Below are 47,327 nucleotides of genomic sequence, written 5' to 3'. Positions count from 1 at the left end.
AGAAAGGTGTCAGGATTGCCTCTTGGTGGAGTGCGCGGGCAATGCTTTCGCGAGCAAGCTCGCTCCTACGAAAGCATGAGAGGAGGTACGGCTGCCCATTCGCTCCTGTAGGAGCGAGCTTGCTCGCGAAGAAAGGTGTCAGGATTGCCTCTTGGTGGAGTGCGCGGGCAATGCTTTCGCGAGCAAGCTCGCTCCTACGAAAGCATGAGAGAAGGTACGGCTGCCCATTCGCTCCTGTAGGAGCGAGCTTGCTCGCGAACAAAGGTGCCTGAATGCCCTCTCCATGGAATGCGCGGGCATCGCTTTCGCGAGCAAGCTCGCTCCTACGAAAGCATGAGAGGAGGTACAGCTGCCCTTTGTCCCCTGTAGGAGCGAGCTTGCTCGCGAACAAGGCAGCCTGAACTCCCTCGCCGTGGAGTGCGCGGGCAAGGCCATCACGCATAGTGACGGACCTCGCCTTCGCCATCGATGTTGTCCACGCAGCGACCACAGATCTCTTCGTGGCCGGCATGGGTGCCGACGTCCGGGCGGTGGTGCCAGCAGCGACCGCACTTGGGGTCGGCGGACTTGGTCACGTTCAGCTTGAGGCCCGGCAGCTCGCTCTCGACGGCCCCGGCCGGCGCCTCGGCGAGTGGGCGCAGGGCCACGCCGGAAGTGATCAGCACGAAGCGCAGCTCGTCGCCAAGCTTTTCCAGACCGGCCTTGAGGCTTTCTTCGGCGTACAGGGTGACTTCGGCCTGCAGGTTGCCACCGATGGTCTTGGCGGCGCGCTGGTTTTCCAGCTCCTTGTTCACCGCAGCCTTCACGACCATGACCTGGTCCCAGTACTCGCGGCCCAGCTCGGTGCCTTCGGGCAGTTCGGGCAAACCTTCATACCAGGTGTTGAGCATCACCGACTCGTTGCGCTCGCCCGGCAGATACTGCCAGATCTCGTCGGCGGTGAACGACAGGATCGGCGCGATCCAGCGCACCAGGGCCTCGGCGATGTGGTACAGCGCGGTCTGGCAGGAACGCCGCGGCAAGCTGTCGGCACCGGTGGTGTACTGGCGGTCCTTGATGATGTCGAGGTAGAAACCGCCCAGCTCCTGCACGCAGAAGTTGTGCACTTTCTGGTACACGTTCCAGAAGCGGTAGCTGTCGTAGGCCTCGCCGATTTCCCGCTGCAGCAGCAACGCGCGGTCGATGGCCCAGCGGTCCAGGGCGATCAGCTGATCGTTCGGCACCAGGTGCTGCGCCGGGTCGAAGCCGTCGAGGTTCGAGAGCAGGAAGCGCGCCGTGTTGCGAATCCGCCGGTAGGCGTCGGCGCTGCGCTGGAGGATCTGCTGGGACACGGCCATCTCGCCCGAATAGTCGGTGGCGGCGACCCACAGGCGCAGGATGTCAGCACCCAGGGTGTCGGTGACCTGCTGAGGAGCGATCACGTTGCCGAGGGACTTGGACATCTTGCGGCCGTTCTCGTCCACGGTGAAGCCGTGGGTGAGCAGGCCCTTGTACGGCGCATGGCCGTCGATGGCCGCGCCGGTCAGCAACGAGGAATGGAACCAGCCGCGATGCTGGTCGGAGCCTTCCAGGTAGAGGTCTGCACGCGGACCGCTTTCGTGGCCCATCGGGTGCGAACCGCGCATTACATGCCAATGCGTGGTGCCGGAGTCGAACCAGACGTCCAGGGTGTCGCTGACCTTGTCATATTCGCCGGCCTCCTGGCCCAGCAGTTCGGCCGGCTCGAGCCTGAACCAGGCTTCGATGCCGCCCTGCTCGACGCGCTGTGCCACCGCTTCCATCAGCTCGACGGTGCGCGGATGCAGTTCGCCGCTGGCCTTGTGCAGAAAGAACGGGATCGGCACGCCCCAGGTACGCTGGCGCGAGATGCACCAGTCCGGGCGGCCGGCGATCATGCCGTGCAGTCGCGCCTGGCCCCAGGCGGGGACGAAATCGGTCTGCTCGATGGCCGCCAGGGCGCGCTCGCGCAGGCTGGCGCCTTCGTTGGGCCGCCTGTCCATGCCGACGAACCACTGGGCGGTGGCGCGGTAGATCAGCGGCGTCTTGTGCCGCCAGCAATGCATGTAGCTGTGCTGGATACGCTCGTGCTTGAGCAGGCTGCCGACTTCACGCAGCTTCTCGACGATGGCCGGGTTGGCCTTCCAGATGAACTGGCCGCCAAAGAACGGCAGCGAGTCGACGTAGACGCCATGGCTCTGTACCGGACTGAGGATCTCGTCGTTCTGCATGCCGTAGCCCTTGCAGGAACGGAAATCGTCCTCGCCATAGGCCGGGGCGGAGTGAACGATGCCGGTGCCGGCGCCCAGCTCCACATAGTCGGCGAGGTAAACCGGCGACAGACGCTCGTAGAACGGGTGGCGGAAGCGGATCAGCTCCAGCTTTTCGCCGGAGGTGATAGCCAGCACCTGCCCTTCCAGCTCGTAGCGCTTGAGGCAGCCCTCCACCAGTTCCTCGGCCAGTACCAGCAGGCGCTCCCCGGTATCCACCAGGGCGTAGGCGAATTCAGGATGGACGTTCAGCGCCTGGTTGGCCGGGATGGTCCAGGGCGTGGTGGTCCAGATGACGATGGCGGCGGGCTTGGGCAGGCTGGCGAGGCCAAAGGCTGCGGCGAGCTTGTCGGCATCCTCCACCGGGAAGGCCACATCGATGGCGTCGGAACTCTTGTCCTGGTACTCCACTTCCGCCTCGGCGAGCGCCGAGGCGCAGTCGAAGCACCAGTTCACCGGCTTCAGGCCCTTGAAGACGAAACCCTTCCTGACCATTTCGGCCAGGGCGCGGATTTCGCCGGCCTCGTTGGCGTAGTCCATGGTGCGGTAGGGGTTGTCCCAGTCGCCGAGCACGCCGAGACGGATGAAGTCCCCCTTCTGCCCCTCGATCTGCTCGGCGGCATAGGCGCGGCACAGTTCGCGGGTCTTGTCCGCCGGCAGGTTCTTGCCGTGGGTGACCTCCACCTTGTGCTCGATGGGCAGGCCGTGACAGTCCCAGCCCGGCACGTAGGGCGCATCGAAACCGGCTAGGGTCTTGGAGCGGACGATCATGTCCTTGATGACCTTGTTCACCGCATGGCCGATGTGGATGTTGCCGTTGGCGTAGGGCGGACCGTCGTGCAGGACGAACTTCGGGCGACCCTCGCCGATCTGGCGAAGCTTCCGATACAGGTCGAGGCTGTTCCAGCGCTGCAGGATCTGCGGCTCGCGCTGGGGCAGACCGGCCTTCATGGGAAAGTCCGTCTTGGGCAGATTGAGGGTTGCTTTGTAGTCGGTCATTTCGATCCTGGCTCAATGAGAAGTGTTGATGCTCGCCAGTAGTCCCGGGCGGCAGCAATGTCCGTTGCGATTGCCTGGCGCAGCGCCTTCAATGTGGCGAAGCGCTGCTCGTCGCGCAGCTTGGCGTGAAAGATCACGTCCAGCTGACGACCGTACAGGTCACCGCGATAGTCCAGCAGGTGTACTTCCAGATGCGGCAGGCCGTCACTGGTGACCGAGGGCCGCATGCCGATATTGGCGACCGCCGGCCAGCGCTGCCCCTCCAGCCAGACGGAAACCACGAATACACCGGAAAGCGGCACGCGGCGCCGCTTGAGCTGTACGTTGGCGGTCGGCGCATCGAGCTGGCGACCAAGCTGCTGACCATAGACCACCCGGCCACTGATGACGTAGGGCCGGCCCAGCAGCCTCTCGGCCAGGGCCAGATCGCCCTCGGCCAGGATCAGGCGCAGACGGCTACTGCTGACCCGCTGGCCAGCCACCTCGATGGTGGTCGCCGCCTCGACCGAGAAGCCTTCGCTGACCCCGGCGCGGGTGAGAAAGGCGAAATCGCCGGCCCGATCACAGCCAAAACGGAAGTCGTCGCCCACCTCGAGGTGCTGCACACCGAGCCCCTCGACAAGCACCGCATGCACGAAGTCCGCGGCGCTCAGCTCGCGCAGACGGCGGTTGAAGGCCAGGCACAGCACCCGGTCGACACCCTGCTCGGCCAGCAGCCGCAGCTTCTCCCGAAGGCGGGTGAGCCTGGCCGGGGCCTGCTCGGGGGCGAAGAATTCTCGCGGTTGCGGCTCGAAGATCACCACGCAGCTGGGGACGCCCAGCTCCACCGCGCGCGCGCGCAAACGCGCCAGGATGGCTTGATGCCCCCGGTGCACGCCGTCGAAATTACCGATGGTGGCGACGCAACCGCGATGCTCGGGTTGCAGGTTGTGAAGACCTCGAACCAGCTGCATACAGCACTATCTGTTCATAAAGTGGGCGATTATACCCATGAGCCGCGCGCCACGGACAGGCTTGCCCGATGCCAGGGACGATTAAACCTGCAAGGGTCGCGCAAGGTGCCGGGCGCCCGGCTCAATGTCGCAAATGCCGTGGGCGCAGCCCCAGCGCCACCAGGCCCAGCGCGAAGGCACCGATGCCGGCACCGACCAACAACGCCAGTTGCAAGGCGCGCCGCTCCCAGCCCCAGGCAAACCACTCCGCCGAGGGGACGTTGAGCCAGAGAATGATGGCAACCATGGCCAGCGACCCGCCAGCCAGGCGCAGCGCGAACGCCCCCCAGCCGGCAGCCGGGCGATAGATGCCGCTCCGGTGCAACCCGAAGAACAGCAGCAGCGCGTTGAGCAGTGACGACAGCGAGGTTGCCAGCGCCAGGCCGACGTGCTGCAGCGGCCAGATCAGGATCAGGTTGAGCACCATGTTGACGATCATGCAGGTCACCGCGATGCGCACCGGCGTCTTCATGTCCTGGCGGGCGAAGAAACCTGGCGCCAGCACCTTGATCAGCATGAATGCCAGTACGCCCAGCGAATACGCCTGCAATGCCCTTGCTGATTGCACCACGGCCTCTTCGGTCATCGCGCCGTAATAGAACAGCCCGGCAATCAGCGGCTCGGCGAGAATCCCCAGTGCGGCGGCGGCCGGCACCCCCACCAGCAGCACCATGCGCAGGGCCCAGTCGAGGGTAGCGGAGAAGGCCTTGGGATCGGCGCTGGCGTGCTGCCGCGACAGGCTGGGCAGGATCACCGTGCCGATGGCGATGCCAAAGGCGCCCAGCGGCAACTCCGACAGCCGGTCGGCGTAGTACAGCCAGGACACGCTCCCGGTCTGCAGAAAGGACGCCAGCACCGTATCGAGCAACAGGTTGATCTGGCTTACCGAGACACCGAACAGCGCCGGCACCATCAGCAGCAGGATACGACGCACGCCCTCGTCGCGCGGCTTGATCCGCGGCACTGGCAGCAACCCGAGCCGGGCCACGTACGGAAGCTGAAAGCTCAACTGCACCACCCCGGCGATGAACACACCCCACGCCAGCGCGGTGATGGGCTGCTCGAAATAGGGGGTCAGGAACACGGCCGAAGCGATCATGCTGACATTCAGCAGCACCGGGGTAAAGGCAGGCACCGCAAAGCGCCCGTAGCTGTTGAGTACCGCCGAGGTGAAGGCGGTCAGGGAGATCAGCAACAGGTAGGGAAAGGTGATGCGCAGCAGGTCACCGGCGAGGGCGAGCTTTTCCGGATCGTTGTGAAAGCCCGGCGCGAACAGCATCACCAGATAGGGAGCGCCGAGGACGCCGATCAGCGTGAGTCCCGCGAGGATCAGGCCGAGCATGCCCGCCGTGCGGTCGACCAGCACCTTGACGTCGGCCAGGCTGCGTTTGGTGCGATACTCCGAAAGCACCGGCACGAAGGCCTGGGCGAAAGCCCCTTCGGCAAACAGCCGGCGCAGGAAATTGGGAATCTTGAAGGCGATGAAAAACGCATCTGCCGCTGCCCCGGAGCCAAAATAGTTGGCCACCACCATGTCCCGCACCATACCGAGCACGCGGGACATCAGGGTCATTACGCTGACCACCGCGCCAGAGCGCAGCAGTCCGCCTTTGGCGGTTTTTTCGGACATCGGGGATCCTGGATCGAGCAGCGCCGGGTCAGGCAAGGCGAAGCCCGCGGCGACATGCCGGCAAAGGGCTCCTGACAGGGCGCTCAGACCAGCAACGAGGCGGCGAGTTTAGCCGCGCCCCGCCCGTCCGGCCAGCCCCGGACCGGCCAGCGGATGGGCTTGACATCGATCCGCAGGCTGGGCATGATTCGCGGCCTTATTTATCTGCTTAACCCCAAAAAAAGCATTCGAGGAGTTCGACGGTGGCCAACAGCCCTTCCGCCAAAAAACGCGCAATTCAGGCTGAGAAGCGTCGCAGCCACAATGCTAGCCTGCGCTCGATGGTCCGCACCTACATCAAGAACGTAGTCAAGGCGCTCAACGCCAAGGACCTGGAAAAAGCCAAGACCGCTTACGTCGCCGCTGTTCCGGTCATCGACCGCATGGCCGACAAGGGCATCATCCACAAGAACAAGGCCGCTCGTCACAAGAGCCGCCTGAACGCTCACATCAAGGCCCTCGGCGAAGCCGCTGCTGCCTGAGCGTGATGATGCAGAAAGAACCGGCCTAGCGCCGGTTTTTTTGTGCCTTCACTTCCTGATTTCCTGGCCTGACCTGGACGAGCGGGGTGCAGAATAAGGCGGTAGCGCCCAATCGCTTGCGGCCGAGCAGGCCGGAGCGCGGCAACTGGCTAGCGACCCGGCGAGGTACCCCAGGGCATGATCGGCACGGCGGTGACGGCGTTCTGCGGACTGCCATCGATCAGCCGATCGCTGTAGACCAGATACACCAGGGCATTGCGCTCGCGGTCATGGAAGCGCACCACCTGCATCGTCTTGAACACCAGGGAGGCCCGCTCGCGGAACACCTCCTCGCCATCGCGAAGATCGGCCGCGAGGCTGATCGGCCCCACCTGGCGGCAGGCGATGGACGCCTCGGCACGATCCTCGGCAACCCCCAGCCCACCCCGGATGCCACCGGTTCTGGCCCGCGACAGGTAGCAGGTCACGCCCTCGACCTTGGGGTCGTCGAAGGCCTCGACGATGATCTTGTGGTTCGGCCCGATGAGCTTGAATGCTGTGTCCACCTCCCCGATCTGTCGCGCCTGGGCGGCCAGCGGCAAGGTCAGCAGGAGCACGGCGAGACAGGAAGCCAGACGCATGGATTACCTCAGAGCAGGATCATGTTGTCGCGATGCACCATCTCCGGCTCATCGACGTAGCCCAGCAGACGCTCGATCTCCTCGGACGACCGGCCGAGTATCCTCTGCGCCTCCAAGGCACTGTAGTTGACCAATCCGCGCGCCACCTCGGCACCGTCCGGCCCCTTGCAGACGACCATTTCACCCCGTCGGAAGTTGCCGACCACCGACCTGACCCCCACCGGCAGCAGACTGCGCCCCTGCCGCAACGCCAGCACCGCACCGGCATCCAGACCAAGCGTGCCACGCATCTGCAAGTGACCGGCGAGCCACTGCTTGCGCGCCGCATGGCGATTGCGCTCGGGCGCCAGCAACGTACCGAGTCGCTCACCCTGCCTGAGCCGGGTAAGCACCTGATCGATACGACCGCCAGCGATCACCGTGTGCGCGCCGGAGCGCGCCGCCAGCCGCGCCGCGCGCAGCTTGGTCTGCATGCCGCCACGACCGAGCGCGCCTCCGCTGCCGCCGGCCACCTCATCCAGGGCCGGATCATCGGCGCGCGCCTCGCTGATAAGGGTGGCGTCGGGCTTGCTGCGCGGGTCGGCGTCGAACATGCCGTCACGATCGGTAAGAATGACCAGCAGGTCGGCCTCGACCAGATTCGCCACCAGCGCCGCCAGGGTGTCGTTGTCACCAAAGCGGATCTCGTCAGTGACCACGGTGTCGTTCTCGTTGATCACCGGAATGGCGCCCAGATCGAGCAGGGTCCGCAGCGTGCTGCGGGCATTCAGGTAACGCTTGCGATCGGACAGGTCGTCGTGGGTCAGGAGAATCTGCGCGGTGGGCCGACCACGCCGGGCAAAACTGGACTCCCAGGCCTGCACCAGCCCCATCTGCCCCACCGCGGCCGCGGCCTGCAGTTCATGCACCGCCTTTGGCCGGGCTGTCCAGCCCAGCCGGCTCATGCCGGCGGCGACCGCACCGGAAGAGACCAGCACCAACTCGACCCCCGCGTCGCGCAAGAGAATCATCTGCTCGACCCAGACCGCCATGGCCGCCTCATCCAGCCCCTTGCCGTCCGCGGTCAACAGAGCACTGCCGATCTTCACCACCCAGCGCCGGGCGCCGGTCACCTTGTCCCGCATGCTCTCGCCTCGATCCATACCGTTATCCACCAGTACGCCGCCGACTCAGCGCACGTAGATGATTTCCGCGCCGTCCTCGTCATCATCGTCGTCGCCGTCGAAGTCATCGTCCTCCTCACCCACCGGCTTGACTCCGGCCCGACGCAACGCTCGACGATCGTCCAGCTCCTGCAGACGCGCACGCCCTTCGTCCTCGATGCGCTGGTCCAGCTCGGCCAACGCCTCGGCGAAGGCCGGGTCTTCCTCGATCCGCAGCGTGCGCTCGTCGAGATAGCGCATGATGGCCTGGCTCAGCGCCTCGGTCCCTTCACGCTCGAGGGCGGAAATGACAAACACCGGACCGGTCCACTGCAAGCGCTCCACCACCGCCTTCAGACGCTCCTCGCGCTCGTCTTCGAGCAATTGGTCGGCCTTGTTCAAGACCAGCCAGCGGTCACGCTCGACCAGGGCCGGACTGAACCTCGACAGCTCGTTGAGGATGGTTTCCGCGTCGTCTGCCGGATCGCTGCCGTCCAGCGGCGCCATGTCCACCAGGTGCAGCAACAGACGGGTCCGGGTCAGGTGCTTGAGAAAGCGAATCCCCAGACCAGCACCCTCGGCGGCACCCTCGATCAGGCCAGGGATGTCGGCGACCACAAAGCTCTTGTACGGCCCGACACTGACCACGCCCAGGTTAGGCACCAGGGTGGTGAAAGGATAATCGGCCACCTTCGGCTTGGCGGCCGAAACGGAGCGGATCAGGGTGCTCTTGCCGGCATTCGGCAGGCCGAGCAGACCCACGTCGGCCAGCACCTTCATCTCCAGCTTGAGATCCCGCGACTCGCCCGGCTTGCCTGGAGTGGTCTGGCGCGGTGCGCGGTTGGTACTGGACTTGAAGCGGGTATTGCCCAGCCCGTGCCAGCCGCCCTGGGCCACCATCAGGCGCTGGCCGGCGCGAGTCAGGTCCCCGATGATTTCCTGGGTGGAGGCATCGATCACCGTGGTACCGATCGGCACCGGCAGAATCAGGTCGTCACCCTTGGCGCCGGTGCAGTCGGTGCTGCCCCCCTTCTGGCCATTGGCCGCCTGGAAGCGCCGGGTATAGCGGTAGTCGACCAGGGTGTTGAGGTTTTCGACCGCCTCGAGAAACACCGAGCCGCCATCGCCGCCGTCGCCGCCGTTGGGGCCGCCCTTTTCGATGAACTTCTCGCGCCGAAAGCTCATCATGCCGTTGCCGCCGTCACCGGCCTTTACAAAAATCGATACTTCATCGACGAATTTCATGGATACGCCTCCGCTGTAGCAGCGGGTCATGTGAACGGGAACGGTCCTGCTTGCAATACGACAGCCCGGCCCGCCCGGATATCGCCACTGACGCCGCCGCTGGACGGCCGACCTACAAACCCTGGAACCTGAAAACGAAAAAGCCCCGTCTAGGCGACAGGGCTTTTTCCGCGAAGCAATGCTTAGGCGGTTGCGATACTGACGTACCGACGACCGAAAGCACCCTTCACTTCAAACTTGACCACGCCGTCCAGCTTTGCGAACAGGGTGTGATCCTTGCCCAGACCCACGCCGTAACCGGGGTGGAACTGAGTGCCGCGCTGACGCACGAGGATGTTGCCTGCACGAACAGCCTGACCGCCGTACATCTTCACGCCAAGGCGTTTGCTTTCCGAGTCGCGGCCGTTGCGGGTGGAACCGCCAGCTTTTTTGTGTGCCATGAGTTCAATACTCCTAAAAAGGGATCCCGACCGAAATCAGGCCTGGATACCGGTGATTTTGATCTCAGTGAACCACTGACGGTGGCCCTGACGCTTCATGTGGTGCTTACGACGACGGAACTTGATGATGCGGATCTTGTCGTGCCGACCCTGGCTTACCACTTCCGCGGTAACCTTGGCGCCCTCGACCACAGGTGCACCGATCTGCACATCGTCGCCGTTGCCGATCAGCAGCACGCGATCGAAGGTCACGGACTCGCCGGCACCGATCTCGAGCTTCTCGACCTTCAGAAATTCGCCCTCGGCGACCTTGTATTGCTTGCCGCCGGTTACGATAACTGCGTACATCATGTTTCTCCGTTGAACCTGCTCACCCAGCGCTTGATAAGAATGAATTGGTGGCTGGCATGGCTGCATGGGGCCGAAGCGACGCCGTGCAATTGTGGAGGCAGGGAATGCCCATGGGGGAAGTTAAGGGCCGCGATTGTACGCAAGCACCAGAGGCTGCGCAATAGCCGCCGGGCCTTGCCTTGACAGGCCGGAACCCGCCCCCTAGCATGCCGCGCAACCTCCGAGGAGCACCCGTCCGCGATGCAACCCCAGTCTTTCTACCAGGTCGTGTCGGAAGATTTCGACGCCATCGACGGCATCATCCGCCAGCAGCTTTCTTCCCGCGTACCCCTGGTGGAAAAGATCGGAGACTACATCATCTCCGCTGGCGGCAAGCGCCTGCGCCCGCTGCTGGTACTACTGGGTGGCAACGCAGTCGGCGTCTCCGGCGAACGCCTGCGCCTGCTGGCGGCGATCATCGAGTTCCTGCATACCTCCACCCTGCTGCATGATGACGTGGTCGACATGTCCGGCATGCGCCGTGGGCGCTCCACCGCCAATGCCATGTGGGGCAACGCCCCAAGCGTACTGGTGGGCGATTTCCTCTATGCGCGCTCCTTCGAGATGATGGTCAGGCTCGGCTCGATGCCGGTGATGGAGATCATCTCCCAGGCCACCCGCGTGATCGCCGAAGGCGAGGTATTGCAGCTGACCAAGGTGCGAGACGCCAGCACCACCGAGGAAACCTACATGGAAGTCATCCGCGGCAAGACCGCGATGCTTTTCGAGGCCTCGACCCATAGCGCCGCCACCCTGGCCGAAGCGCCCGCCGAGCAGCGCGAAGCCCTGCGTCAGTATGGCGACTCCCTGGGCATTGCCTTCCAGCTCGTTGACGACCTGCTGGATTATCAGGGCGACGCCGAAACCCTCGGCAAGAACGTCGGCGACGACCTCGCCGAAGGCAAGCCCACCCTTCCGCTCATCTACACCATGCGCGAGGGCACGCCGGAACAGGCGGCCCTGGTTCGCCAGGCCATCCAGAAAGGCGGTCTCGAGAATCTGTCGAGCATCTGCGAGGCGGTGGAAGCCTGCGGCGCCCTGGACTACACCTCGCGCCTGGCCCGTGACTATTCGGAGCGCGCCATCGCCTGCCTGGACGCCCTGCCGCCGAGCCCCTACCGCGACACTCTGGCCGAACTCGCCCGTTACGCCGTGGCACGCACCTACTGACGACCGGCGAGCGCGAGGCAACTGATCGCCTTGCGTTTTCAGTAATAGGAATTATTCTCATCTAACCATTACGGGAGATGAGCCTCATGACCTATCTGATAGACGCCTGGCTGGACCGCCGCGATCCCTACCTGCGGATTCTTCATCGGGAAACCGGCGCAGTCTGCGCCCTGCTCAAGGGAGAGACACTGGAAGAGCTGCGTGAGCAGGGCGGGCTAGACCTGCATGACCTTGAGTCGAGCGAGCCCCAGGTGCTCAAGGAACTGGTACGCAGCCTGTTCCTCTATTCCTACGCTCAGGCCCTGCGCTGAAGACCGGAACGGCAGATCGAACCTGCCGGATGGCGCTTTGCGGGGACGCGCCACCCGGCGCCAGGCTCAGAGCACTTCGAGCAGTTCGACGTCGAACACCAGTACGCTGTGGGCGGGGATGCTGCCGACCGCCTGGCCAGCATAGGCCAGCTCGCTCGGCACGAACAGCCGCCACTTGCTGCCGGCGTTCATCAGTTGCAGCGCTTCGGTCCAGCCAGCGATCACGCCGCCGACCGGGAACTCGGCGGGCTGACCGCGCTGGTAGGAGCTGTCGAATACACTGCCGTTGATCAGGGTGCCGTGGTAGTGGGTGCGGACGGTATCTTCGCGCCCCGGCCTGGGACCTTCGCCCGTGCTCAGCACTTCATACTGCAGGCCCGACGGCAACACGGTGATGCCCTCGCGCTGGGCGTTCTCGGCGAGGAACTGCTTGCCCTCGGCGGTGGCCCTTTCGGTCTCCGCCGCCGACTCAGCCTGCATGCGTTCGCGGATCACCTGGAAGCTCGCATTCAGCGCTTCGGGTTCGACACGGGTGCCATTGCCGGTGAAGGCGTCACGGATGCCGCCCAGGATCGCCTCCAGCGAAGCACCCGGCGGCGGGTTGTCACGCAACTGGCCGCCCAGTTGAAGGCCGATGCCATAGCTGACGCGCGCTTCGTCGGTGTTGAGGTCGAGTTCGGACATGAATGAGAGACTCCCGGTAAGGCGAAAAGGCCGGACAGCCTAGCACAGCCCCGTAACGCAGGCCGAGGCCTTTGCCCGCTCACCGCGCCCCTCGAGGCGTCGACTTGGCCTGCTTGCCCATCTTGTCCATGTCGCCCTGCCAAGGGAAGCCCGAGCGCTGTGGATAAGTGCGTGCGATCAGCCTGCCAGAGGGGTCACGGGCTGGACTGCCAGCCACCGGGGAGCAAGGTCTGATCGGAATTGACCTTGCGCAGCTCGGCCTGCATGTGCAATTCCCAGATGTAGGGCCCCGTGCCTTCGCTGTAGCCTTGCTCGATCAAATTGCGAGCGATGGCCTCAAGCACCGCCTCGGCCTTGCGCGGCCCGTAGAACGGCCCCTGTACGCGGACTGCGGTGGGTTGCGAGCCGGCCAGGCCAGCGGCGCACAGCAGGGTCCAGAGGCCGCGGCCGCTGGCCAGCGGCCGGATGGAACATTCGATTCGGGTCTCCAGACCCAGGCACTGGCGGCTCAGACACAGGGTGTGCGACATGACGGCGGTCCTCGCTGTCGGCTGGCCTGCGCGTCCTTTCGACGAGTCCAGGGCAGCACGGTTACCTACAGAATCTGTGGATAACCTTGTGAATGGAAAGTGATGGAATTCACACCTTCCAGACCCACCCGGTGGCTGAACGTTCCGTTGCCCTGTGCTGCCCTACCCCTGTTCTGCCCCCCGGGAAGACCCCATCGCCTTGCCGGCGAGGGTGGTCGAGGCCGCGGGCTCCTCGGCTGGCATGTCCATTTCGGCGATGTCCCGCAAGCGCTCGACCACCCGCGCGTTGATGCTGCCGTCTGGGAAAGCGCCTTCCTGATCCAGCTCGCCCACCGGCTCGCCCACCAGCAGCGCCATGGCCTCGTCGACGTGGCGCACCGCGTAGACATGGAAGCGCTCCTCGCGCACCGCCGCCAGCACCTGCTCGTCGAGCATCAGCGTGGTGACGTTGGCAAAAGGCACGATCACGCCCTGTTCGCCGTTCAGCCCACGGGCCTGGCAGAGGCGGAAGAACCCCTCGATCTTCTCGTTGACGCCGCCGACCGCCTGCACCTCGCCGAACTGGTTGATCGAGCCGGTAATGGCGAAGCACTGCTTGAGCGGCGTACGCGAAAGCGCCGAGATCAGGGTGCAGACCTCGCCGAGCGAGGCGCTGTCGCCGTCCACGTAGCCATAGGACTGCTCCAGGGCGATGCTGGCCGAAATCGCCAAGGGAAACTCCTGGGCGTAGCGGCTGCCCAGGTAACCGGTAAGGATCATCACACCCTTGGAGTGAATCGGCTGACCGAGGTTGACCTCACGCTCGATGTCGACGATGCCCGATGCGCCCGGGTAGACCGTGGCGGAAATGCGCGCCGGCACGCCGAACGCGGAATCACCTACCTGCAGCACCGTCAGGCCGTTGCAGCGGCCGATGGCGGCGCCCTCGGTGTCGATGAGGATGATGCCGGCCAGGATGTCGTCGAGGATGCGCGCCGACACCCGGCCGGTGCGAGTCTCCTTGGCCTTCAGCGCGCGTTCGATGTGGCCGGCGTCAGTGACCGAATCCTTGGCCAGCGAGCGAATGAAGTCTGCCTCGCTGAGCAACTGGAAGAGATCACCGATGCGTGCCGAGAGGCGACCCTGGTGTTCGGCCAGGCGCGCACTGTAGGTGGCCAGACGCGCCACCGCCGCGGCGGTGAGCGGCGCCATCTTCTCTTCGGAGGTGCGGGTCTTGAGCAACTGGGAGAACTGCTCCAGGCAGTCGTCGTGCAGGGGGATGTCCTCGTCGAAATCCACCAGCACCCGGAACATCTCCTGAAAGTCCGGATCGGCCTCCTGAAGCATGTAGTACAGCTGCCGCGAGCCGATGATGATGATCTTCAGCTTGAGCGGGACGACCTCCGGGTTGAGGCTCACCGTGGCGATCCGACCCAGCTCCACCAGAGGCGATTCCATCTTCAGCTGGTTGGTCTGCAGGGCCCGCTTGAGCGCCTCCCAGACAAAGGGCTCGGTGAACAGCTTCTCGGCCTCCAGCACCAGAAAACCGCCATTGGCACGGTGCAGGGCACCGGGGCGAAGCTGGCGATAGCTGGTATAGAGCGCACCCTGGTCAGCGCTGTACTCGATTCGGCCAAACAGGTTGTCGAAGGTAGGGTGTGACTCGAACACCATCGGCGCACCACCCTGCGAGGGGTGACCGACCACCAGGCTGGGGACGTACTGTTCCTCAAGCAAGGTCCGCGCCTGCGGCTCGCTACGGGCTTCGTCGCCAAGGTACTCGACCACGGTACGCAGCAGGTCCAGCTGCATCGCCTGCAGATAGGCTTCCACCCCGGCGATCGCCTGATACTTCTCCGACAGCGGCGCCAGCAGCGGCTGCAACGCCTGGCGAATGGTCTCCTCGTTGAGCTGGCGCAGCTGGTTGGTGGACTCGCGCTTCCATTGTGGCAGGCTCGACAGCTCGTCGTTGAGCCGCTCCTCGAGCGCCGTGATGTCCTGATGGTAGCGCTCGCGTTCGGCGTCGGGCAGTTGGCCGAACTCCGCCTCGTCCATGGACTTGCCGTCCTTCATTGGGGTGAAGGCGATATTGGTGCTGTCGCGGTACAAGGCTATATCGTGCTCGAGGGCGAGCTTCTCGATCACATCGAGGGCCTTGTCGTAACGCTGGTTGAAGGCGCGGTCGATGGCGCTCTTCTTCTGCTGGTAGCTGGGGTGCTCGAACACGGCCGGAAAGGTGGCCAGCAGGTTTTCGATCAGTTTGTCGATGTCGTCGATGAAGTCGCCCGCAGTGCCCGACGGCAGTTGAAGGACACGCGGCTCGCGGGACTCATCGAAATTATTGATGTAGACCCAGTCCGCCGGCGTGTCCATGCGCTTGCCTTCGGCCTGCAGGTAACGCTTGACGAAGGAGAAGCGGCCAGTGCCTGGCTCGCCCATGACATACACGTTATAGCCGTGACGCGGCATGGCGACGCCGAACTGCAGGGCTTCCACGGCACGCTCCTGTCCCAGCACGCCAAGGAAGGGCTCGAGATCGTCAGTGGTGTCGAAGAGAAATTGCGAGGGGCTGAACGGGCGGGTCAGGGCATCAGGTGCCAGGCGCAGGCTGGCAGCGAAGGTCTCGGGCATTGGTAATCCTTGGATAGAGGCCTTGGGCCTGTGAACAACGCCATTCTGGCGTCGCGCCGGGGGGCCACGCAAGGTGGATCGACCGGGGGCATCGCCCAGGAATTAATACATCAGCCGCCGGGAATCGCCGCTGTGGTTGACCCACGTCAACCCCTTCCCCGCTGGAAAAAGGCCTCCTAGAGCCGTATCCCACGAGTCGTCAAGGAGTCGCTCCATGCGCCCACCCATTCCCCTGTTGCTCGGCAGCGCTTTACTGGTCGCCCAGGGCGCCAACGCCGATGCACTGCGTGACCGCGCCAACGCCATTTTCAAGCCTATTCCGGAAAAGGTCACCGAGGTGCGGGGCCAGCAGGTGAGCGAAGACCAGGCCCGCCTCGGCCACCAGCTCTGGTTCGACCCTCGTCTCTCGCGCAGTCATGTGATCAGCTGCAATACCTGCCACAACCTGAGCATCGGCGGCAGTGACAATGTCACCACCTCCATTGGCCACGGCTGGCAGAAAGGCCCGCGCAACTCGCCGACAGTACTCAACGCGGTGTTCAACGCCGCCCAGTTCTGGGATGGTCGCGCCAAAGATCTTCAGGAGCAGGCCAAAGGCCCGGTGCAGGCCAGCGTCGAAATGAACAATTCGCCCGAGCGCGTGGTTCAGACGCTGAAGAGCATTCCCCAGTATGCCGAGGCCTTTGCCCAGGCCTTCCCCAACGACAAGGACCCGGTCAGCTTCGACAACATGGCGTATGCCCTGGAAGCATTCGAAGTCGGCCTGATCACTCCCAACGCTCCCTTCGACCGCTACCTGGCTGGTGATGACGCCGCGCTCGACGAGCAACAGAAGAAGGGTCTGGCGCTGTTCATGGACACCGGCTGCACCGCCTGCCACAACGGCGTGAACCTGGGCGGCCAGAACTACTTCCCGTTCGGGGTGGTGAAGCGCCCGGGCGCCGACATCCTGCCGGAAAGCGACAAGGGTCGCTTCGCCGTGACCAATACGGCCAGCGACGAGTACGTATTCCGCGCCGCGCCGCTGCGCAACGTCGCTCTCACCCCACCGTACTTTCACAGCGGCGAGGTCTGGGAGCTGGAGCAGGCGGTGGCGATAATGGGTGACAGCCAGCTCGGTCGGGAGCTCAACGCCACCGAAGTCAGTTCCATCACGGCCTTTCTGCACAGCCTGACCGGTGACCAGCCGCAGGTGGCCTACCCGATTCTCCCGCCTAGCACTGCCACCACGCCCAAGCCGGAGTGACCCGTCGCGGCTGGCGCCCCTCCGGGGGTGTCAGCCGTTTCGCTGCTGCGCCCTGAGCAGATCGCGAATTTCCCCGAGCAGCACCTCCTCCGGCCCCGGTGCCGGCGGGCTGCTCGGTTCCTCCGCCTCCTTGCGCCTGAGGCTGCTGATGACCTTGACCCCGACGAACACCGCGAACGCCACGATGGTGAAGTCCACCACCGTCTGGATGAAAGCACCGTAGCGCAGCAGAACCGCCGGGGCCTCGGCGGTAGCCTGCTGCAGCACCACCGCAAGGTCGGAGAAGTCCACCCCGCCGATGAGCAGTCCCAATGGCGGCATGATCACGCCATCGACGAAGGTTGAAACGATACGGCCGAAGGCGGCGCCGATCACGATGCCCACCGCCATGTCTACCACGTTGCCGCGAACGGCGAAGGCCTTGAACTCGCTGAGAAAGCTCATCTCTGGGATTCCTGTGCAGGGCCGGGATGCGCCCGATACGCCCCGGAGCCGCTTCGAGAGACCCTGCAAGCGAAGCGCGGGTTCCGGATCTCGGCAGCTCTCAGCTGCAGGCTTTCGGGCGATAATCACAATCCGTTGATTGCATTGAATTTTTTCTATCGATCCGGTGAAGCTTTTCAATTTAGCGAAGCCGCCTTTCTCGCTCTAGTTTGGCTGTGCATGAGCATGCCCCCAAAACTGGAACGAGGACGATGATAATGAAGTTCGCCCAACCCACCGGCGCCTGGGCCGGAGCCCTGGCTGCCAGCCTTCTCTGCCTGTCGGCACAGGCCGCCCCCCTGACCCGCGACAACGGCGCCCCGGTCGGCAACAACCAGAACTCCCAGACCGCCGGCCCCAACGGCCCGGCCCTGCTGCAGGACGTGCAACTGCTGCAGAAGCTGCAGCGCTTCGACCGCGAGCGCATTCCCGAGCGCGTGGTCCATGCCCGCGGTACCGGCGCCCACGGCGAGTTCACCGCCACCGAGGACATTTCCGACCTGACCCTGGCCAAGGTCTTCGAAAAGGGCAGCACCACGCCCGTGTTCGTGCGCTTCTCCACCGTGGTCCACGGCTTGCATTCGCCGGAGACCCTGCGTGACCCACGCGGCTTCGCCACCAAGTTCTACACCGCCGACGGCAACTGGGACCTGGTCGGTAACAACTTCCCGACCTTCTTCATCCGCGACGCCATCAAGTTCCCGGACATGGTGCACTCGTTCAAGCCGGACCCACGCACCAACCTCGACGACGACAGCCGCCGCTTCGACTTCCTGTCGTTCCACCCCGAGTCCACCCGCACCCTGACCCTGCTCTACTCCAACCAGGGCACCCCGGCCAGCTACCGGCAGATGGACGGCAACGGCGTGCACGCCTACAAGCTGGTCAACGACCAGGGCGAGGTGCATTACGCGAAGTTCCGCTGGGCCACGCTGCAAGGCATCAGAAACTTCGACCCGAAGGAAAACGAGGCCATGCAGGGCAAGGACTACAGCCACCTGAGCCGTGACCTGATCGAGGCAATCGACCGCGGCGACCATCCCAAGTGGGACCTGTACGTCCAGGTACTCAAGCCCGAGCAACTGGCAGACTTCGAGTTCGACCCGCTGGACGCCACCAAGATCTGGCCGGACGTACCCGAGCGCAAGATCGGCCAGATGGTGCTGAACAGGAACCCGCAGAACATCTTCCAGGAAACCGAGCAGGTCGCCATGGCCCCGGCCAACCTGGTCCCGGGTATCGAACCCTCCGAAGATCGCCTGCTGCAGGGCCGCCTGTTCGCCTACGCCGACACCCAGCTGCACCGGGTCGGCACCAACGGCCTGAGCCTGCCGATCAACCGGCCCCAGGTCGAGGTCAACAACGGCAATCAGGACGGCGCGATGAACTTCGGGCAGACCACCACCAGCGTCAACTACCAGCCGAGCCGGCGCGAGAACCGCGAGGAAACGCCTCGCGCGGTCTACAGCCAGCTTCCGCTGAGCGGCACCACCCAGCAGGCGCCGATCCAGCGCGAGCAGAACTTCAAGCAGGCCGGTGAGCTGTACCGCTCGTTCAGCGCCAAGGAGAAGAAAGACCTGATCAACACCCTGGGCGGCGAACTGGCCCGGACCGACGATGAAGCCAAGCACATCATGCTGTCGTTCTTCTACAAGGCCGACACTGAGTACGGCGAAGGCCTGACCAGGGTGGCCAAGGCCGACCTGAACCGGGTCAAGACGCTGGCGGCGGAACTGCAGGACTGATCGTTTCGTTATCCGCAACCGCAACCCGGCCGCCTGCGCGCCGGGTTGTTCACGGGAGGCAGACATGAAAACCCTGATATTCATCTGCGCCTTGCTGGTGACCGGGCTGTCCCATGCAGGCGCGGCCGGCACCGAGGGGCCTTCGGTCGAGCAGCAACTGCGCGGCTATCTGCTGCACGCTGCCCGCACCGGCGACCAGGCCATGCTGGAGGAATTCATCGGTGCCGGGTTCGATCTGAACGTCACCGACGCCAAGGGCTACACGGCGCTGATCCTGGCCGCCTACCACGGCCATCGCGACAGCGTGGAGCGCCTGCTGGAGGCCGGAGCGGACCCCTGCATCCAGGACCTTCAGGGCAACACGGCCCTGATGGGGGCGATCTTCAAGGGCGAGATCCGCATTGCCCGGCGCCTGATGAGTGCCGCGTGCAGCCCCGACCAGCGCAACGCCAACGGCCAGACGGCGGCGATGTACGCGGCGCTGTTCCAGCGGGCGGAGCTGCTCGAGGCGCTTCGTGAACAGGGCGCCGACCTGACCCTGACCGACCGCCTCGGCAACAGTGTCGAGCGCCTCGCCCGTGGCGAGCTCAACGGCCTGGCGCGTCCCTGATTCAAGGCAGGAAGATCTCCGGCAGCGCCTGGAACGCGGGTCGGGCAAACAGATACCCTTGCTGCAGGTCCACCCCGCGCTCCCGCAACGCGCGGGACTCTTCCAGCGTCTCCACGCCTTCGGCGATGACCTGAATACCCAGCCGCCGACACATCTCCAGAATGCCTTCCACCAGGGTCTGACGGACCGGATCGCGGTCCAGGTGGCGGATCAGGTGCATGTCCAGCTTGATCAGGTCCGGCTGAAAGTCGGCCAGCAGGTTCAGGCCGGCATAGCCCGCGCCAAAATCATCAATCGCGGTGCGAAAGCCCATCTGCCGGTAGACATGCAGAATGCGCAGCAGGTGCTCGGTGTCGCGTACCCGCTCCTGCTCGGTCACCTCGAAAATGATCTGTTCGATGGGAAACTCGACCCGTTTCGCAGCAGCGAGGGTGGCACGGATGCAGGTTTCCGGCTTGTACACGGCATTGGGCATGAAATTGATCGACAACCGGCTCTGCATTCCCAGCTGGCCGGCCCATTCAAGAGCGCGGGTTCGGCAGGCCTGATCGAAGCTGTAGAGGTTCTCGTCGGTCACCCGGGCCAGCACTTGGCCGGCACCCTCGCCCGCCAGCCCACGCACCAGCGCCTCATGGGCGAATACGCCGCCGCTGGCCAGATCGACGATCGGCTGAAACGCCATGCTGATGGAGAAATCCAGTGCACGACCGTCGCGGCATGCTTGGCATACCGCCTGTGCTTGTGTGCTCATCAAGCGCCCTCTGATAACTGCATGATTAAAACCTGATCAGGAAACCCGACATAAAGGCATTAAGCCATCACCTCCACGTCTGACCTCAAGTTCGTGGCTTTGATCCCCGTCAATGGCGGAAAAAACCGATGGCGTAAGCTCTGTACCCATCGCCAGAAGGAGCCCGTACATGCACGTCGAACATCACGCACTGACCCATGACTTCGCCGAATGGCGCGACCAGTTGCATCAACTCAAGCAGGACGACCACCGCTTCGCCGCGCTGGCAGAAGCCTATGAAACCCTGGACAAGCACATCTGCCGGGTAGAGGACGGGATCGAGCGACTCGACGACGCAGCGCTCAACACACTCAAGCTCGAGCGCGTTGCCCTCAAGGACAATATCGCCCGACAACTGCGCCACGCCTCGGGCACCTGCTGCGGCAAGTGCACTCCCTGACAGCCCAGCCCGACTCAGTATAGGCTCAGAGTCGGGCCTCCTCCCGTTCCATTCCTCTACCGACCCGATTGACGCCCGCTTCGGCGCTGGACCTGCGTGGTGGCTGTCTCGCGCCACCCTAGCCGCTAAACTGGTCGCTCAACCTGAGCGGAGCTCCTCCATGGCCAAGGCCAAGCGCATGTATGGCTGCACCGAGTGCGGCGCCACCTTCCCCAAATGGGCCGGCCAGTGCGCGGATTGCGGCGCCTGGAACACGCTCGTCGAGACCCTGGTGGAAGGCGCCACGCCTTCCGGGCGCGCCGGCTGGGCCGGCGACCAGGCCAACCTGCGCACCCTGGCGGAAGTCAGCATCGAGGAAGTGCCCCGTTTCGCCACCGGCTCCAACGAGCTCGACCGGGTGCTCGGCGGCGGCCTGGTGGACGGCTCGGTGGTGCTCATCGGCGGCGATCCCGGCATCGGCAAATCCACCATCCTGCTGCAGACCCTGTGCAACCTTGCCAGTCACTACCCGGCGCTGTACGTCACCGGTGAAGAGTCCCAGCAGCAGGTCGCCATGCGCGCCCGGCGCCTGGATCTGCCGCAGGACAAACTCAAGGTGATGACCGAGACTTGCATCGAATCGATCATCGCCACCGCCCGCCGCGAACAGCCGAAAGTGATGGTGATCGACTCGATCCAGACCATCTTCACCGAACAGCTGCAATCGGCCCCGGGCGGTGTGGCCCAGGTCCGCGAGAGCGCCGCGCTGCTGGTGCGCTTCGCCAAGCAGAGCGGCACGGCGATCTTTCTGGTTGGCCACGTCACCAAGGAAGGCGCGCTCGCCGGCCCGCGCGTGCTTGAGCACATGGTAGACACGGTGCTCTACTTCGAGGGCGAATCCGATGGTCGCCTGCGCATGCTGCGGGCGGTGAAGAACCGCTTCGGCGCGATCAACGAGCTGGGCGTGTTCGGCATGACCGACAAGGGGCTGAAAGAGGTGTCGAACCCGTCCGCCATCTTTCTTACCCGGGCTCAGGAGTCGGTGCCGGGCAGCGTGGTGATGGCTACCTGGGAGGGCTCGCGGCCGATGCTGGTGGAGGTCCAGGCGCTGGTGGATACCAGTCATCTGTCCAACCCGCGGCGCGTGACCCTTGGGTTGGACCCCAATCGCCTGGCCATGCTGCTGGCGGTGCTGCACCGTCACGGCGGCATCCCCACCTACGATCAGGACGTGTTTCTCAACGTGGTGGGTGGAGTCAAGGTGCTGGAAACCGCCTCGGACCTGGCCTTGATGGCCGCGGTCATCTCCAGCCTGCGCGACCGCCCGTTGCCCCATGACCTTCTGGTGTTCGGTGAAGTCGGCCTGTCCGGCGAGGTCCGGCCGGTCCCCAGCGGCCAGGAACGCCTCAAGGAGGCCGCCAAACATGGTTTCAAGCGCGCCATCGTCCCCAGGGGCAACGCCCCGAAGGATAATCCGGCCGGACTGCAAGTCGTGGCGGTGACCCGGCTGGAGCAGGCGCTGGATGCATTGTTCGAGTAGATCAACGGCGCTGGCAGGTCGGATTACGCTGCGCTAATCCGACCTACGGCTCGGCCGTATCCTGCGGGGCGGGCTGGCCGAGGGCGTAACCCGACAACCTTGCTCGTGCATCAGCCTCCCAGCGCCGCCAGTTCGCGTTCGAGCAGCTGGGTATCGCCGATGTTGAGCTCCACCAGGCGCCGCAGGTGACTGATCGAGTCCAGGTCGATGTGTTGGCAGACCAGCCCGAGCTGGTCCTTCTTGACATGCGCCGGAGCCACCTCCATGTTCACCACGACCTCATGCGAAAGCCGGATGCGCGCCCAGAGCGGCTCTTGCTCTGACGCCTGCCAATCACTCGGCCGCGAGACCAGCAAGCCCTTGAGGGAGAGATCGTGAAGCTGGACTGGCCAGCTCCTCTCGCCCTGGGCCAGTTCGGTCTGGGCATCGAAGGCGATGCGCTGGAAACGACGGCGGTCTTCTTGTAATGCATCAGTCATTCGAGGGTCCTCCCGGTACGCTCGCCACTATAGCCGAGCCCGCCTGGCGCGCCCGGATTTTCCGTCAGATCCAGCGCCTGAGCCCTGCCCGATAGGCCTGGTATTCAGGGCCGAAGGGCTCGGCGAGCAGCCGCTCCGCGCGGCGGATCATAACCGCGCAGCGCGACGATGCCTGCCTTCTCCGTTCCGGCAGGCTCTGCAGCCAACAAAAAGCCCGCACGGGGCGGGCCTCTTGCAAGCCGGATGCGGTACCGTTACTTGCCGTACACCGGCAGCTTGGCGCAGATGGCCTGGACCTTTTCGCGCACGGCGTCGACCACGGACTCGTCGCCCATGTTGTCGAGGATGTCGCAGATCCAGCCGGCCAGCTCGCGGCACTCGGTCTCGCCGAAGCCACGGGTGGTGACTGCCGGGGTGCCGATGCGCAGGCCGGAGGTGACGAAGGGCGAGCGCGGATCGTTCGGCACCGAGTTCTTGTTCACGGTGATGAAGGCGCGACCCAGGGCGGCGTCCGCGTCCTTGCCGGTGATGTCCTGCTTGATCAGGCTGAGCAGGAACAGGTGGTTTTGCGTGCCGCCGGAGACCACGTCGAAACCGCGATCGATGAACACCTCGGCCATGGTCTGGGCGTTCTTCACCACCTGCTGCTGGTAGGCCTTGAAGTCGGGCTGCATGGCTTCCTTGAAGCACACCGCCTTGGCCGCGATCACATGCATCAGCGGGCCGCCCTGGCCGCCCGGGAAGACCGCGGAGTTCAGCTTCTTCTCGATCTCCTCGTTCTTGCGGGCGAGGATCAGGCCGCTGCGCGGGCCACGCAGGGTCTTGTGGGTGGTGGTGGTGACCACGTCGGCGAAGGGCACCGGGTTCGGGTAGACGCCAGCAGCGACCAGGCCGGCCACGTGGGCCATGTCGACGAACAAGTAGGCACCGACCTTGTCGGCGATCTCGCGGAAGCGGGCGAAATCCAGCACCTGGGAGTAGGCCGAGAAGCCGGCGATGATCATCTTCGGCTGATGCTCGACAGCCAGGCGCTCGACCTGGTCATAGTCGATAAGGCCGTCATCGTTGATGCCGTACTGCACCGCGTTGTAGATCTTGCCGGAGAAGTTGACGGAGGCGCCGTGGGTCAGGTGGCCGCCGTGGGCCAGGCTCATGCCGAGCACGGTGTCGCCGGGCTTGACCAGCGCCTGGAAGACCGCGCTGTTGGCCTGGGAACCGGCGTGCGGCTGGACGTTGGCGTAATCGGCGCCGAACAGCTCCTTGGCACGGTCGATGGCCAGTTGCTCGACGATGTCGACGAACTCGCAGCCGCCGTAGTAACGCTTGCCCGGATAGCCTTCGGCGTACTTGTTAGTCAGCACGCTGCCCTGGGCTTCCATCACTGCCGGGCTGGTGTAGTTTTCCGAAGCGATCAGTTCGATATGGTCTTCCTGACGCTTTTCTTCCTGCTGCATCGCGGCGAAGAGGTCGGCATCGAACTTGGCAAGGGTCAAATCACGGCTGAACATGGACGGTCACCTGGAGGAGCTGGCGGGAGAAAGCCCGATATTTTACCTCATCGACACGCCGCGCGATATGAAAGCGGGTCACGCCCAGGCGCGAAACGCTCATGGTCGTCCACTGCACGATGACTGGCGGCAAGCCCCGCCGCGCGCGCCCGAAGCCACCAAAGCCGGCGCTCGGACCTGTGCCCGGCGGTTTGCCCTGGCACCGGCAATCGGGTAGTTTTGCCGCGTTCTGGAGGCCTGCCCAGTTGCCTTCTCCACCCCCCTTCAAGTCAGGACATCCGTTCACATGGCTCAATACGTCTACAGCATGCATCGGGTCAGCAAGGTCGTGCCCCCGAAGCGCCAGATCCTCAAAGATATCTCCCTGTCGTTCTTTCCCGGCGCCAAGATCGGCGTGCTCGGCCTGAACGGCGCGGGCAAGTCCACCCTGCTGCGCATCATGGCCGGGGTCGACACCGAGATCGACGGCGAGGCGCGCCCAATGCCGGGTATCAAGGTGGGCTACCTGCCCCAGGAGCCTCAGCTCGACCCGGACAAGACCGTGCGCGAGATCGTCGAGGAGGCGGTGGGCGAGATCAAGCAGGCCCAGGCGCGGCTTGACGAGGTGTATGCCGCCTACGCCGAGCCGGATGCCGACTTCGACGCGCTGGCCGCCGAGCAGGCCAAGCTCGAAGCCATCCTGCAGGCCTCCGATGGGCACAACCTGGAGCGCCAGCTCGAAGTCGCCGCCGACGCGCTGCGCCTGCCTGGCTGGGACGAGAAGGTCGGCCACCTGTCCGGTGGCGAGAAACGCCGCGTGGCCCTCTGCCGCCTGCTGCTGTCGGCCCCCGACATGCTGCTGCTGGACGAACCGACCAACCACCTGGACGCCGACTCGGTGGCCTGGCTGGAACGCTTCCTCCACGACTTCCCCGGCACCGTGGTGGCGATCACCCACGACCGCTACTTCCTCGACAATGTCGCCGGCTGGATTCTCGAACTGGACCGCGGCATGGGCATCCCCTTCGAGGGCAACTACTCGCAGTGGCTCGAATCGAAAGCCGCTCGCCTGGCCCAGGAAGCCAAGGCCGAAGCGGCCCACACCAAGGCCATGAAGGCCGAGCTGGAATGGGTACGTCAGGGCGCCAAGGCACGGCAGTCCAAGTCCAAGGCCCGCCTGCAGCGCTTCGAGGAGATGCAGTCGCAGGAATTCCAGAAGCGCAGCGAGACCAACGAGATCTACATCCCGGCCGGCCCGCGTCTGGGCGACAAGGTCATCGACTTCAAGAACGTGACCAAGGGCTACGGCGATCGCGTGCTGGTCGAAAACCTCTCCTTCAGCGTGCCCAAGGGGGCCATCGTTGGCGTGATCGGCGGCAACGGGGCAGGCAAGTCCACCCTGCTGCGGATGATCACCAGCAAGGAGCAGCCCGATTCAGGCGAGATCGAACTGGGTGAAACCGTTCAGGTAGCCAGCGTCGACCAGAGCCGCGACAGCCTGGAAGGCAACAAGACGGTGTGGGAGCAGGTCTCCGACGGCTTCGACATGATCAAGGTCGGCAGCTACGAGGTGCCGTCGCGCGGCTATGTCGGGCGCTTCAACTTCAAGGGCGCCGACCAACAGAAGTTCGTCAAGGACCTCTCCGGCGGCGAGCGCGGTCGCCTGCACATGGCGCTGACCCTCAAGCAGGGCGGCAACGTGCTGCTGCTCGACGAACCCTCCAACGACCTCGACATCGAGACCCTGCGCGCCCTGGAAGAAGCCCTGCTGGACTTCCCCGGGTCGGCCATTGTGATCTCCCACGACCGTTGGTTCCTCGACCGCATCGCCACCCACATCCTCTCCTACGAGGACGACGGCGTGATCTTCTTCGAAGGCAACTACACCGAGTACGAAGCCGACCGCAAGAAGCGCCTCGGCGACGCCGCGGCCCAGCCGCACCGGGTCAAGTACAAGAAGCTCGCCTGACGGCCTGGGCCGGGGCTGGACGAAAAGACGCTTACGGATGCGCTTTTCGTCCAGCCTCCACCTCCAGCGCCCCTCCCGCCAGAAGCGCTTTCAGCGAAGCACGTTCCCAGCTTCATCGAACACCAGCACCGATGTCTCCCCATCCGCATCGGTGATTTGTGCCTGCCTGAGCGCCCCGCTGGGGTGGTAGCTGTAGACATGCTTCAGTTCCAGCTCGGCATAGACGATCTTCTCCAGCACCAGTAGCCGATCCTGTTCGTCGAATGCCCCGCGAAAGAAGGTGTTGCGGTTATCGAGACCGCCTTCGGGGATCTCGTTGACCAGTTTCAGCGGCAGGCGCACACCGCTGTAGGTGGTGAAATGGCGGATGGTGCCTGTCGCTGTGCTGCACATGGCCTTACTTCCTGAATGGCTATTGAGGCGCCGGCATGATCGCATGGCAGGTGGCGCCTCGACACGCCCGATGGGGCTATTCGTCACACTGAACGAGCGATACGCTAGGCGCCCGCCCTCCCTTGTGGGAAAACGCCACCATGGAAATAAGCCTTGCCGCCCCCGAGGACATTCCCGAGCTGATCGAGCTGCTGGCGCAGCTGTTCGCCCAGGAGACCGAATTCCAGCCCGACACCGAAGCGCAGCGACGCGGCCTGGCACGCATCATCGCCAATCCGGAGATCGGCTCGATTCTGGTGGGACGGCGCGAGGGCGTCGCGGTGGGCATGGTCAACCTGCTCTACACCGTGTCCACCGCGCTCGGCGAACCCGTGGCGGTGCTGGAGGACCTGGTGGTGTCGCTGCGCATGCGTGGCGCCGGGCTGGGTTCGCACCTGCTCGAAGCGGCGGTGGAGCATGCGCGCAGCCGCGGCTGCAAGCGCATCACCCTGCTGACCGACCGGGACAACGAAGCGGCCCAGCATTTCTATCTGCGCCACGGGTTCTACCTCTCAGGCATGGTGCCCATGCGCCTGTTGCTCTGACGGGCCAGCCGACTAGGAGTGCCGCTCGATATCCAGCGCACTGACAATGTGTTCGACGATCTGCTCCGGCGTCTGGCGGATATCGGCGATCAGCGCTTCATCGGCGGTTGGCGGTTCCAGCACGGCGAGCTGGTCGGCGAGCAGTTGCGGCGCGAAGAAATGCCCGCGACGGTGATTCAGCCGCTCGGCCAGCAGCTCGGCGGAGCCGGCCAGGTAGACCATGCACACCTCGGGCACGTTTTCCCGCAGCAGCTCGCGATACACCCGCTTGAGCGCCGAACAGGCGAAGATGTGGTCGCGCCCCTCTCGCTGCCGTTCTTTCATCGCCTGATGGATGGCCTCGAGCCAGGGCCAGCGGTCCTCGTCGGTCAGGGCGATACCCTGTGCCATGCGCGCCTTGTTTTCGGCCGAATGGAACCCGTCCGCGTCGGAAAAACCCCAGCCCAGGCGCGCGGCGAGGGCCTCGCCAATGGTGGTCTTGCCGCTGCCCGAGACGCCCATCACCAAGATGATCATCCTTACTCTCCTGCCGGCGGCGGCGCGTTTGCGACGCCGGGTGATTTAACTGTCGGTCCGCTCCGGCGCGGCGAAGTTCCAGACGCCGCCCGCCTACCAGTAGTTTTCCACCGCGACCTGGCCCGGCCGCCGGGTCAGTGCCAGGTTGAGGCCGCGGGCCTTCAGGAGCTGGCGGGTGTCCTCGATCATCTGCGGATTGCCGCAGAGCATGATGCGTGAGTGCTCAGGCTCAAGCTCGGCACCCGCCGCGCGCTCCAGCTCGCCGCTGCTGATCAGCGAGGTGATGCGCCCGTTGAGCGCGCCCGGCACCTGCTCGCGGGTGACCACGGGGATGTAATGCAGCTTGCGTCCAAGTTCCTCCAGGTAGTCGCGTTCGGGCAACTCGGCGATGAGCGACTGGTAGGCAAGCTCTCTGGCCTCGCGTGCGCTGTAGATCAGGAAGATGCGTTCGAAGCGCTCCCAGGCCTCGAAGCCCTGCAGGATCGAGAGAAAGGGCGCCAGTCCGGTCCCGGTGGCCAGCAGCCAGAGATCTCGGCCGTCGGCAAAGCGGTCCAGGGTCAGGAAGCCGAACGCCTGGCGATCCACCCGCAGTTCGGCGCCCGGCCGCAAGCGGGCCAGCTCGCCAGTAAACTCGCCGCCTGGCACCACGATGGAAAAGAACTCGAGAAAGTCGTCGTGCGGCGCCGACACCATCGAATAGGCCCGCCAGACAAGACTGCCGTCGGCCTTCTGCACCCCGAGACGGGCGAACTGCCCGGCAGTGAAGCGAAAGCCTGGATCGCGCGTGGTACGCAGGGTGAAAAGGCTGGAGGTCAGCGTATGCACCTCGAGCAATCGCTGGCAGGTGAACTTCTCGTCGCTGGCGGTCATACTTCGTGTCCCCTTGTCGCCGCGCCGGCCTTGCCGCCGGACGCTGATGATCTCGATACCTCATTCCGACGCCGCGGGCCACCGCCAGTTTCCATGCCCATTCTCGAAACGCCCTTTGCCCGCCTGGATCTGGTTCGTCATCCCGAACAGCCCAACGAGCCCTTGCAGGCCTTTGACGCCGCGGATGAGTACCTGCTCGACCACCTGCACGGCCTTGGCCTCGACCTCGGCCATGAGGTGCTGGTGTTGAATGATGGCTTCGGCGCCCTCGCCTGCTCCCTGGCCCGCCACGCCCGGGTGACCAGCAGCGGCGACTCGCACCTCGGCCATCTGGCCCTGCAGCGCAACCTGGCGCGCCACGAAATCGCCCCGGAGCAGGTGCGCTTCGTGCCTGCCAGCGAGGTGCCCGAGGGCCCCTTCGACCTGGTGCTGATCCGCATTCCCAAGACCCTGGCGCTGCTTGAAGAGCAACTGATCCGCCTGCATGGACGGCTGGCCGCCGGGGCCCGGGTGATCGCCGCGGGAATGGTCAAGCACCTGCCCCGTAGCGCGGGCGATCTGCTGGAGCGGCATATCGGCCCGGTGCAAGCCTCGCTGGCGGTGAAAAAGGCCCGCCTGCTGTCTGCCACGCCAGTGCCCAGGCCCGCCGTGGTGTCTCCCTACCCGACCCGTTACCGGCTGGAGCAACCGGCCATCGAACTGGTCAATCATGCCAATCTGTTCTGCCGGGAAGGGCTGGATATCGGCACCCGGGCCTTCGTGCCACATCTGCCAAAGGCCCTCGGCGCGTTGCGGGTGGGAGATCTGGGCTGCGGCAACGGCGTGCTGGGCATCGTCTACGCGCAGGGCAATCCACAGGCCGAGCTGACCCTGGTGGACGAGTCCTACATGGCGGTGCAGTCGGCGCGGGAAAACTGGCAGGCGGTCCATGGCGGGCGCCCGGCCGACATCCGCGCCGGCGATGGCTTCGCCGAGCAGCCCGCCGCATCGCTGGACCTGGTGCTGTGCAACCCGCCATTCCACCAGCAGCAGGTAGTCGGCGATTTCCTCGCCTGGCGCATGTTCCTGCAAGCCTATGCCGCGCTCACCCGGGGTGGCGAGCTGTGGATCGTCGGCAACCGCCACCTGGGTTACCACGCCAAGCTCAAGCGCCTGTTCGGCAATTGCGAACAGGTGGCGGCGACACCCAAGTTCGTGGTGCTCAAGGCCACCCGGCAGCGGTGAGCCGAGGCCCGGCGGCCGCTTCGCAGCGCCGCCGGCCTCCTGTCCGCGCGTCCGTGCTAGGGGCTGTTGCCATTTCGTTCGTGGCCGCGCCGGAGCCTGCGGAACGCCGCCCGACCTGGCGCCATTTGCCGCTGCAACGCGGCTCGCGACGAAACGGCAACAGACCCTAGAGCAGCTTGTCCAGGGTGATCGGCAGATCCCGGACCCGCGTGCCTGTCGCGTTGAAGATGGCATTGGCCACCGCCGCGGCGACCCCGACGATGCCGATCTCCCCGACGCCCTTGGAGCCCAGCGGGTTGACCACATCGTCCTGCTCTTCGACGAAGAACACCTCCATGTCCGGAATGTCCGCGTTGACCGGGATATGGTACTCGGACAGGTTGTGGTTCATGTAGCGCCCGAGGTTGTGGTCGATCAATGTCTCCTCGTGCAGCGCCTGACCGATGCCCCAGACCACGCCACCCATGATTTGGTTGGCCGCAGTCTTGGGATTGACCACCTTTCCGGCGGCAACGGCACTGACCACCCGGCTGACCCTGATGGTGCCCAGCGCCTCGTCCACGCGGACTTCGACGAAGACCGCCGAGTGGGTCGAGGTGGACCAGTCATCACGCGCCTCGCCGGCCTCGAAGCTGGCCTCGGCCTCCAGATGTCCCGCTACCTGCACCACCTGGCCGAGGGACGCGCGCGTCTGCGGGTTGCTGCGGACGAAGAGTTCGCCGCCGTCAAAGCCCACCTGCTCGAGGCCGAGCCCGGTGAAAGGCGAGGCCGGCGACTGCTGGGCCGCATCGAGGATTCGCTGCTGCAACAGCTCGCAAGCCTTGAGCACGGCGCTGCCAACCGAAGACACCGTCGCCGAACCACCGGAGAGCGGTGCCTGTGACAGGTTCGAGTCGCCCAGGCGAAACTCCACCTGCTCCATCGGCAGCCCCATGGCGTCGGCGGCGATCTGGGTCATCACCGTGTAGGTGCCGGTGCCCATGTCGGCGGTGGCGCTGCTGACCACCAGCCGCCCGTTTTCCTCGAGACAGGCCTTGGCGCTGGCCGGCATCACCATGGCTTCCCAGACACCGGTGGCCATGCCCATGCCGATCAGTTCCTGTCCGTCGCGCAGGCTGCGCGGCGCCGCGGCGCGGTCTGTCCAGCCAAAGCGCGCGGCGCCCTGGGCGTAGCACTCACGCAGCGCCTTGCTCGAATAGGGCTTGCCGGTATTGCCGTTCAGGTCGCTGTAGTTGCGCAGGCGTAACTCCAGCGGATCCACCCCGGCGGCATGGGCCAGCTCGTCCATGGCGCACTCCAGGGCGTAGACGCCAATGGTCGCTCCCGGCGCACGCATGTCCAGCGGCGTGTAGACGTCCAGCGGTGCCAGCCGGTAGCCCAACTGGACGTTGTCGCAGCGATAGAGCATGCCGGACCACTCCACCTCGTGCTCGGTGAAGTCCTCGAAGCGCGAGGTCTGGCCGATGGCATGGTGGGTGATGGCTTCCAGGCGCCCCTCGGCGGAAGCACCGAGCGCCAGTCGCTGCAGGGTTCGCGGACGGTAGCCGAAGGTGAACATCTGCTGGCGGCTGAGCACCACCCGCACCGAATGCTTGAGCTTGAGCGCCGCCATCACCGCCAGCGGCAACTGGTATTGCGGGCGCAGGCCAGAGCCAAAGGCGCCCCCTACATAGGGCGAGAGCACCCGCACCTGTCCTTTCAGGTCGAACACTTCTTCCAGGTAGCGCTGGCAATTCTGCACACCCTGGGTCTTGTCGTGCACCACCAGGCTGCCGTCCACCTGGTAGAACACGGTCGAGGCGTGCATCTCCATGGGGTTGTGGTGTTCGGCGGCCGTTTCGTACTGCGGCTCGAGGCGCACCGGGGCGTTGCGCAGGGCACTTTCGGCGTCCCCACGGGCCGGCGGCAGCTCGGCGGGCGCCTCGTGGGCCTCAGCCAGCACCAGCGAAAGATCGGTCTGGTGCTCGCCTTGCTCATAGTCGATACGGATGAGCGACCCGGCATAGCGCGCCAGTTCCTCGCTGTCGGCCACCACCAGTGCCAGCGGCTGGCCGCTGTAGAGTACCCGGTCGTTGTACAGCGGGCGGAACGGCGAGCCATCGGCGGCATCGGCGTCCTCATAAGGCTCGTCATACCCGGCGATCGGCGGCCGGTTGAGGTGGGTCAGCACCAGCCGGACACCCGGCAGGGATTCGGCGGGATGGGTGTCGAGGGTGCGGACCCGACCGCGCGCGATGGTACTGCTGATCACGCTGCCGTAGAGCATGCCCGGTTGATGGAATTCGGCGGCATAGCGTGCCTGGCCGGTAACCTTGAGCGGGCCGTCGACCCGGTCGAGCGGCTGGCCCAGCGGACGAGGGCTGTTCATCGCAGGTCTCCCCGGGTCGCGTTGAAGAGCGCACGAACCACCGCCCGGTGCGCCAGTTCCACCTTGAAGCCGTTGTGCGCCAGGGGCGTGGCGCCGTCCAGCAGCCGGTCGGCGGCCTCGGCGAATGCCTCCGCATCAGGCGCTCGGCCCACCAGCAGTTGCTCGGCCTCGGGCACCCGCCAGGGTTTGTGGGCCACGCCGCCCAGGGCGATTCGCGCGCCCAGGATCTTCTGGCCTTCGCCAAGCTCCAGCGCCGCTGCCACCGAGACCAGGGCGAAGGCGTAGGACGCCCGGTCGCGCAGCTTGAGGTAGTCACTGTGGGCGGCAAAGCCCGCAGGCGGCAGTTCGACGGCCAGGATCAGCTCGCCCGGCGCCAGGGTGTTGTCCAGCTCGGGATTTTCGCCCGGCAGGCGATGGAAGTCGGCGAAGGGCACGCACCGCTCGCCCGCCGGTCCCTGTACCCGCACCACCGCCTCCAGCGCGGCCAGCGCCACGCACATGTCGGACGGATGTACGGCGACGCAGGCCTCGCTGGCGCCAAGGATCGCGTGGATGCGGTTGAGCCCTTCGCGGGCCGGGCAGCCCGACCCGGGTTCGCGCTTGTTGCAGGGGGTGCCGGCGTCGTAGAAGTAGTAGCAGCGGGTGCGCTGCAGCAGATTGCCTCCGGTACTGGCCTTGTTGCGCAACTGCGGCGAGGCCCCGGCGAGAATGGCCCGTGAAAGCATCGGGTAATGCTGCCGGATCTGCGGATGCCAGGCCAGGTCTGCATTGCTCACCAGCGCGCCGATGCGCAGCCCGCCCTCGGCGGTATCCTCGACCTGGTGCAACGGCAGGCGATTGATATCGATCAGATGGGCCGGACGGGCGACGTTTTCCTGCATCAGGTCAAGCAGATTGGTGCCGCCGGCGATGAAGCGAGCGTCCGGTCCGAACAGGGCGATGGCTTCCTCGACCTGTGCAGGACGGCTGTAGTGAAAGGGAGTCATGGCTCTTCTCCGGAGGCGGGCAGGGCCTCTTCGATGGCGGCGAGGATGTTGGGATAGGCTCCACAGCGGCAGAGGTTGCCGCTCATCTGCTCACGGATCTCGTCGCGGCTGCCAGCATGCTTCTCGAGAGCCAGGCCGACCGCCGAGCAGATCTGCCCGGGCGTGCAATAGCCGCACTGGAAGGCGTCGTGGCGAACGAAGGCGGCCTGCATCGGATGAAGTTCGTCGCCTCTGGCCAGCCCCTCGATGGTGGTCAGCCGGCAGCCGTCGTGCATCACCGCCAGGGTCAGGCAGGCGTTGATTCGCTTGCCGTCGAGCAGCACGGTGCAGGCGCCGCACTGACCGTGGCCGCAGCCCTTCTTGGTGCCGGTCAGGCCGAGCCGGTCGCGTAGCAGATCGAGCAGCGTGACCCAGGGCTCGACCTCCAGCTGGCGGGACTGGCCATTGAGTTCAAGGGTGATCGCAAGGGTGTCGGGCATGACGGCCTCAGCTGTTGGCGGGCGTTGGGGGTACGACTGCCGAGGCGTGGAATGGGTTCAGGCTGACCGACGCAGCGCGCCAGGCGATCCCGTCAGCAGCGATCGCCGGGACGGTCGATGTCCTTGAGGATTCCCGGATCGTCCACGGCGAGACGCTGTACCGTCGCGCCGGCAAACAACGCCTGGGCGCCGCGGTCGCCTGTTAGCCGGAGCAGGGCGTCGGCATGATCGGCGCCGATGCATCGGGGGTGCCCCGGTTGGCCATCGTAGGTGGGCAGGATCAGCCCACGCCGATCCAGAGCGGCGGCCAGGCAGGCGTAGGTGTCCGGGCGGACATAGGGCATGTCACCCAGGGTCACCAGCCAGCCGCGGGAGACCGGGCTGGCTGCCACGGCGCGCGCCAGGCTGGTGCCCAGGCCATCGGTGTCGATCAGCAGGCGTTGCGCCTCGGGCTGCCAGGCCGCCACGGCGTCGGCCAGGCGCGGGTGTTCGCGGCGGATCACCACCACCACCCGCTCGGCCACCCCGCTCAGCGCCGCGAGGGTACGCTGCAGCACCGCGGGGGATGCGGCGCCGGGATCGCAGGGCGCCAGCAGCTTGTCTTCGCCGCTTTCGGCCCGGTAACGGCGACCGAGACCGGCAGCGAGCACCAGGGCGCAGACCCCGGCTTCAGGCACAGCGAACCGAGCGCAGCGCAGTGTGCTGTACGGCCCCATTGCGCAGGGCGACCACCTCGGCCATCAGCGACAGAGCGATTTCCGGCGGCGTACGGCTGCCAATGGGCAGCCCGATCGGCCCATGCAGACGCGCCACCGCCGCCTCGGGCAGGCCCAGGCTGAGCAAGCGCTCCTTGCGTTTGTCGTTGTTCGCCTGCGAGCCCAGCGCGCCGACGTAGAAAGCGTCGGACTTGAGCGCGGTGAGCAGTGCCATGTCATCCAGACGCGGATCATGGGTGAGCGCCACCACCGCGGTATGGGCGTCGGGCTCGATGGTCAGTACCGCGTCGTCGGGCATGCCGCCGACGAAACGCACTCGAGACTCGTCCCAGTCCTGCGCGTAGGCCTCGCGCGGATCGCAGATCAGCACCTCGAAGCCCAGCCCGATCGCCAGGTCCGCCACATAGCGTGACAGCTGCCCGGCACCGATGAGCAATAGCCGCCAAGCCGGACCGAAGGGCGCGCGCAAGGTCTTGCCGTCGAAACGCAACGGCTCGGGCGCATCGGCGGCCTTCAGTTCGACCCGGCCGCTGGCCAGGTCGAGCTTGCGCACCACCCGCTGATGGGAGGCACAACGCTTGAGCAGGTCGTCGATCCAGCCGACCTTGCGCAGGGGCTCTCGCACCAACCTGAGGGTACCCCCGCACGGCAGCCCGAAGCGCGCCGACTCGTCTTTGCTGATGCCGTAAGTCAGGAGTTCGCAGTCATCGTTATCCTCCAGCGGCAGGCGCGCCAGCAGATCGTCCTCGATGCAACCGCCAGACACCGAGCCTTCGACCCGGCCGTCCTCACGCAGGGCCAGCAACGAACCGACCGGTCGCGGCGCGCTGCCCCAGGTTTCCACCACGGTGTAGAGCAATACCGAATGGCCGTCAGCGAGCCAATCGCGGGCGCGCCGAAGAACCGTCAGATCCACTGCATCCATTTGTTTCCTCGTTCACGTGCACGGCGCCAGGAGCGGCCGTGTGAAGACCTCTGATGAGTCGGGCGGTTCGACCGGTTGCCTGGCCGAGCGCGTCGGTCATTGGCGGCAGCCCTGATAGAGCCTTCGACCGCTTTGCCCCGCACCTTTGCGCGCCCTTATGAGAACATGATGGGCGCCGCCCGGCCCGCCGGGTACTAGCGAAAGGTCGGGCACCGCCCATCCGACCCGCCACGCTTTTCCGGAACTCGGACGACGACCGGGGAACCGTGGCAACAGCGACCCCTCTCATCAAAGCGCCATCAACCACCCACAAGCCGTGCGACAGCAGGGCTGACGCGACGGAGACACCCATGCTGGAGCGACTCTTTCAACTGCAGGCCCACGACACCACGCTGCGCCGGGAAGTCCTGGCAGGCTTCACCACCTTCCTGACGATGGCCTACATCCTCTTCGTCAACCCCAGCATCCTTGCCGAAACCGGCATGGATCACGGTGCGGTGTTCGTCGCCACCTGCCTGGCCGCGGCCATCGGCTCGGCGATCATGGGCCTGGTGGCCAACTACCCCATCGCCCTGGCGCCGGGCATGGGGCTGAACGCCTTCTTCACCTACACCGTGGTGCTGACCATGGGCTACACTTGGCAGACCGCGCTGGGGGCGGTGTTCCTGTCCGGTGCGATCTTTTTCCTGCTGTCGGTGTTCAAGATCCGCGAATGGATCATCAACAGCATTCCGCTGGCCCTTCGCGCCGGCATCGCCGCGGGGATCGGCCTGTTCCTGGCGATCATCGCCCTGCAGAACGCCGGGATCGTGGTGGGCAACCCGGCTACCCTGGTCAGCCTTGGCGACCTCTCCGCCGGCGGCCCGCTGCTGGCATGCTTCGGCTTCATCCTCATCGCCGCCCTCGCCTACCGCCAGGTCACCGGCGCGGTGATGATCGGCATCCTGGTGGTGACCGGCCTGTCGATCCTGCTCGGGCTGTCGGAGCTGGCCGGGGTCATGTCGATGCCGCCGTCGCTTGCGCCCACCTTCCTGCAGCTGGACATCCTCGGCGCGCTGGACATCGGCCTGATCAGCGTGGTCTTCGCCTTTCTGTTCGTCGACCTGTTCGATACCTCCGGCACCCTCGTCGGCGTCGCGCAAAAGGCCAAGCTGCTGGACAAGGACGGCAAGATGCCACGCCTGGGCCGCGCCCTGCTGGCCGACAGCACCGCCACCATGGCCGGCGCCGGCCTCGGCACCTCCACCACCACGAGCTACATCGAGTCGGCCGCCGGCATCGCCGCTGGCGGGCGCACCGGGCTGACCGCCTGTGTGGTGGCCCTGCTGTTCCTGCTCAGCCTGTTCTTCGCGCCCCTGGCCGGCTCCGTCCCGGCCTACGCCACCGCTCCCGCGCTGCTGTTCATCGCCGTACTGATGATGAGCTCGCTGGTGCAGATCGACTGGGACGACCTCACCGTCGCCGCCCCGGTGGCCATCGCCGCGCTGGCGATGCCCTTCACCTTCTCCATCGCCAACGGCATCGCCTTCGGCTTCATCGCCTGGACCTCCATCAAGCTGCTCGCCGGCCGCGGGCGCGAGTTGAACCCGGCACTGGTGATTCTCTCGGTGCTGTTCGTCATCAAGCTGGGCTGGTTTGCCTGACGGTGCAAAAGCCGAAAAGAGCGCTGGAGGCCGAGGCCGGCCGGAAAGCCGGCACACCGCCTCCGAAGGGTGGGCTTCAGCCCACCCTTCGCATCACCTGCTCAGGCCACCCGCTCCCCACGGCCTGACAGCCCCGCCCCCGCGCCGTACAATCGCGGCCTTTTCGCCCAGCCAGCCGAGACGCCATGAGCCGCCCGCACTTCGACCCCGCCCAGTACGACGCCCAGCTCTCCGAGAAACGGGCCCGCCTCGTTGAGCTGCTCGCCCCCTTCGACGCGCCCGAGCCGGAAGTCTTCGACTCGCCCCGCGAGCATTACCGCCTGCGCACCGAGTTCCGCCTCTGGCGCGAGGGCGAAAACCGCCATTACGCGATGTTCGAACCAGGTGACAACCGCAACCCGATTCTGCTCGACGACTTCCCCATCGCCAGCAAGCGCATCAACGAACTGATGCCGAACCTCAAGGCCGGCTGGGCCGACCCGGCGCTGGGCTTCAAGCTGTTCCAGGTGGAATTTCTCACCACCCTGGCCGGCGATGCGCTGATCACCCTCGCCTACCACCGCCCGCTGGACGACGCCTGGCTGGCGGCCGCCGAGGCGCTGTCGGCAAGGCTCGGCGCCAGCATCGTCGGCCGCTCCCGCGGCCAGCGCCTGGTGGTCGGACGGGACTACGTCGAGGAAGAGATGACCGTGGCCGGGCGCACTTTCCGCTACCGCCAGCCCGAAGGTGCCTTCACCCAGCCCAACGGCGTGGTCGCCGGCAAGATGCTCGACTGGGCATATGAAGCCATGGGCCCGCGGGACGATGATCTGCTGGAACTCTACTGCGGCAACGGCAACTTCACCCTGCCGCTGGCGACCCGGGCGCGCAAGGCGCTGGCAACGGAGATCAGCAAGACCTCAGTCAACGCCGCGCTGGCGAATCTGGCCGACAACGGCATCGACAACGTGACCCTGGTGCGCCTCTCCGCCGAGGAACTGACCCAGGCGCTGAACGAAGTCCGCCCCTTCCGCCGACTGGCCGGTGTGGACCTGAAGAGCTACGACTTCGGCACCGTCTTCGTCGACCCGCCGCGGGCCGGGATGGACCCGGACACCTGCGAGCTGACCCGGCGTTTCGAGCGGATTCTGTATATCTCCTGCAATCCGGAGACGCTGGCGGCGAATATTGCGCAGCTCCATGACACCCATCGGGTGACGCGGTGTGCATTGTTTGATCAATTTCCGTATACGCACCATATGGAAAGTGGGGTGTTGTTGGAGCGGCGCTGAAGCGTTGATTTGTTGGGTGGGAAACGGCGTAGCCTTTCCCACCACTGGGTCCCACTGGCGTCACCTGCAGTATCAGGGCCTACCGCTTTCCTTGGCTCCACTGACAGGCTCCACCGGTGGACAAGGCTGCGCCGTTGTCCACCCTATAATTCGAGCCACCGCAATACCCCTTCCCCTGCCGCCTTGCCGCTGGCAAAACAGGCCGTCAGCAGATAGCCCCCGGTGGGCGCCTCCCAATCCAGCATTTCCCCGGCACAGAACACCCCGGGCAGCGCTTTCAGCATCAACCCCTTATCCAGCGCCTCGAAAGTCACCCCTCCGGCACTGCTGATCGCCTCGTCCAGCGGTCGAGAACGAACGACCACCAGCGGCAGCGCCTTGATCAGCATCGCCAGCCGAGCCGGATCGGCGAACGCCTCCGCCGGCGCCAGTTCGCGCAACAGCGCCGCCTTGGCCCCGTCGAGCTTGAGCTGCCGGGCGAGGTGCCTGGCCATGGACTGCGAGCCGCGCGGTTTGGCCAGGGCCACGGCCACATTATCGAGCGGCCGATCAGGCAACAGGTCCAGCACCAGCCGCGCCTCGCCATCATCAACGATGCGCTCGCGAATCGACGCGGACAGGGCATAGACAAGGCTGCCCTCGACGCCCCACTCGGTCAGTACGCACTCGCCCTTGCGGCTCGCCGCACCGTCGAGCGCCAGGCCGATCCCCTTGAGCGGCGCGCCGGCGAAGCGCTGGCACAGGTGATCGCTCCACCCCGGCACCTCGAAGCCGCAGTTGGCCGGCTGCAGCGGCGCGATCTCTACGCCCTGCGCCGCCAGCAGCGGCACCCAGGCGCCGTTCGAGCCCAGCCGTGCCCAGCTGCCGCCGCCCAGGGCCAGCACGGTGGCGTCGGCGTGGATCGCCTGCTCGCCCTCGGGCGTGGCCAGGCGCAGGGCGCCGTCGTCGCGCCAGCCTAGCCAGCGATGACGGGTGTGAAGGCGCACGTCGGCCTCGCGCAGGCGCTTGAGCCAGGCGCGCAACAGCGGCGCTGCCTTCATATCGCGAGGGAACACGCGGCCGGAGCTGCCGACGAAAGTTTCGATGCCCAGCCGGTGAATCCAGACGCGCAGGTCATCGGGGGTGAAGGCTTCCAGCAGCGGCCGCAGGGTCTCGGCGCGCGCTCGGTAGCGGCCGACGAAGGGCTCGAAGGGTTCTGAGTGGGTGATGTTCATCCCGCCGACGCCAGCCAGCAGGAACTTGCGACCGACCGAGGGCATGGCGTCGTAGATGTCCACCACCAGACCCGCCCTGGCAATCACCTCGGCGGCCATCAGTCCGGCAGGACCACCGCCGATGACGGCGACATGGGGGGAGCGGGGTTGAGCAGGCATGCGCGTGGTCCGTAAGAGAAGGCTGCGATTTTAGGCCCCTGCCAGACCGAAGCCCAGCCCGGGCGCGGCGCCCGCGCATCCGTAGGAGCGAGTTTGCTCGCGAAGTGCAGCTACCGATGGTTCGCGAGCAAGCTCGCTCCTACGTGTCCAGGGATCTACCCCAACCCATGCCTGACCCACGCCTCGGCGGCGGCGAAGTGCAGGGTCGCGTGGCGGCGGGCGACCGCGGCCCGGTCCTTGTCGTAGCCACCGCCGATCAGCCCGCAGACCGGGATATCCCGCCCCAGGCAGTGGTCGAGCACAGCCCGGTCGCGGGCGCGCAAACCCTCGTCGCTGAGCATCAGCAGGCCCAGGGCATCGTCCCGGTGTACATCGACCCCGGCGTCGTAGAGCACCAGGTCCGGCTGGTACAGCGGCAACAGGTAACCCAGCACCTCGTCGACCTTGCGTAGGTAGTCGGCGTCACCCATTCCCGGCGGCAGGTCGATGTCCCAGTCGCTGCGGGCCTTGCTCACCGGAAAGTTCTTTTCGCAATGCAGCGACACCGTGATCGCGTCGGGGACCGACTCCAGTATCCGCGCAGTACCGTCGCCCTGGTGCACGTCGCAGTCGAAGATCAGCACCCGCCCGACCCGCCCGCTTTCCAGCAGCGACAGGGCGATCACCGCCAGATCGTTGAAGATGCAGAAGCCCGAGGCATGGTCATGATGGGCGTGGTGGGTGCCGCCGGCGAGGTGACAGGCCAGCCCGTGAGTCAGCGCCTTATCGGCCGTGAGCAACGAGCCGCCCACGGCCCGCAGCGTGCGCCGCGCCAGCTCGGAGCTCCACGGCAGGCCCAGGCGGCGCAGCTCCTCGCGGCTCATCTCGCCGCTGCAATAACGTTCGATGTACGTCCGGTCATGGGCCAGCGCGAGGATCTCGGGCGAACAGGTTTCCGGGCGCAACAGCGCCGCATCGGTGCTCAAGCCGCGTTGCACCAGGTGATCGCGCAACAGGCGAAACTTCTCCATGGGAAAGCGGTGGCCATCGGGCAGCGCCGGGCTGTAGTCGTCGTGATACACCAGAGGTAGCGGCATGGGGGAAACCCGTCGGAAAGCCTCTGCAGTATCGCAACAGCCTGGAGGACCGCTCAAGGCACGCCGACCGCGGGTGCGTCGGTCGGCTGGCTGGAGCGGCAGGGCGCGAAGCCGTACCATGGCTTTTTTGCCCGGACAGAAGCCATGACCCGATGCGTCGATACCCCCGCCGACCTGCTGGTGCTCGAAGCGCTTGAAGAAAACCTGTTCCGCGGCCAGAGCGAGGATCTCGGCCTGCGCCAGCTCTACGGTGGGCAGGTGCTCGGGCAGGCCCTTTCGGCGGCCACCCGTACACTCGAAGGTCGCGGCGCGCATTCGCTTCATGGTTATTTCCTGCGCCCGGGCGATGCCCAGTTGCCAGTGATCTATCAGGTGGATCGCCTGCGCGACGGCGGCAGCTTCAGCACCCGGCGGATCAGCGCTATCCAGAAGGGCCAGGTGATCTTCAGCGCGATCGCCTCGTTTCAGCAGCTCGAGGAGGGTTTCGCCCATCAGCCGGCGATGCCCGAGGCGCCGCCACCGGAGAGCCTGGAGAATGTCGAAACCCTGGTCCGCCAGCTCGGCGACCGCCTGCCGCGACGGGTCACCGAGGCCAGCCGCGCGCCCAGCGGTATCGAGATTCGTCCGGTGCTGCACGGCGACCCGCTGCTTGCGCAACCGCAACCGGCGCTGCATCAGGCCTGGATGCGCGCGTCCACGGCCGTCTCAGGCGACCAGGCGCTGCACCGCTGCCTGCTCGCCTATGCCTCGGACTGCATGCTGCTGCCCACGGCTCTGCTGCCCCATGCGGTGACCATGTGGCAGCCGGACATGCAGGTGGCCAGCCTCGATCACGCCCTCTGGTTCCATCGCGACGTGCGCATGGACCAGTGGCTGCTCTACAGCCTGGAAAGCCCCTGGGCAGGCGGCGGCCGCGGCCTGGCTCACGGCCGTTTCTACAACGAGGCGGGCGAACTGGTGGCCAGCGTCGCCCAGGAAGGGCTGATGCGGCGCCGGGAGGACTGGGCATAAAGTTCACCGACAGCCGCCACTGGGTGTTCGACATGGACGGCACCCTGACCATCGCCGTGCATGATTTCGCCGCCATCCGCCAGGCGCTGGACATCCCGGCGGACGACGACATCCTGCATCACCTGGCCAGCCTGCCCGACGCCGAGGCCGCGCCCAAGCGCGCCTGGCTGCTCGACCACGAGCGCGAACTGGCCTGCGCGGCACGCCCCGCGGAGGGTGCCCGGGAGTTGCTGGAGGAACTGCAACGTCGAGACTGCCGCCTCGGCGTGCTCACCCGCAACGCCCACGAGCTGGCGCTGGTGACACTGGAGGCGGTGGGACTGGGCGAGTTCTTTCGGCCCGAGGAGATTCTCGGCCGCGACGAGGCGCCGCCGAAGCCACACCCCGGTGGCCTGCTGCATCTGGCCGCCCGTTGGCAGGTAGCACCGCAGCAACTGGTGATGGTCGGCGACTTTCGCATGGACCTGGAGTGCGCAAGGGCAGCGGGCGCCCGGGGCGTGCTGGTGAACACGCCCGACAACCTCTGGCCGGAACTGGCCGATGGTCACGCCCGCGATTGTGCCGAACTGCACCGCTGGCTGGAAAACCGGGACTGAGCGAAGCGACAGGACTCAGCGATTGCCCGGATACTCCGTCAGCACGCTTTCGCGGCCCTGGCGATCGAGGCCGATCACCTGATAGGCATCCTGGCGGCCGCCCATTTCCATGCCCGGCGAGCCCACTGGCATGCCCGGCACGGCAGCGCCGATCAACGTCGGATCCTCACGCAGCTTGAACACGTCTGCGGCCGGGACATGGCCTTCGACGAACTTGCCGTCGATCACCCCTGTATGGCAGGACGCCAGCCGATAGGGCACGCCGAGGTTCAGCTTGATCGCACCCATGTCTCGCTCGACATGGTCCCGGACGGTAAAGCCGTTGTCTTCGAGATGGGTGATCCAGTCCTTGCAGCAGCCGCAGTTGGCGTCACGATGGACATCGATCAACAGCGGTTCGGCCGCCTGGGCAAAACCGACAAAAAGGGTGGCAATGAACAGCAGGCGGCGCATGGACAGGTCTCCGGATTAAGCGTCGATGCAGCATAACGCCTCGATTGCGGGCCGCAAGCCCGGAAGCGACACATGGTCGGTTACATCCTGACAGGAACGAAACGCCATGTTTCCCATCAAATTTCCACTGGAATACGGCCATACAAAGGAATGCCGTGCGGCTTTCAGGAGGAACTGACATGCGTTTCGCTCGCTCCGTCGTCATCTGCCAGGGATTGATCCTGGTAGCTTTTGGCCTGGCCTTTTGCTGGCGCCCCCAGGAGATTGCCATCCTTACCGGCACGCTGCTGATGGACGCCAATTCGATCGGCCTGATGCGTGCCTGGCTCGGCGGCCTGCCACTGGGACTGGCCGCTTTTCTCTACTGGAGCCTGCGCGACAGCGAGCGCGTTTCCAGCGCTCTGGTGATGCTGCTGGGCGGCATGGCCGCACTCGCCCTCGCGCGTCTCGCCACGGCCCTGATCAGCGGTTCCGCGCCCATCGGCTACGACCTCTTGCTGCTCGCCTGGTGGGTCCTGGGCGCCGCCTCCGCCGGGCTGGCGCTGCATGGCCTGCGCGAGCGCCCGGCCGTGACCCGACAGCGGCCGACCCACCTGCCCAGCGAGCCGCCCCGGCCGTTCCGCCGCGGCGATGGCGACGAGGCGGGAGCAAGGGAGGTGATGCCCTTTCACCGAACGGATGAATCAGTGCGCTCCGGGACCTAGCCTCAGCGCTTCCTGCGCGGCGCCGGACTGCCCAGCTTTGGCACCTGGCGAACGGCGCGCGCCTTGGGTTTCTCGTCGTCCTCGAACCAGTTGCCCAGGTGAACTTTCCCCTGCCCGTCCTTTGGCTTCTTGGCTTTTTTCGGCTTCTTGATCACCTGCCCGCCGGGCGCCGTGAGCGGCACCCGGTGTTCCGGCACAAAGCCAAGCTCATCCTGCCGGCTGATGACCTGGCGGATCAGCGTCTCGATGGCCGCCAGTTGGTCCACTTCGTCAGCGCATACCAGTGACACCGCCTCGCCTGCCGCACCGGCCCGCCCGGTGCGACCGATGCGGTGCACGTAATCCTCTGCGACGATGGGCAGGTCGAAGTTGACCACCCGCGGCAGGTCGTCGATGTCCAGCCCGCGGGCGGCGACATCGGTGGCCACCAGCACCTGCACTTCGCCCTCCTTGAACCGCTGCAGCGCACGCAGTCGAGAAGGCTGCGGCTTGTCGCCATGGATCGAGTCGCTGGGAATACCCGCCGCCTGCAACTCGCCGACCAGTTGCTCGACGCCCTTGCGGGTCTTGGCGAACACCAGCAGCTGGCCCCAGCCACGGCTGCTCATCAGGTGCAGCAACAGCTCTGCCTTGCGCTTCTTGTCCACCGTGACCAGCCATTGCCGCACGCTGGTGGCCGCCGCGTTGCGCGGGCTGACGTCCACCGTCAGCGGATCGCGCAGCAGCTCGCCGGCCAGTTGCCGAATCGCATCGGAAAAGGTCGCGGAGAACAGCAGGGTCTGGCGCTGGCGTGGCAACGCCGCGAACAGTTCGTCGAGCTCCTGGGCAAAACCCAGGTCCAGCATGCGGTCGGCTTCGTCGAGCACCAGCACCTGCAGTTGGGCGAAGCGCACCGCGTTCTGCCGGTACAGGTCCAGCAGGCGGCCAGGCGTGGCCACCACCACCTCGATGCCCTTGCGCAGGGCCATCATCTGCGGGTTGATGCTGACCCCGCCGTACACCGCATAGCTGCGAAGCGGCAGGTCGCGGCCGTAGTCACGCACACTTTGATGCACCTGCTCGGCCAGCTCGCGGGTGGGCACCAGCACCAGGGCGCGCACGCTGTTGGCGCTTACCGCCGGACCCTGTTGCAACAATCGCTGCAGCAGCGGCAGGGCAAAGCCGGCGGTCTTGCCGCTGCCGGTCTGCGCCGAGGCCAGCAGGTCGCGCCCCTTGAGCACGGCGGGAATCGCCTGGCGCTGGATCGGCGTCGGAGTGTCGTAGCCCAGGCTGTCGAGGGTACGCAGAAGCGGGTCGATCAGGCCCAGCGAAGCAAAGGTCATGGTGGCGCTCCAGCGGTAGCGAGGCAAAGGGTCGCGATTCTAGCAGGCGCAGCCGCATGCCCACGGCAGCAGTTGAACTGATAGAGTGTCGCCCCCGTTCGACCACGCCTGTCTGGATATGAATCTGTTTGCCGTGCTGCGCGACGCCTGGTTTTTCTTCTCGCACAACCTGCTGTTCATCGTTCGCCTGTGCCTGCCGCTGATCCTGGTGGAGAGCGGCGCCCGCCTGGCGCTCGGCCTGTGGCTGGGCGATGCCGATCGATCGATGCACGACATGCTCGCCGGCATGCTGTTCTATCCGCTCTACACCGGTGCGCTGATCCTCTTTCTCGACGCACGCAGCCGCGGCATGGACGTCTCCCCCAGCCAGTTGCTGGCCATGGCCCTGCAGCGCTGGTTGCCGCTGGCCTTGCTGGTGGCCCTCAGTTCGTTGCTGATCATCATCGGCGCCTCGCTGTTCATCCTCCCTGGCATCTGGGTGATGGTGAAGCTGGCTTTCGCCGAGTTCCTGCTGATACAACGCGGCCTGACTCCGCTGGCGGCTATGAAGGAGAGCTTTGCCCTGACCCGCGGGCGCTTTCTGCCAGTCCTGAACTGCGTGCTGGTGGTGATCATGCCGCTCTGGCTGCTCAGCGCCCTGGCCAGCGAAGGCCTGTCGGCGGACGCCGACCCGATCACCGGGCTCGCCGTGGACGGCCTGCTGGGCATGGGTCAACTGTTTGGTACGGTGGTGTTCTTCCGCCTGTTCATGATGATCTCCAGCGAGCCGCAAAAGCCCTAGCGCCTGGGCTTGGCGCGCGCAGTCGGTTCGGCCACCAGCGGGTCGTCCGGCCAGTAGTGCTTGGGATAGCGCCCCTTCAGATCCTTTTTGACCTCGGCATAGGTGTTGGCCCAGAAGCTCGCCAGATTCCCGGTGACCTGCACCGGCCGCCGCGCCGGCGACAACAGGTGCAACTTGACCGCCAGCCGCCCGCCGAGGATGCGCGGGGTGTCGGCCAGGCCGAACAGCTCCTGCAGACGCACCGCCAGCACCGGCGGCTGCTCGTTGTAATCCAGGCGGATGCGCGAGCCGGACGGCACGCGGATACTTTCCGGCGCCAGCTCATCGAGCTGCTGCGGCAGTGGCCAGGGCAGCAGGGTGGAGAGCATGGCGGCCAGGTCCAGGCTGGCGAAATGAGCCAGGCGGCTGACCTTGCCCAGGTAGGGCAAGAGCCAGTCCTCGAGCCGCGCCAGCAGTGCCGCATCGCTCACATCCGGCCAATCGCTGACCCCGCTGCTGCTCCCACTACGGCCCAGGCCCTGGCGCAACAGCATGACCCGCGCCTGCCACTGACGCAGTTCCGGCGTCCAGGGCAACAATTCCAACCCCTTGCGCCGCACCAGATCCAGCAGCGCCCTTGCGCGCGCATCGGCGTCAGGCTCCAGCGGCACACTGGCCAGCACCAGCTCGCCGACCCGACGCTGGCGCTCGGCGCGCAAAACGCCCTCGCGCTCGTCCCACTCCAGTTGGTCACGCTCGACCACGCACTCGCCCAGCATCCCCTCGAACAGGGCCGGATCGAGCGCGGCGGCGCGGTAGATGCGCTCCTCGCGCTGACCCTGACGACCGCCCAGCTCGGCGATCACCAGCCATTCGTGCTTCATCAGTGCGTCGACCTCACCGAACTGGGCGGCGCGACCGTTGGCCAGCCGATAATCGGTGCCGCCGTGCCGGCGCTGGCGGGCGATCCGGTCGGGGTAGGCGAACGCCAGCAGCGCCCCGGGCCAGTGCCCGCCTTCGGCGTCAACCGGCGCGGGGCGTGACGCCGCCGGTAGCATGCCGCGGAACTGCCGCGCCAGCTGTCGCACCCGCTGCACCGCGCCATCGCCGCGGCCGGCCGCCAACAATACCAGCCGGTTGGCCAGATCGGCTCCGGCGCCACGACCGATGTCGCGCTCCACCAGCAAGGCAGCGATCTCGCAGGCCAGCGGCGCCAGCCCAAGCGCCTGGCCGCGCAACAGCAGATGGGCCAGGCGCGGATGGGCAGGCAACTCGGCCATGGCCTGTCCGTGGGGCGTGAGGCGAAGCCCGGCGCCTTCCTCGAGCGCGCCCAGTCGCTGCAGCAGCCCCTGGGCCTGGGCGTGCGCCGCCGGCGGTGGCGGGTCCAACCAGCACAGCTCGTCAGGCGCCGCGCCCCAGCGAGCCAGCTGCAGGGCCAGGCCCGACAGATCGGCCTGGAGAATTTCCGCCTCGCCATAGGCTGGAAGCTGGGCGTGCTGGTCCTCTGACCACAAGCGGTAGCAAACGCCAGGCTCCAGCCGCCCGGCACGGCCGGCACGCTGCTCGGCCGAGGCGCGGGAGATGCGCCGGGTGTCCAGGCGGGTCATGGCGCTGGACGGATCGAAGCGCGGCACCCGCGCCAGGCCGGCATCGATCACCACCCGCACCCCTTCGATGGTCAGGCTGGTCTCGGCGATGTTGGTGGCCAGCACCACCTTGCGCCGCCCGGCCGGCGCCGGCTCGATGGCCGCACGCTGGGCGGACAGTTCCAACTCGCC

Annotated in this window: 45 protein-coding genes (1 of these 45 cut by a window edge); 17 read left to right on the top strand and 28 right to left on the bottom strand. The window is 66.0% G+C overall.

The window, feature by feature from the left end; all coding sequences use genetic code 11:
• Nucleotides 1-434: 434 nt before the first annotated feature.
• The 3 genes from ileS to murJ all read right to left on the bottom strand — a co-directional run bounded on the left by ileS (nucleotide 435) and on the right by murJ (nucleotide 5,888).
• Nucleotides 435-3,266, bottom strand: a complete 2,832-nt coding sequence (gene ileS / locus ACFOMF_RS13300; RefSeq protein WP_386365592.1) for an isoleucine--tRNA ligase — start codon at nucleotides 3,264-3,266, stop codon at nucleotides 435-437.
• The gene (gene ribF / locus ACFOMF_RS13295; protein WP_386365590.1) at nucleotides 3,263-4,219 is read right to left on the bottom strand and encodes a bifunctional riboflavin kinase/FAD synthetase; all 957 of its coding nucleotides are present in this window, start codon (nucleotides 4,217-4,219) and stop codon (nucleotides 3,263-3,265) included. The genes ileS and ribF overlap by 4 nt, the downstream gene beginning before the upstream one ends.
• A gap of 121 nt (nucleotides 4,220-4,340) precedes the next feature.
• Nucleotides 4,341-5,888, bottom strand: coding sequence for a murein biosynthesis integral membrane protein MurJ (gene murJ / locus ACFOMF_RS13290; protein ID WP_386365589.1), 1,548 nt, complete (start codon nucleotides 5,886-5,888; stop codon nucleotides 4,341-4,343).
• A 242-nt stretch (nucleotides 5,889-6,130) separates the two neighbouring features.
• Between murJ and rpsT the strand changes: the two genes are divergently transcribed.
• On the top strand, nucleotides 6,131-6,409 hold the full coding sequence (rpsT, locus tag ACFOMF_RS13285; RefSeq protein WP_386365587.1) for a 30S ribosomal protein S20: 279 nt from the start codon (nucleotides 6,131-6,133) through the stop codon (nucleotides 6,407-6,409).
• 149 nt (nucleotides 6,410-6,558) lie between these two features.
• Here the strand turns inward: rpsT and ACFOMF_RS13280 are convergent, their stop codons facing one another.
• The 5 genes from ACFOMF_RS13280 to rplU form a co-directional block, all read right to left on the bottom strand.
• The gene (locus ACFOMF_RS13280) at nucleotides 6,559-7,029 is read right to left on the bottom strand and encodes a CreA family protein (protein ID WP_386365585.1); all 471 of its coding nucleotides are present in this window, start codon (nucleotides 7,027-7,029) and stop codon (nucleotides 6,559-6,561) included.
• Between the two features lie 8 nt (nucleotides 7,030-7,037).
• Nucleotides 7,038-8,153: a glutamate 5-kinase gene (proB, locus tag ACFOMF_RS13275; protein ID WP_386365843.1), complete on the bottom strand. Its 1,116-nt coding sequence runs from the start codon at nucleotides 8,151-8,153 to the stop codon at nucleotides 7,038-7,040.
• Between the two features lie 45 nt (nucleotides 8,154-8,198).
• A complete protein-coding gene (gene cgtA, locus ACFOMF_RS13270; protein WP_386365583.1) occupies nucleotides 8,199-9,416 on the bottom strand; it encodes an Obg family GTPase CgtA in 1,218 nt (405 codons plus the stop codon).
• Between the two features lie 182 nt (nucleotides 9,417-9,598).
• Nucleotides 9,599-9,856 (bottom strand): 50S ribosomal protein L27, encoded by a 258-nt coding sequence (gene rpmA / locus ACFOMF_RS13265; protein ID WP_386365580.1) that lies wholly within the window; start codon nucleotides 9,854-9,856, stop codon nucleotides 9,599-9,601.
• Nucleotides 9,857-9,892: 36 nt separating this feature from the next.
• Entirely contained in the window at nucleotides 9,893-10,204 is a 312-nt protein-coding gene (gene rplU, locus ACFOMF_RS13260; protein WP_386365579.1) for a 50S ribosomal protein L21, read from the bottom strand.
• Between the two features lie 243 nt (nucleotides 10,205-10,447).
• Here rplU and ACFOMF_RS13255 point away from each other — a divergent pair, with 243 nt between their 5' ends.
• Together ACFOMF_RS13255 and ACFOMF_RS13250 are read left to right on the top strand one after the other, a co-directional pair.
• Entirely contained in the window at nucleotides 10,448-11,416 is a 969-nt protein-coding gene (locus ACFOMF_RS13255) for a polyprenyl synthetase family protein (RefSeq protein ID WP_386365577.1), read from the top strand.
• A gap of 86 nt (nucleotides 11,417-11,502) precedes the next feature.
• The gene (locus ACFOMF_RS13250) at nucleotides 11,503-11,727 is read left to right on the top strand and encodes a PA4570 family protein (protein WP_386365575.1); all 225 of its coding nucleotides are present in this window, start codon (nucleotides 11,503-11,505) and stop codon (nucleotides 11,725-11,727) included.
• Nucleotides 11,728-11,793: 66 nt separating this feature from the next.
• Here the strand turns inward: ACFOMF_RS13250 and ACFOMF_RS13245 are convergent, their stop codons facing one another.
• The 3 genes from ACFOMF_RS13245 to ACFOMF_RS13235 form a co-directional block, all read right to left on the bottom strand.
• Nucleotides 11,794-12,411, bottom strand: coding sequence for an FKBP-type peptidyl-prolyl cis-trans isomerase (locus ACFOMF_RS13245; RefSeq protein WP_386365573.1), 618 nt, complete (start codon nucleotides 12,409-12,411; stop codon nucleotides 11,794-11,796).
• A gap of 194 nt (nucleotides 12,412-12,605) precedes the next feature.
• On the bottom strand, nucleotides 12,606-12,941 hold the full coding sequence (locus ACFOMF_RS13240) for a PA4575 family protein (protein WP_386365571.1): 336 nt from the start codon (nucleotides 12,939-12,941) through the stop codon (nucleotides 12,606-12,608).
• Nucleotides 12,942-13,103: 162 nt separating this feature from the next.
• Entirely contained in the window at nucleotides 13,104-15,551 is a 2,448-nt protein-coding gene (locus tag ACFOMF_RS13235; RefSeq protein WP_386365570.1) for a Lon protease family protein, read from the bottom strand.
• A 214-nt stretch (nucleotides 15,552-15,765) separates the two neighbouring features.
• Between ACFOMF_RS13235 and ACFOMF_RS13230 the strand changes: the two genes are divergently transcribed.
• Nucleotides 15,766-16,797, top strand: a complete 1,032-nt coding sequence (locus tag ACFOMF_RS13230; RefSeq protein ID WP_386365568.1) for a cytochrome-c peroxidase — start codon at nucleotides 15,766-15,768, stop codon at nucleotides 16,795-16,797.
• A gap of 30 nt (nucleotides 16,798-16,827) precedes the next feature.
• Here the strand turns inward: ACFOMF_RS13230 and mscL are convergent, their stop codons facing one another.
• Nucleotides 16,828-17,241 (bottom strand): large-conductance mechanosensitive channel protein MscL, encoded by a 414-nt coding sequence (mscL, locus tag ACFOMF_RS13225; RefSeq protein WP_386365566.1) that lies wholly within the window; start codon nucleotides 17,239-17,241, stop codon nucleotides 16,828-16,830.
• Between the two features lie 257 nt (nucleotides 17,242-17,498).
• Here mscL and ACFOMF_RS13220 point away from each other — a divergent pair, with 257 nt between their 5' ends.
• Both ACFOMF_RS13220 and ACFOMF_RS13215 read left to right on the top strand, forming a co-directional pair.
• The gene (locus tag ACFOMF_RS13220; protein ID WP_386365564.1) at nucleotides 17,499-19,025 is read left to right on the top strand and encodes a catalase; all 1,527 of its coding nucleotides are present in this window, start codon (nucleotides 17,499-17,501) and stop codon (nucleotides 19,023-19,025) included.
• Nucleotides 19,026-19,089: 64 nt separating this feature from the next.
• Complete coding sequence (locus ACFOMF_RS13215; protein ID WP_386365562.1) at nucleotides 19,090-19,635, top strand: ankyrin repeat domain-containing protein; 546 nt, start codon at nucleotides 19,090-19,092, stop codon at nucleotides 19,633-19,635.
• 1 nt (nucleotide 19,636) lies between these two features.
• Here ACFOMF_RS13215 and ACFOMF_RS13210 read toward each other — a convergent pair whose 3' ends face one another.
• Entirely contained in the window at nucleotides 19,637-20,386 is a 750-nt protein-coding gene (locus ACFOMF_RS13210) for an EAL domain-containing protein (protein WP_386365560.1), read from the bottom strand.
• Nucleotides 20,387-20,555: 169 nt separating this feature from the next.
• On the opposite strand from ACFOMF_RS13210, the gene ACFOMF_RS13205 reads away from it, so the two are divergent.
• Both ACFOMF_RS13205 and radA read left to right on the top strand, forming a co-directional pair.
• Nucleotides 20,556-20,825: a YdcH family protein gene (locus ACFOMF_RS13205; RefSeq protein ID WP_386365558.1), complete on the top strand. Its 270-nt coding sequence runs from the start codon at nucleotides 20,556-20,558 to the stop codon at nucleotides 20,823-20,825.
• A 160-nt stretch (nucleotides 20,826-20,985) separates the two neighbouring features.
• Nucleotides 20,986-22,344 (top strand): DNA repair protein RadA, encoded by a 1,359-nt coding sequence (radA, locus tag ACFOMF_RS13200; protein ID WP_386365556.1) that lies wholly within the window; start codon nucleotides 20,986-20,988, stop codon nucleotides 22,342-22,344.
• 110 nt (nucleotides 22,345-22,454) lie between these two features.
• Here radA and ACFOMF_RS13195 read toward each other — a convergent pair whose 3' ends face one another.
• Both ACFOMF_RS13195 and glyA read right to left on the bottom strand, forming a co-directional pair.
• Nucleotides 22,455-22,823 (bottom strand): PilZ domain-containing protein, encoded by a 369-nt coding sequence (locus ACFOMF_RS13195; protein ID WP_386365554.1) that lies wholly within the window; start codon nucleotides 22,821-22,823, stop codon nucleotides 22,455-22,457.
• Between the two features lie 254 nt (nucleotides 22,824-23,077).
• The gene (gene glyA, locus ACFOMF_RS13190; RefSeq protein ID WP_386365552.1) at nucleotides 23,078-24,331 is read right to left on the bottom strand and encodes a serine hydroxymethyltransferase; all 1,254 of its coding nucleotides are present in this window, start codon (nucleotides 24,329-24,331) and stop codon (nucleotides 23,078-23,080) included.
• A gap of 286 nt (nucleotides 24,332-24,617) precedes the next feature.
• On the opposite strand from glyA, the gene ettA reads away from it, so the two are divergent.
• Nucleotides 24,618-26,279, top strand: a complete 1,662-nt coding sequence (gene ettA, locus ACFOMF_RS13185; protein WP_386365550.1) for an energy-dependent translational throttle protein EttA — start codon at nucleotides 24,618-24,620, stop codon at nucleotides 26,277-26,279.
• A 90-nt stretch (nucleotides 26,280-26,369) separates the two neighbouring features.
• Here ettA and ACFOMF_RS13180 read toward each other — a convergent pair whose 3' ends face one another.
• On the bottom strand, nucleotides 26,370-26,672 hold the full coding sequence (locus ACFOMF_RS13180) for a DUF6156 family protein (RefSeq protein WP_386365548.1): 303 nt from the start codon (nucleotides 26,670-26,672) through the stop codon (nucleotides 26,370-26,372).
• 140 nt (nucleotides 26,673-26,812) lie between these two features.
• Here ACFOMF_RS13180 and ACFOMF_RS13175 point away from each other — a divergent pair, with 140 nt between their 5' ends.
• Entirely contained in the window at nucleotides 26,813-27,256 is a 444-nt protein-coding gene (locus ACFOMF_RS13175) for a GNAT family N-acetyltransferase (RefSeq protein WP_386365546.1), read from the top strand.
• A 12-nt stretch (nucleotides 27,257-27,268) separates the two neighbouring features.
• Here the strand turns inward: ACFOMF_RS13175 and ACFOMF_RS13170 are convergent, their stop codons facing one another.
• Complete coding sequence (locus tag ACFOMF_RS13170; RefSeq protein ID WP_386365544.1) at nucleotides 27,269-27,772, bottom strand: gluconokinase; 504 nt, start codon at nucleotides 27,770-27,772, stop codon at nucleotides 27,269-27,271.
• 93 nt (nucleotides 27,773-27,865) lie between these two features.
• A complete protein-coding gene (locus ACFOMF_RS13165; RefSeq protein WP_386365542.1) occupies nucleotides 27,866-28,642 on the bottom strand; it encodes a ferredoxin--NADP reductase in 777 nt (258 codons plus the stop codon).
• 93 nt (nucleotides 28,643-28,735) lie between these two features.
• Between ACFOMF_RS13165 and ACFOMF_RS13160 the strand changes: the two genes are divergently transcribed.
• On the top strand, nucleotides 28,736-29,866 hold the full coding sequence (locus ACFOMF_RS13160) for a methyltransferase (RefSeq protein ID WP_386365540.1): 1,131 nt from the start codon (nucleotides 28,736-28,738) through the stop codon (nucleotides 29,864-29,866).
• Nucleotides 29,867-30,032: 166 nt separating this feature from the next.
• Here the strand turns inward: ACFOMF_RS13160 and ACFOMF_RS13155 are convergent, their stop codons facing one another.
• The 5 genes from ACFOMF_RS13155 to ACFOMF_RS13135 form a co-directional block, all read right to left on the bottom strand.
• Nucleotides 30,033-32,234 carry a xanthine dehydrogenase family protein molybdopterin-binding subunit gene (locus ACFOMF_RS13155; protein WP_386365538.1) on the bottom strand — a complete coding sequence of 734 codons (2,202 nt, stop codon included), beginning with the start codon at nucleotides 32,232-32,234 and terminating at the stop codon, nucleotides 30,033-30,035.
• Nucleotides 32,231-33,220 carry an FAD binding domain-containing protein gene (locus ACFOMF_RS13150; RefSeq protein WP_386365536.1) on the bottom strand — a complete coding sequence of 330 codons (990 nt, stop codon included), beginning with the start codon at nucleotides 33,218-33,220 and terminating at the stop codon, nucleotides 32,231-32,233. Before ACFOMF_RS13150 ends, ACFOMF_RS13155 begins: the two co-directional genes overlap by 4 nt.
• A complete protein-coding gene (locus tag ACFOMF_RS13145) occupies nucleotides 33,217-33,699 on the bottom strand; it encodes a (2Fe-2S)-binding protein (RefSeq protein WP_386365534.1) in 483 nt (160 codons plus the stop codon). The genes ACFOMF_RS13150 and ACFOMF_RS13145 overlap by 4 nt, the downstream gene beginning before the upstream one ends.
• A gap of 92 nt (nucleotides 33,700-33,791) precedes the next feature.
• Nucleotides 33,792-34,376: a nucleotidyltransferase family protein gene (locus ACFOMF_RS13140; protein ID WP_386365532.1), complete on the bottom strand. Its 585-nt coding sequence runs from the start codon at nucleotides 34,374-34,376 to the stop codon at nucleotides 33,792-33,794.
• Entirely contained in the window at nucleotides 34,369-35,340 is a 972-nt protein-coding gene (locus ACFOMF_RS13135) for an XdhC family protein (RefSeq protein ID WP_386365531.1), read from the bottom strand. The genes ACFOMF_RS13140 and ACFOMF_RS13135 overlap by 8 nt, the downstream gene beginning before the upstream one ends.
• A gap of 350 nt (nucleotides 35,341-35,690) precedes the next feature.
• Between ACFOMF_RS13135 and ACFOMF_RS13130 the strand changes: the two genes are divergently transcribed.
• A complete protein-coding gene (locus tag ACFOMF_RS13130) occupies nucleotides 35,691-36,983 on the top strand; it encodes an NCS2 family permease (RefSeq protein WP_386365529.1) in 1,293 nt (430 codons plus the stop codon).
• Between the two features lie 185 nt (nucleotides 36,984-37,168).
• Nucleotides 37,169-38,254 (top strand): tRNA (uridine(54)-C5)-methyltransferase TrmA, encoded by a 1,086-nt coding sequence (gene trmA / locus ACFOMF_RS13125; RefSeq protein ID WP_386365527.1) that lies wholly within the window; start codon nucleotides 37,169-37,171, stop codon nucleotides 38,252-38,254.
• A 143-nt stretch (nucleotides 38,255-38,397) separates the two neighbouring features.
• Here the strand turns inward: trmA and ACFOMF_RS13120 are convergent, their stop codons facing one another.
• Entirely contained in the window at nucleotides 38,398-39,627 is a 1,230-nt protein-coding gene (locus ACFOMF_RS13120; RefSeq protein ID WP_386365525.1) for a TIGR03862 family flavoprotein, read from the bottom strand.
• A gap of 155 nt (nucleotides 39,628-39,782) precedes the next feature.
• Nucleotides 39,783-40,703 (bottom strand): histone deacetylase family protein, encoded by a 921-nt coding sequence (locus ACFOMF_RS13115; protein WP_386365523.1) that lies wholly within the window; start codon nucleotides 40,701-40,703, stop codon nucleotides 39,783-39,785.
• A 144-nt stretch (nucleotides 40,704-40,847) separates the two neighbouring features.
• On the opposite strand from ACFOMF_RS13115, the gene ACFOMF_RS13110 reads away from it, so the two are divergent.
• Both ACFOMF_RS13110 and ACFOMF_RS13105 read left to right on the top strand, forming a co-directional pair.
• Nucleotides 40,848-41,714, top strand: coding sequence for an acyl-CoA thioesterase domain-containing protein (locus tag ACFOMF_RS13110; RefSeq protein ID WP_386365521.1), 867 nt, complete (start codon nucleotides 40,848-40,850; stop codon nucleotides 41,712-41,714).
• Between the two features lie 32 nt (nucleotides 41,715-41,746).
• Nucleotides 41,747-42,310: an HAD family hydrolase gene (locus ACFOMF_RS13105; protein ID WP_386365519.1), complete on the top strand. Its 564-nt coding sequence runs from the start codon at nucleotides 41,747-41,749 to the stop codon at nucleotides 42,308-42,310.
• A gap of 15 nt (nucleotides 42,311-42,325) precedes the next feature.
• Here the strand turns inward: ACFOMF_RS13105 and ACFOMF_RS13100 are convergent, their stop codons facing one another.
• Complete coding sequence (locus tag ACFOMF_RS13100; protein ID WP_386365516.1) at nucleotides 42,326-42,763, bottom strand: DUF411 domain-containing protein; 438 nt, start codon at nucleotides 42,761-42,763, stop codon at nucleotides 42,326-42,328.
• Nucleotides 42,764-42,942: 179 nt separating this feature from the next.
• On the opposite strand from ACFOMF_RS13100, the gene ACFOMF_RS13095 reads away from it, so the two are divergent.
• A complete protein-coding gene (locus ACFOMF_RS13095; protein WP_386365514.1) occupies nucleotides 42,943-43,467 on the top strand; it encodes a DUF4345 family protein in 525 nt (174 codons plus the stop codon).
• Between the two features lie 2 nt (nucleotides 43,468-43,469).
• Here ACFOMF_RS13095 and ACFOMF_RS13090 read toward each other — a convergent pair whose 3' ends face one another.
• Nucleotides 43,470-44,789, bottom strand: coding sequence for a DEAD/DEAH box helicase (locus tag ACFOMF_RS13090; RefSeq protein ID WP_386365512.1), 1,320 nt, complete (start codon nucleotides 44,787-44,789; stop codon nucleotides 43,470-43,472).
• A 118-nt stretch (nucleotides 44,790-44,907) separates the two neighbouring features.
• On the opposite strand from ACFOMF_RS13090, the gene ACFOMF_RS13085 reads away from it, so the two are divergent.
• A complete protein-coding gene (locus ACFOMF_RS13085; protein ID WP_386365510.1) occupies nucleotides 44,908-45,570 on the top strand; it encodes a hypothetical protein in 663 nt (220 codons plus the stop codon).
• Here the strand turns inward: ACFOMF_RS13085 and hrpB are convergent.
• Nucleotides 45,567-47,327: the 3' portion of an ATP-dependent helicase HrpB gene (gene hrpB, locus ACFOMF_RS13080; RefSeq protein WP_386365508.1), read on the bottom strand. 753 nt of this gene lie beyond the right edge of the window; only the last 1,761 of its 2,514 coding nucleotides appear in the window; its start codon lies off the right edge, out of view; its stop codon occupies nucleotides 45,567-45,569. The two genes, ACFOMF_RS13085 and hrpB, sit on opposite strands and share 4 nt — an antisense overlap.

Source organism: Stutzerimonas tarimensis, from assembly GCF_042648805.1.
Taxonomy (GTDB): domain Bacteria; phylum Pseudomonadota; class Gammaproteobacteria; order Pseudomonadales; family Pseudomonadaceae; genus Azomonas; species Azomonas tarimensis.
Note: the sequence above shows the minus strand (reverse complement) of the source record. Positions and strands in the feature narration are given on the sequence as shown.

Bases quoted from the DNA above. Each gene is read 5' to 3' on its own strand.
- ileS (WP_386365592.1), bottom strand. From the start codon at position 3,266: ATGACCGACTACAAAGCAACCCTCAATCTGCCCAAGACGGACTTTCCC.
- ribF (WP_386365590.1), bottom strand. From the start codon at position 4,219: ATGCAGCTGGTTCGAGGTCTTCACAACCTGCAACCCGAGCATCGCGGT.
- murJ (WP_386365589.1), bottom strand. From the start codon at position 5,888: ATGTCCGAAAAAACCGCCAAAGGCGGACTGCTGCGCTCTGGCGCGGTG.
- ACFOMF_RS13280 (WP_386365585.1), bottom strand. From the start codon at position 7,029: ATGCGTCTGGCTTCCTGTCTCGCCGTGCTCCTGCTGACCTTGCCGCTG.
- proB (WP_386365843.1), bottom strand. From the start codon at position 8,153: ATGCGGGACAAGGTGACCGGCGCCCGGCGCTGGGTGGTGAAGATCGGC.
- cgtA (WP_386365583.1), bottom strand. From the start codon at position 9,416: ATGAAATTCGTCGATGAAGTATCGATTTTTGTAAAGGCCGGTGACGGC.
- rpmA (WP_386365580.1), bottom strand. From the start codon at position 9,856: ATGGCACACAAAAAAGCTGGCGGTTCCACCCGCAACGGCCGCGACTCG.
- rplU (WP_386365579.1), bottom strand. From the start codon at position 10,204: ATGTACGCAGTTATCGTAACCGGCGGCAAGCAATACAAGGTCGCCGAG.
- ACFOMF_RS13255 (WP_386365577.1), top strand. From the start codon at position 10,448: ATGCAACCCCAGTCTTTCTACCAGGTCGTGTCGGAAGATTTCGACGCC.
- ACFOMF_RS13250 (WP_386365575.1), top strand. From the start codon at position 11,503: ATGACCTATCTGATAGACGCCTGGCTGGACCGCCGCGATCCCTACCTG.
- ACFOMF_RS13245 (WP_386365573.1), bottom strand. From the start codon at position 12,411: ATGTCCGAACTCGACCTCAACACCGACGAAGCGCGCGTCAGCTATGGC.
- ACFOMF_RS13240 (WP_386365571.1), bottom strand. From the start codon at position 12,941: ATGTCGCACACCCTGTGTCTGAGCCGCCAGTGCCTGGGTCTGGAGACC.
- ACFOMF_RS13235 (WP_386365570.1), bottom strand. From the start codon at position 15,551: ATGCCCGAGACCTTCGCTGCCAGCCTGCGCCTGGCACCTGATGCCCTG.
- ACFOMF_RS13230 (WP_386365568.1), top strand. From the start codon at position 15,766: ATGCGCCCACCCATTCCCCTGTTGCTCGGCAGCGCTTTACTGGTCGCC.
- mscL (WP_386365566.1), bottom strand. From the start codon at position 17,241: ATGAGCTTTCTCAGCGAGTTCAAGGCCTTCGCCGTTCGCGGCAACGTG.
- ACFOMF_RS13220 (WP_386365564.1), top strand. From the start codon at position 17,499: ATGAAGTTCGCCCAACCCACCGGCGCCTGGGCCGGAGCCCTGGCTGCC.
- ACFOMF_RS13215 (WP_386365562.1), top strand. From the start codon at position 19,090: ATGAAAACCCTGATATTCATCTGCGCCTTGCTGGTGACCGGGCTGTCC.
- ACFOMF_RS13210 (WP_386365560.1), bottom strand. From the start codon at position 20,386: ATGAGCACACAAGCACAGGCGGTATGCCAAGCATGCCGCGACGGTCGT.
- ACFOMF_RS13205 (WP_386365558.1), top strand. From the start codon at position 20,556: ATGCACGTCGAACATCACGCACTGACCCATGACTTCGCCGAATGGCGC.
- radA (WP_386365556.1), top strand. From the start codon at position 20,986: ATGGCCAAGGCCAAGCGCATGTATGGCTGCACCGAGTGCGGCGCCACC.
- ACFOMF_RS13195 (WP_386365554.1), bottom strand. From the start codon at position 22,823: ATGACTGATGCATTACAAGAAGACCGCCGTCGTTTCCAGCGCATCGCC.
- glyA (WP_386365552.1), bottom strand. From the start codon at position 24,331: ATGTTCAGCCGTGATTTGACCCTTGCCAAGTTCGATGCCGACCTCTTC.
- ettA (WP_386365550.1), top strand. From the start codon at position 24,618: ATGGCTCAATACGTCTACAGCATGCATCGGGTCAGCAAGGTCGTGCCC.
- ACFOMF_RS13180 (WP_386365548.1), bottom strand. From the start codon at position 26,672: ATGTGCAGCACAGCGACAGGCACCATCCGCCATTTCACCACCTACAGC.
- ACFOMF_RS13175 (WP_386365546.1), top strand. From the start codon at position 26,813: ATGGAAATAAGCCTTGCCGCCCCCGAGGACATTCCCGAGCTGATCGAG.
- ACFOMF_RS13170 (WP_386365544.1), bottom strand. From the start codon at position 27,772: ATGATCATCTTGGTGATGGGCGTCTCGGGCAGCGGCAAGACCACCATT.
- ACFOMF_RS13165 (WP_386365542.1), bottom strand. From the start codon at position 28,642: ATGACCGCCAGCGACGAGAAGTTCACCTGCCAGCGATTGCTCGAGGTG.
- ACFOMF_RS13160 (WP_386365540.1), top strand. From the start codon at position 28,736: ATGCCCATTCTCGAAACGCCCTTTGCCCGCCTGGATCTGGTTCGTCAT.
- ACFOMF_RS13155 (WP_386365538.1), bottom strand. From the start codon at position 32,234: ATGAACAGCCCTCGTCCGCTGGGCCAGCCGCTCGACCGGGTCGACGGC.
- ACFOMF_RS13150 (WP_386365536.1), bottom strand. From the start codon at position 33,220: ATGACTCCCTTTCACTACAGCCGTCCTGCACAGGTCGAGGAAGCCATC.
- ACFOMF_RS13145 (WP_386365534.1), bottom strand. From the start codon at position 33,699: ATGCCCGACACCCTTGCGATCACCCTTGAACTCAATGGCCAGTCCCGC.
- ACFOMF_RS13135 (WP_386365531.1), bottom strand. From the start codon at position 35,340: ATGGATGCAGTGGATCTGACGGTTCTTCGGCGCGCCCGCGATTGGCTC.
- ACFOMF_RS13130 (WP_386365529.1), top strand. From the start codon at position 35,691: ATGCTGGAGCGACTCTTTCAACTGCAGGCCCACGACACCACGCTGCGC.
- trmA (WP_386365527.1), top strand. From the start codon at position 37,169: ATGAGCCGCCCGCACTTCGACCCCGCCCAGTACGACGCCCAGCTCTCC.
- ACFOMF_RS13120 (WP_386365525.1), bottom strand. From the start codon at position 39,627: ATGCCTGCTCAACCCCGCTCCCCCCATGTCGCCGTCATCGGCGGTGGT.
- ACFOMF_RS13115 (WP_386365523.1), bottom strand. From the start codon at position 40,703: ATGCCGCTACCTCTGGTGTATCACGACGACTACAGCCCGGCGCTGCCC.
- ACFOMF_RS13110 (WP_386365521.1), top strand. From the start codon at position 40,848: ATGACCCGATGCGTCGATACCCCCGCCGACCTGCTGGTGCTCGAAGCG.
- ACFOMF_RS13105 (WP_386365519.1), top strand. From the start codon at position 41,747: ATGGACGGCACCCTGACCATCGCCGTGCATGATTTCGCCGCCATCCGC.
- ACFOMF_RS13100 (WP_386365516.1), bottom strand. From the start codon at position 42,763: ATGCGCCGCCTGCTGTTCATTGCCACCCTTTTTGTCGGTTTTGCCCAG.
- ACFOMF_RS13095 (WP_386365514.1), top strand. From the start codon at position 42,943: ATGCGTTTCGCTCGCTCCGTCGTCATCTGCCAGGGATTGATCCTGGTA.
- ACFOMF_RS13090 (WP_386365512.1), bottom strand. From the start codon at position 44,789: ATGACCTTTGCTTCGCTGGGCCTGATCGACCCGCTTCTGCGTACCCTC.
- ACFOMF_RS13085 (WP_386365510.1), top strand. From the start codon at position 44,908: ATGAATCTGTTTGCCGTGCTGCGCGACGCCTGGTTTTTCTTCTCGCAC.